We start from the raw sequence: 57,241 nt of genomic DNA, 5'->3' as shown, positions 1-57,241 counted from the left end.
GGACCGCGAGGGCCAGTACCGCGGCGGCCATCGTGGTCGGCACGCCGGAGAAGAACCTGCCGTCCTTCGGTGAGACGTTGAAGCGGGCCAGCCGGATCGCGGCGCACCCGGCGACCATCACGCAGGCCAGCGCGGCGGCGGGGGTGGGCACGCTGTGCGACAGCGAGGCGTAGACCACGACGGGCGCGGCCAGGCCGAACGAGCACATGTCGGCCAGCGAGTCCATCTGGGCGCCGAACGGGCTGGAGACGCCCAGCTTGCGGGCCAGCGCGCCGTCCAGGCCGTCGAAGGCCACGCAGGCGACCAGGCAGGCGGCGGCCAGCCGCACGTCGCCCTGCATGGAGAGAATGATCGCCATCATGCCCAGCGCGAGGCTGGCGAGGGTGCAGCCGTTGACGATCGCGAAGGACGCCTTGCGTCGCGCGGTGTGTGCGCCGGGCAGCAGCGAGACAACCTCGGCCTCGGCGGGTGCCGGCGCCGGGGAGGCGGGTGGCAGCGCGAGGCGGGCGGGCGCGACGATCGGCTCCAGGCCGGTGTAGATCACCTCGGCCTGGGTGGCGGTGGCGGCGCGGCCCGCGTCCTGCGAGCGGCGCCCGACCCGAACCAGCAGTGCCTGACGCGCGGCGGTGCCGCCGCGTCGCAGCCGGCCTGCCCAGCGACGCCCGGCGGGACGTGGACTGTCAGTCGTACGTCGCCGGCGCCAGGGGGTTCGCGCCACGTGTGTCCTCCAAGTGGGGTTCGGGGTGCTGAATGGGGGGTGCTCTGAATTTGGCGGATTACACCATTGCACAGCCGATTGATCTCGGCGAGACCGTCCAGCTCTCGTGCGGTACGACGCCCTCTCCCTGTGACGAGTTTAACTGATCACGCCAATGCCGGGTCTCCCACCGCTTCGCGGGCGACCTCGGTGAGCGGAAGGTCGGACAGTTCCGAGGGCCGGAACCAGGCCGCCGCCTCGGTGGATCCGCCCTGTTCGGTGACCACCGGAACGGTCGGCCGGTCCACCGTGACGCTGAACAGCACCCGGATGACGTGCCAGTCCATCGGCACTCCCTCCGGGCCCAGTTCGGCCGGTGTGTAGCGGTGCGCGGTGCGGAGCAGGCCGGTGATGCGGCCGTGCTGCGAGGTCTCCTCGGCGAACTCCCGGGTCAGTCCCTGCTCGGGCGTCTCGCCGTGGTCGGTGCCGCCGCCGGGCAGGTGCCAGAGCCCGGCGCCGGGATAGCCGGCCGCGATCTTGGTGAGCAGCACCCGGCCGTCCGGGTCACGCGCCACGGCGTACGCACCGAAGCGTTGTACCCGCCGTTCGACGGCCTCAACCGGTCTTTCGTCCGGATAAAGCGGAATGCCGGAAGCCGTCCCGGTGAAGGAGCCGGCCAGCGAGTAGAGGATGCGGTCGGTGTGCACGTGATCGACGACTGCGGAAGAGACTTCGAGCAGACCCGTGATGCGTACGCCCGAACCGGTCTGCTCGCCGACCAGCCGGACCACCGCCTCGTCGGGGTGCTCGCCCTGCGGCACCAGCCCACCGGGCAGCGTGCCGGCCGCCGAGGTCAGGTACCGGCCCTCGGCGTCGCGAGCCAGCCCATAGACGCCGACCTGTCGAATCTTCACCGGTCCTAGATTAGGCGTGCCGCGTGCAGAGCCTCGGCCGTCACCTCGGTGAGGGAGTCCGGCGAGAGGTCACCGACCTCCTTGAGGGCCATCCAGCAGGCCTCCGACGTGGAGCCGCCGACGTCGCCGACGCGGACCTCGGTGGGCCGCTCGACGACCACGCGGTAGAAGGCGCGCACCCCGTGCCAGTCGATCGGGTAGCCCTCCGGGCCCAGCGACGCTGCGTCACGGTGGCTGGCCACGCCCAGTAGTTCGATGATGCGGCCGCGCTGACCGGTCTCCTCGACGAGCTCGCGGATCAGCGCGGTGCCGGGCTGCTCGCCGTAGTCGGTGCCGCCGCCCGGCAGGTGCCAGCGGCCCTCGCCCGGATAGCCCGGCGCGATGCGGGTGAGCAGGATGTTCTCGTACGGGTCGGTGGCGATCGCGTAGGCCGCGAAGCGCTGGGCCCGGTGCAGGCCGTCCGGTCCCGGGTAGGCGTAGAAGGACGGGAAGTCGGGCGCCTCCTCCGGCCGCAGGTCGGCCGACTCGGCGGGAACGCCGAGCGCCGCCGCGGTGAACGGGCGCAGCTTCAGTTTCGCCGCCTCCGCCGGGTCCACCCAGCGGGCCAGGTCGGTGGGGTGGCCGACCCGGTCGACGAGGGTGCCGCCGCGCACCGAGACCCGGTAGAGGAGCCGGTCGGTGTGGATGGTGACGCCTCGGTGCGGCACCGAGCGCATGTCGGCCAGCACGTCGCTCAGCCCGGTGACGGCGACGGACAGCCCGGTTTCCGCCGCGGTCTCGCGGACGACGGTGTGGTTCGGGTCCTCACCGTGATCGACGGCGCCGCCGGGCAGCGACCAGACTCCGGGGGTGCCGGAGCGGCTCGAGGCCCGGACGAGCAGCACGCGACCGTCCGCGTCCGTGCAGACGGCGTACGCGGCGATCCGGCGTAAGGGTTCCAGTGCGGGGGTCACAGGGCTGAATTGTGCCCGGATTGTGTTACCTCCAGAGATCGTCTGTCGGATTCCTGACAGAGCGGTCGCGCTATGTAATCGCAGGTCAGAGCGCTGTGACCTGCGTTACGCACACAACCCGTCACCTGCTGTAAGGGCCAAGAATCAGGGTTCAGATCCGGGCCATCACCGAGGTTCTGGGGCCCTGCACAAGCGCACCGTAGACACATGACGACACCGACCGTGACTCCCTACAAGCAACTCCGCCGCCCCCTCGACGACCGAATCGTCGCAGGCGTCTGCAGCGGCGTAGGCCGCTACTTCACCGTAGACCCGGTCCTGATCCGCGTAGCTTTCGCCGTGGCAACAGTCCTGACCTGGGGTGTGGCCCTCCTGGCGTACCCCATCATGTGGTTCCTGATGCCCGAGGAGGACGGCCCGAGCGTGACGGACGAGCCGCCTACTCCCACTCGATCGTTCCCGGCGGCTTAGAAGTGACGTCCAGCACGACGCGGTTGACCTCGGGTACCTCGTTGGTGATACGGGTCGAGATCTTGGCGATCAGGTCGTAGGGCAGCCGGGACCAGTCGGCGGTCATCGCGTCCTCGCTGGAGACCGGCCGCAGCACCACCGGGTGCCCGTACGTCCGGCCGTCGCCCTGCACGCCCACGCTGCGCACATCGGCCAGCAGCACTACTGGGAACTGCCACACGTCCCGGTCGAGGCCGGCCGCGGTGAGCTCCTCCCGGGCGATCAGGTCGGCCGCCCGCAGGATGTCGAGGCGGTCCTTCGACACCGCGCCGATGATCCGGATCGCCAGGCCCGGACCGGGGAACGGGTGCCGCTGGACGATCTCCTCCGGCAGGCCGAGCTCCGCGCCGATCGTCCGCACCTCGTCCTTGAACAGCGTGCGCAGCGGCTCGACGAGCGCGAACTGCAGGTCGTCCGGGAGCCCGCCGACGTTGTGGTGGCTCTTGATGTTGGCCGTGCCGGTGCCGCCCCCGGATTCCACCACGTCCGGGTAGAGGGTGCCCTGCACCAGGAACTCGACGTTCCGTTCGGCGTCCAGTTCGCGGGCGGCCTGCTCGAAGACCCGGATGAACTCCCGGCCGATGATCTTGCGCTTCTGCTCCGGGTCCTCGACGTCTTTCAAGAAACTCAGGAACTGGTCGGCCGCGTCCACCACTTTGAGCCGGATGCCGGTGGCGGCGACGTAGTCCTTCTCCACCTGCTCGGCCTCGCCCGCGCGCAGCAGCCCGTGGTCGACGAAGACGCAGGTCAGCTGGTCGCCGACGGCCTTGTGGACGAGCGCCGCGGCGACCGCCGAGTCGACGCCGCCGGACAGCCCGCAGATCACCTGCTTGTCGCCGACCTTCGCGCGGATGGCAGCGACCTGGTCGTCGATGATGTTGGTGGGCGTCCAGTCCGGCGTCAGGCCGGCGATGTCGTAGAGGAACCGCTCCAGCATCCGCTGGCCCTGCTGGGTGTGCGCCACCTCGGGGTGGAACTGCACACCGGCCCGCCGGGCCGACAGGTTTTCGAAGGCGGCCACCGGGGCACCGCCGGACGACGCGGTGACCATGAAGCCCGCCGGGGCGACGGTCACGCTGTCGCCGTGGCTCATCCACACCGGCAGGCTGTCGGGCAGGTCGCGCAGCAGCGTGCCGGCCTGGGTGGTGAGGTGGGTCCGGCCGTACTCGCGGGCGCCGGTGTGCGCCACCGTGCCGCCGAGTGCCTGGGCCATCGCCTGGAATCCGTAGCAGATTCCGAAGACCGGCACCTCGCTGTCGAAGACACCGGCGTCCAGGTCGGGGGCGCCCGGTTCGTACACACTGGACGGTCCGCCGGACAGGATGATCGCGGCCGGGTTCTTGGCGAGCATCTCGGCGGCCGGCATCGAATGCGGCACGATCTCCGAGTAGACCCGCGCCTCGCGCACCCGGCGGGCGATGAGCTGGGCGTATTGCGCGCCGAAGTCGACAACGAGCACGGGCCTGGGGGTCGTCATGGCCAGCGAGTTTACCGACGTCAGCGGTACCAGGTCCGGGTCGGGGTGAGCCGGGCGTTGCCGAACCGGTCGTAGGCCCTCGCCTGCACCCGGACGACCTTGCCGAACTTCCAGACCGGCACGGCGAAGACGTACGCCCGACCGGCGTACCGCTGAGTGATCTTGCCGTTGATGATCAGCTCGAGCCGCGTCACCCCGGACGGGTCGGTGGCCGCCACCCCGAACGGCGTGGTCTTGGCAACGCGGGCGCCGCTCGCCGCCGCGCGGGTGACGCGTACGACCGGCCCGGCCTGGTCGATCGCCAGCCCGCGGACCGTGCCGACGGCCGCGGCCGCGTCGATCCTGCCGGACGAGGCGGCCAGCCAGTTCCCGGCCAGTTTCACCGAGGTCGCGGTGAGCACGTCGCGGATCTTCGCCGGGGTGACGCCGGGCCTGGCCGTGGCGAGCAGCGCCGCGACGCCGGACGCGAACGGGGTGGACGACGAGGTGCCGCAGAAGTCGCTCAGCACGCCGGCCAGGTTCACGGCCGGGTTGCAACCGGGCGCGGCCAGGTCGACCCAGGAGGCGCCGTAGTTGGACCAGGGGTAGCGGGCGTCGCCGGGGGTGGACGCGCCGACGGCGAGCACGCTGGGGATCGCCGCCGGGTAGTGCGGTGCGGCGCTGCCCTCGTTGCCGGCCGCGGCGATGACCACGGCGTTCTTGCTGGTCGCGTACGCCACCGCGTCGCGCATCAGCCGGCTGTCCGCGGCGCCGCCGAGCGACAGGTTGATGACGTCGGCGCCGCGGTCGGCGGCGTACCGGATGCCGGCGGCGATGTCCGAGTACGAACCGATGCCGCCGGCGCCCAGCACCTTGACCGGGAGGATCCGGCAGCTCCAGCAGATCCCGGTGACGCCGACGTGGTTGTTCGCGCTCGCGCCGATCACCTGGGCGGTCATCGTCCCGTGGCCGTCGTCGTCGGTCGGGTCGCTGTCCTTGTTGACGAAGTCGTAGCCAGGCAGCAGCCGGGCGCCGAAGTCCGTGATGCGCTTCACGCCGGTGTCCACCACCGCGACGGTGATCAGCGTCGAGCCACGGGTGGCCGTCCAGGCGGTGTTCACCCGGGTCTTGGCGATGCCCCACTGCTGCGGGTAGTAGGGGTCGTTGGGGGTGACGACGGCAGCGGCGTGGGCGATGTGGTCCGGTTCCACGTACGCGACGTCGGGGTCGGCGCGGAGTTCCTCGGCCACCTCGGTGACCTCGCCGCGGGGGACGTCAACCGTGAGCGCGCCGGGCAGCGTACCCGTCGCAGTGGCCTCGGCCGGGAGATCCACCTGCCCGCGCACGCCGATGACCAGGCCCACCGGCTCTTCGGCGGCGTATGCCGCCGGCGTCGAGACCGTCGTCGCCAGCACCAGACCTGCCAGAACACTCGTCACAACCCGCATGCCAGAAGGTTCGGCGGACTCGGCGGCCGAGACCGTGCGCATTCGGGAGCGATCAAGTTGCGCCGGGTGAACTACTCTCTCAGCCGTGACGAGGAAGCGAATCATCCTCGCGGCCGTCGCGGTCGTGCTGGTGCTGGTCGGCGCCGGGGTCGCGTTCGCGCTGGCCGGACGCGACAGCGACGACCCGCCCGCCGCCGCGCCGTCGACTCCGGTGACGCCCTCGTCCGCGCCGGCCTCGGCCAGTCCGGCCCCGTCGCCCGGCGCGGACATCGACGGCCCGCTCGATCTGCTGCTGATCGGCGTCGACACCCGGGTCAGCGTTCCGGACTGGGAGCCGCACGCCGACACGATCATGCTGCTGCACCTGGAGCCGGGCCTGGAGAGCGGTTACCTCTACTCGCTGCCGCGTGACCTGCGCGTGCAGATGCCGGCCTTCCCCGCCGCCGGGTTCGCCGGCGGTCGCTTCAAGATCACCGAGGCGATGAGTCGCGGTTCGCGGGTCTCCGGCTCCAAAAAACCCAACGCCAAGCAGGGGTACGACCTGCTGAGCCGCACGATCTCCCGGTACACCGGGATCAAGTCGTTCGACGCCGGCGCCGTGCTGACCTTCGACGGGCTCAGCAAGCTCACCGACGCCCTCGGCGGCGTCACCCTGCGCATCGACACCAAGGTCCAGTCCCAGCACCGGCGGCCGGACGGCTCGCTACGCACCCTCAAGCGCGGCGGTGGCGGGTACACCGGGCCGCAGGCCACCTACCTGCCCGGCGTGCGGACTCTCAAAGGCTGGCAGGCGATCGACTACGCCCGGCAGCGGTACGGGCTGAAGAACGGCGACTACGACCGGCAGCGCCACCAGCGGCAACTCGTGACCGCCCTGCTCACCAAGGCGATGAACGACGGGCTGGCCACCGACACCACCAAGCTGGAGGCGGTCATCCAGGCGCTCGGCGAGACGATGCAGTACACCGGCGCGCGGAGCCCGGCCGAGTTCGCGTACGCCCTGCGCAACCTCAAGCCCGGCGGGATCACCATGGTCACGCTGCCCGGCGACTCGGTCGGCAACGGCAGCGGGTACCTCGGGGAACAGCTGCTGCCGCTCGGCCGGGACTTCATCAAGGCGGTCGCGGCGGACCGCCCCGGGCCGTACCTGGCCGCGCATCCCCAGCTCAAGCACCGATAGCCGTCAGGGTCTGGGTGGCTGGGCGGTCCCGTAAAGCCAGTCCTGGAAGAACTTCGCCAGGTCCTTGCCGCCGGCCGCCTTCTCCGCCGCGGCGATGAAGTCGGCCGTGGTCGCGTTGCCGTCCTTGTGCTCGGCCGGCCACGACTTCAGCAGTCCGAAGAACGCCTCGTCGCCGATCGTCCGGCGGAGCGCGTGCACCGTCATCCCGCCGCGCTCGTAGACCGGCGTCCCGAAGATCCCCTCCGCGCCGGGCCGGCCGGGTGGCTCCGCCCAGTCGAAACCGTCGTACCGGCGGTCGAAGAGGGCCTGCGCGGTGGTCTGGCCCTGATGCTCGGCCCACAGCCACTCCGCGTACGTGGCGAAGCCCTCGTTGAGCCAGATGTCCTCCCAGCGTTCCAGCGCCACACTGTCGCCGAACCACTGGTGGGCGAGCTCGTGCGCGACCACGCCGGAGTTCTGGCCACCGGCGAAGAACGTCCCGCCGTACACCGGCCGGGACTGGGTCTCCAACGCGTAGCGCACCCGCTCGTCGTCGAGCACCACCCCGCCGTACGCGTCGAACGGGTACGGGCCGAACTGCGTCGCGAGGAAGTCGGCCACCTCGGCGGTCCGGCCCAGCGACTTCGCTGCGGGACCGTCGGCGGGCAGCGTCTCCGGGATCGCGATCACCATCGGCTTGCCGTTGTGCGTGCCCGACTCGACCCGGTACTGGCCGATCGCCACGAACGACAGGTAGGAGGCCAGCGGCGCCGCCTCGCTCCACGTCCAGGTGGTCCAGCCGCCGGCGCTCGGCCGCTCGCCGGGCACCCCGTTGCTGATCGCCTCGACGCCGTCCGGCACGGTCATCGCCAGCCGGAACGTGGCCTTGTCGGCGGGATGGTCGTTCACCGGGAACCACGCGCTCGCCGACTCCGGCTGACCCAGAACAAAACCCCCGTCCGGGGTACGCAGCCAGCCGCCGTCACCGAGCCTGCCCGGCGTGCCCGCGTACTCGACCACCGCGGTGAACCGTGCGGTCCGGGCGATCGCCGTGCCGGGCGTGACGACCAGCTCGGCGCCCTTCGCGGCATGCCGGGCGGGCGCGCCGTCGACCGTCACCGCGCTCGCGGTGAGCCCGGACAGGTCGAGGTTGAAGCTGGACAGGTCCTGCGTCGCCGTCGCGGTGATCGTGGCCGCCCCGCCGAGCTGCCCGGTCTTCGGGTCGTAGCGCAGCTTCAGGTCGTAGCCGCCGACGTCGTACCCGCCGTTGCCGGAAGTCGGGAAGTACGGGTCGCCGATCCCCGCGGCGCCGGGTTCCCCAGCGGCCGGCGTGGGCTTTCCCGGTGTGGGCTCTCCCGGTGTGGGCTTTACCGGCGCCTTATCGGAGGTGCAGCCGGCCACCAGCAGCACCATCGCGGCCGCGATCACCTGTCGTCGCATCGCCCGACAGTACGTGCGCCGACCGGAAGCCGGCCGAAAGACCCTCAGCGGTCCAGGACCAGGCCGACCTTCTGGAATTCCTTCACATCGTGGTAGCCGCACTTGGCCATCGCGCGTTTCAAGCCGCCGAAGAGGTTCAGCTGGCCGTCGGGGCGGTTAGCCGGGCCGTACAGCAGCTCCTCCAGCGTGCCGTCCGGCTCGCCGGCGATGCAGAACCCGCCACGCGGCAACAACGGGTGGCTGGCCGCCGAATGCCACCAGGCGCCACCGGCCGGCGCGCCCTCGGCCAGCGACAGCGGCTCGCCCAGCATCACGGCGTCCGCACCGCAGCCGATCGCCTTGGCGATGTCACCGCTGGTCTGGATGCCACCGTCGGCGATCAGGTGGACGTACCGGCCGCCGGTCTCGTCCAGGTAGTCACGCCGGGCCGCGGCGGCGTCGGCGATCGCGGACGCCATCGGCACCCGGATGCCCAGCACCGTGTCGGTGGTCGACCACTCGTCCGCGCCCACGCCGATGATCACGCCGGCCGCGCCGGTCCGCATCAGGTGCAAGGCCGTCTTGTAGTCGGTGCACCCGCCGACGATCACCGGCAGGTCCAGGTCGGCGATGAACTCCTTGAGGTTCAGCGGCTCGTCCGTGGTGCTCACATGCTCGGCGCTGACCAGGCTGCCCTGGATGACGAGCAGGTCCACGCCCGCGTCCAGCACCACCGGGGCCAAGGCCAGCGTGTGCTGCGGCGACACCCGGACCGCGACGGTCACGCCGCCCTCGCGGATCGCACGGACCCGCTCGGCGATCAGGTGCGGCTTGATCGGCTCGGTGTAGACCTCCTGCAGCCGCTGGGTGGCGTCCGCCTCCTCGTCGAGCTTCGCCAGCTCGGCGAGGACGCTGGTCGGGTCCTCGTAGCGGGTCCACAGGCCCTCGGCGTTGAGCACGCCGAGACCGCCGAGCCGGCCCAGGGCGATCACCGAGTCGGGGCTCATCGTCGCGTCGGACGGATGCGCCACACACGGGATCTTGAACGGGTAGGCGTCCAGCTTCCACTCCGTCGACACGTCCTCGACGTCGCGGGTGCGCCGGCTCGGCACGATCGCGATGTCGTCGAGGTGATAGCCGCGCTGCGCGGTCTTACCCTGTCCGATCTCGACGACATCACGCATGACTCGTACCTCTTCTTAGCGGGTGTGGTAGTTCGGCGCTTCGACGGTCATCTGGATGTCGTGCGGGTGGCTCTCCTTGAGACCGGCCGCGGTAATCCTGATGAGCTGCCCGCGCTCCTGCAAGTCGGGGATGGTCTCCGCGCCCGCGTAACCCATAGCGAGACGAAGACCGCCCACCAGCTGCTGGGCGACACGGGACAACGGACCACGATAGGGCACCTGACCCTCGACGCCCTCCGGAACCAGCTTCTCCTCCGGCACATCCTGCTGGAAGTAGCGGTCCTTCGAGTACGACTTGGCCTGACCGCGCGACTGCATCGCGCCCAGCGAACCCATCCCCCGGTACGCCTTGTACTGCTTGCCGTTGACGAAGATCAGGTCGCCGGGGCTCTCCTCACAGCCGGCCAGCAGACCGCCGAGCATCACCGAATCGGCGCCGGCCACGATCGCCTTCGCGATGTCGCCCGAGTATTGAACGCCGCCGTCCGCGATCACCGGCACACCGACCGGCTTGCAGGCCCGGGTCGCCTCCATCACCGCGGTGATCTGCGGGACGCCGACACCAGCCACGATCCGGGTGGTGCAGATGGCGCCCGGACCGACACCGACCTTCACCGCGTCGGCGCCCGCCTCCGCCATCGCCTTGGCGCCCGCGTAGGTCGCCACGTTGCCGCCGATGATGTTGGTGCTCGTGTCCTTCTTCAGCCGGGCGATCATGTCGAGCACCTGGCGCTGGTGGCCGTGCGAGGTGTCCACGATGATCACGTCGACGCCGGCGTCGATCAGCCCGCGAGCCCGCTTGTACGACTCGTCACCCACACCGATCGCGGCCGCGACCCGGAGCCGGCCCTGCGGATCCTTCGTCGCGAGCGGGTACTGCTCGCTCTTCGCGAAGTCCTTGACCGTGATCAGCCCGCGCAGCCGGCCGCCGTCGTCGACCAGCGGCAGCTTCTCCACCTTGTGCCGCTGCAGCAGGCTGAGCGCGTCCTCCTTGCTGACCCCCACCGGCGCGGTGATCAGCGGCGTGCGGGTCATCACCTCGCGCACCTTCACGCTGTGATCAGTGACGAAACGCATATCACGGTTGGTGACGATGCCCACGAGAGTGCCGTCGCCGTCCACCACCGGCACACCGGAGATGCGGTACCGGCCGCAAAGCTGGTCGACCTGCTGCAAGGTGTCGTCCGGGCTGCAGGTGACCGGGTTGGTGATCATGCCGGACTCGGAACGCTTCACGAGATCGACCTGGGTCGCCTGGTCCTCGGCGGAGAGGTTGCGGTGCAGCACCCCGATGCCACCCTCGCGGGCCATGGCGATCGCCATGCGCGCCTCGGTGACCGTGTCCATCGCGCTGGACAGCAGCGGGATGGCCAGCTCGATGTCGCGGGTGAGCCGGGTGATCGTGTTGACCCGGCTGGGCACGACATCCGACTCACCTGGCTGAAGCAGGACATCGTCGAAGGTGAGTCCGAGCGGCACGGTACGGGCGGAGTCGACGTCCACAGATCATCCTTGTCGGGAGGAGGAGGCGGAGATTGTTCATCCTACCCATCGCCCCGCGCTCGGCCGCCGGGCGGACAAGCGGTCCGGGGCCAGCACAGACGGAGAGGATGTGGGTACGGTTACGGGGTGCAGGACGAACCCATCGACCCGTTCAACGGGGATCCCGCCGACCCGGCCGCGGGACTCGACGATCCGAGTGAGGACGCCGAGAACGACCCGCTGACCGAGGCCGAGCGGCAGGACGTCCTCGAGGACCTCAGCGACCTCGAGGTCTACCAGGCACTCCTCAGCCCGACGGGCATTCGTGGCCTGGTCATCGAGTGTGAGGACTGCCACGAGCCGCACTACTTCGACTGGGATTTGCTGCGGGGCAATCTGCGCCATTTACTCACCAGCGGACGGCCTCGGGTGCACGAGCCTGCTTACGATCCGGATCCGGACCATTACGTCACGTGGGAATATGCCCGGGGGTATGCGGACGGGGTGCACGACACGCTTGCCGAGGGGACTGACGACTCCGGCAGTTGAGGTTGGGTTTGAGCATCGGGGGTGAGCTTCGACCCACCGGGTTTGAGCTCCGACCCACCGGGTTTGAGCTCCGACCCACCGGGTTTGAGCTGGTTGTGTGCCGGGCTGACTTGGTTTTGCTGGGTGCATGCGGCTGCTGAGCTGCTGGTCGTCGCTTCGCTCCTCCGGCATTTCGCCCTAAGGGCGGTCGATGACTTGGGCGCGAAAAAGCACCTCGGCTTCGCCTGGCACTTTTTCGCGCCCAAGTCATCGACGGGCGAAATGCGGGTGGTTGCGGTTAAGGCCCTTTGGGTTGCCGTTAAGGCCCTTTGGGTTGCCGTTAAGGCCCTTTGGGTTGCGCTAACTCTTGAAGTCGCGCCGACAACTGGACTCGCGCCAACGCTTGACGGTGGGCTAGGCGACTAAGCCTGCTCGGAAGCCTGCTGCTACTGCGTGGGCTCGGTCTCGGGCGCCCAGCTTGCGGAAGAGGCGGCGGGCGTGGGTTTTGACCGTGTCCTCGGAGACGAAGAGCTCTCGGCCGATCTCGGCGTTGGACTTGCCGTCGGCCATTCCCCGCAGGACCTGGAGCTCACGTTCGGTCAGGGTCAGGCGGCGGCCGGTGGGCTGGGCCTCGGCCACGCCTACGCCGGCTTCGTTGCCCGGCCACGCGACCATCGGGCGGCCCGTTGCCGGGTCGATCGGTGCGTCGCCGCGCTGCGCCGGGACCATCGGCGCGTTCGGGCCCAGCATGGCCGGGACCGAGGCGGCGTTGGCCGCGGTCATCTGCACACCGTCCCGGTAGCCGCTACGGCCCACGGTCGAATTGGTGTTGCGTGCCCCACCGGCGACCGTGGCCGGTTGGGCGTTCGCCCCGTTGATCGGCATGCCCGCCGGACGGACCGGGAGCAGGAGGAGCAGCAGGGCCTTGGCGACGACGCTGACCAGGTCATGCTCGACGCCGCGGATGACACCACGGGCGCCGGCGGCGACTGCCGCCGCCGCGACCCTGGGGTCTTCGGCGCCGAAGAGCACCAACTGTGCCTGCGGGGCTCGGGCCAGAACGCGACGGGTGAAACCGACGCTGTCGGGACGGGTCACGGCGGTGTCGGCCAGGACGACCTCGGCAGGCCTTTCAGCCAGTCGGATCATGGCCTCGGTCTCGCTGACCGCGGTCCGGACGACGCCGGTCATGCCGAGCCGGGCCGCGGTGGACGCGACGGTCTGGGCCGCCAGCGGGGTACGGACGCACACGAGGACGGTACGCACAGTGATCCTCCTTCTCTCTCAGAGGAGATCACGCGAGGGCCGCAGCATTACGCGCTTTAGATGGAAAAAACGGGAAAGATAGGTACGAGTTACGGCCGCAGTGGGATACGCCCGCAGATGACATCGACGAAGTCGGGTTGAGCCGGGGATCACCGGGGTAATCCCGCGTCAGGCCTGAGCAAGGCTCTCTCTGACAACACTCCGCGGTGCCACGCGGGAGGAGGGTGTTGATGTCGAACGTTCGCAGACTGCCCGGGCCCATCGCCGACCTGTGGGACTGGCAGAGACTCGGTCTGTGCCGTGGCCGGGACAGTGCCCAGTTCTTCCACCCCGATGGCGAGCGCGGGTCGTCCCGCAACCGCCGCGAGGCGAAAGCCAAGAACCTGTGCGGCGCCTGCCCGGTCAGGGCCGAGTGCGCCGCGCACGCCCTGGCAATCCGTGAGCCGTACGGGGTCTGGGGAGGTTTCAGCGAAGCGGAGCGGCTGCGGCTGCTCGCCGTCGGCTGGGAGGACGCGGCCGACCGTCACGGGCGGGTCGACCTTCCCCGGCTCGAGGCGCGCCTCGGCCGTCCCCACAAGTCGGTGCCCGCACAGCGACAGGCCCCAGCCGCTTGACGCCGTCCGGCGCGCGGGCTCACCACACAGCTCACGACGCGGTCCCCTGCGGGGGTCCGCGTCGTTATGTTCAGCGGTTCTCCGACCGCATCGGTGGACATGCAAGCCACCGTATGAGCGAACTACCTCACTGAGTCGGACGAAAAGTGCGTCCTCGATTACTCAGCTCTACTCAATCGTGACATCGATGCCATGCCAACCCGTGGCACCGTCCGGAGCGGGTGGAGCCGGCGTGCTCGTCTGCGTGTAGCCGGTCGTGTCGGTCGCGCGTACCCGGATGCGATGTTTGCCCGGGGTGGCGGTCCAGACGTGACTCCACTGCCGCCAGGTGTCGCTGCTGACCGTGGCCGCGAGCGTCGCGACCTGCCACGGCTCCTCGTCGATCTGCACCTCGACCTTGGCGATGCCCTTGTGCTGGGCCCACGCCACCCCCGCGATCGTGACCGCGCCGGCCGGCTTCTTGGCGCCGCCGCGCGGGCTGTCGATGCGTGACTGCGTCTTGATCGGCCCCTGCGCCGACCAGCCGCGCGGCACCCAGTAGGCGTCGAAGTCGGCGAACCGGGTCACCTCGATCTCGGTGATCCACTTGCAGGCGCTGACGTAGCCGTACAGCCCCGGCACGACCATCCGCACCGGGAAGCCGTGCTCGACCGGCAGGGCTTTCCCGTTCATGCCGACGGCGAGCAGCGCGTCCCGCCCGTCCCGCAGCACCGAGGTCGGGCTCCCGCAGGTCCAGCCGTCGACCGACCGCTGCACCACCTGATCCGCGTCCGGCAGCGGGTCCGCCTCGTCCAGCAGCGCCTTGATCGGCGTGCCCAGCCACAGCGCGTTGCCGATCAGCGAGTCACCGACCTCGTTGGACACGCAGGCCAGCGTCACGTACCGCTCGATCATCGGCCGCCGCAGCAGGTCGTCCCAGCTCAGCGTGATCGGGTTACGCACCATCCCGTGGATCCGCAGCTGCCAGGTGGCCGGGTCGATCTGCGGCGGGTAGAGCGATGTGTCGATCCGGTAGAAGTCGTCGTTGCTGGTCACGTAGGCCACCGCGCCCGGCGCCCGCACTCCCGCGGGCACGACCGGGGCCGCCTGCCGAGCCGCCGGCAACACCACGTTGCTGCGCGCCGCACTGACCGCCTTGCGCCCGGTCAGCAGCCGCCCGGCGATCCCGCCGACGGCCGAAACCCCCACCACGAGGCCGAGACCTTTGAGAAACCGGCGCCGGCCCTCTTCCGAGTACGCCTGACCCGCTCCCCCAACCGCACCACCGGCTCCCGACGGCCTGACGGGCACCGAGTCCCGTGCCACCACCCCCGGGTTCCCACCGGCCTCCGACGACCGTGACCCGGGCCAAACCCTCGACGCCCCCGCGGCCGGCGCCCCCACCGTCGCCGGCTCGTCCCGGTCCGGCGCGCCCACCCTCGGCTCGTCCCGGACCGGCGCACTCAGCGACAACGCCTCTCGGATCGGCGCGCCCACCGACAACGCCAGCAGCCCGCGCAGCACCACGACCGCGACCACGGCAGCGATCACCGAGGGCAATGCCGCCGCGATGCCCGCGTCGTGCCGGGTGAGAGCCGCGACCACCCCCACCAGACCGAACAGACCGATCATCCCGACCGTGACCCACCACCGCCGCACCGCGACGACGCCCGCGCCGAACGCGTAGGCCACCAGCAGGATCGCCGTCCCGGTGAGCAGGGCGGTCTTGTCATGCACCCCGAACACGGCGATGCCGAAGTCCTTGACCGGCGCCGGCACGTTGTCGACCACCACGCCACCGACCGCGAGCAACGGCGCCGATGTAGGCCCGGTAGCGACGGCGACGATCTCGGCCACACCGAGCGCGGCCGCGGCCGCACCCACTCCGGCCAGCCCGCCGCGCAAAAAGGTCTTCACCTACCCATCGTGCACCCGCCGTGGCCCCGGAGACCCTTACAGCTCCGTGACGTCACATCGAAGATCTCGACCCTGGTTTTGAGGACGCCTCAGCCGTTGACAGAGACCGGCCGGATGGGCGCCTCGATCTCTTCGCCGCCGTTGCGGCACGTCGGGCACCACGGCTGGTAGCGCTGGTGCGTCACGTAGACGAAGAGCAGGTAAGCCAGCGTCGCCTGGACCAGCGCCCAGCCGTACCGCCCGATCGGGTGGGTCGCCAGCAGCGCCGTGCCCAGCACCACGACCAGGTAGAACGCGGCGAAGACCTTGCTCTCGAAGAGGTGCGCCACCCGGAAGCGGAGCCCGTACCGGCCGGCCACCGAGGAGGCGTCCAGGGGCAGCGCGCGCACGCACCGCTCGCACAGCTGCCGGTTGTGGGCCAGCACCGCGTACGCCAGGAAGAGGGTGACCGCCAGGAGCGCGAACAGCGCGATCACCGGGACCGCCGCACCCACCACCGGAACGACCGTCATCACGATGAGTGCACCCACCACCGTTACCAACAGTCCTGGCGCATAGTGGCCGACAACCCTGCTCATGGTGTTGGTTCCCTTCCCTCGATCACCCAACGTAGTCAGCGTCGGCCGCCCAGCCCACCGTCCGTTCGGTGGAGCCGGGCTCGTAAGGTGTCCGGGTGATCGTGGTGGTGGAGGGGCCTTCGGCGGCGGGCAAGACGACCTGGTGCCGGTTCCAGGTGGGCCGTTTCGTCCCGGAGTACTCGGGGCCCGCCCCCGCCGAGCCGGGTGACGGCCAGGCGCTGGCCCGGCACTGGGCGCGGGTGAGCATGCGGCGCTGGGCCGACGCGGAGGAGCTCGAGCGCGCCGACGGCATCGCGTTCTGTGACACCGATCCGGTGAAGTTGCACTACTCCTGGGGCATGGCCGCGCTGGGGCTGGCGCCGCGCGCCACCTTCGACCGCGAGCTCGCGGTGCTGCGGGCGGCGTTCCGGGCCGGGCGGCTCGGGCTGGCCGACGCGGTGCTGGTGGGTCTGCCCGAGACGGAGACGCTGCAGACCCGGCGGGACGGCGACGAGACTCGCCGGCGGCGCAACTTCGCCACCCACGTGCAGCTGCGAGAACCCCTGAGGCAGTGGTACGAGACGGTGGACGCGCTCGACCCCGGACGGGTGATCTGGCGGCTGCCTGACGAAGGCGTACCCAAACTCCCGGAGCCGCGCACCGACCGCAACTCGGTCGCGTTGCTGGACGCCCTGGTCGGGGCCCTGCCGCCGTTACGTTGAGAGCGGGTCCTCGAGGATCCGTTCGAACGCCAGCTCGGCGGCCCCGATCAGCGCGGCGTCGGTCCCGAGTTCGGGGGTACGCAGCCGGATGTGCTCGCGGGTCGCGGACAGCGCCACCGAGTTGAGCCGGCTGCGGATGTGCGCCGCCGCGACCAGGTAGACGTCACGCAGCGTGCCGCCGAAGACGACCGCCTCGGGGTTGAAGATGTTGGCCAGGTTGCCGACGCCGAACCCGATCCAGTCGCCGACCTGGCGTACCGCCCGCTGGGCCACCCGGTCGCCGCGCATCGCCGCCTCGACCACGTCGAGCACCGCGTCCCGGCCGGACGTCCCGCCCCGGCCCGCCGCCGTCAGCAGCGCGGACTCGCCGATCTCGGTCTCCCAGCAGCCGCGCGACCCGCAGCTGCACGGCCGGCCCTGCGGGTTGACCACCATGTGGCCGACCTCGCCGCCGTAGCCGCCGTGCCCGATCACCCGGCGCCCGCCGGCGATGATGCCGCCGCCGACGCCCACGTCGCCGTACAGGTAGATGACGTTGTCGCAGCCCATCGCGGCGCCGCGGCTGTGCTCGACGAGCGCGGAGACGTCCGCGACGTTGCCGACGGTGAACAGGCCGTAGTCGCCGACCGCCGAGGTCAGCGCCGCGCCGACCGGTTCGTCCACCCAGCCGACCGTGGGCGCCAGCCGGACGACGCCGTCGGCGCGGCGGACCATGCCGGCCACGGCGCAGCCGCCGCCCACGTAGCGGGAGCCGTCGGGGACGTCGGCGCGCATCTCCTCGATGAAGTGGACCAGTGGCTCCACCGCGTCCATCGCCTGCATGCCGCGCGGACGTTCGGCCTCACGCCGGTCCAGGATGCGGCCGCCCAGACCCACCCGGGCGGCGCGCAGGCGATCGACCTCGATGCTCACCGCGTACGCGAAGACCTTGGCGCTCTCGGGCTGGACCACCAGGGAAGGGCGACCGGCCCGCCCGGTCTCGCCCGGAGTCCGCTCGTTGACGAGTCCCGCGGTGGTGAGTTCCGCGGTGAGCGCCCCGATCGTGCTGCGGTTGAGACCGAGCCGGGTGGTCAGTTCGGCACGCGTGGTCGCGCCGTGCACGTGGACATAGCGCAGCAGCGTTCCCAAGTTGTGCCGGCGCACCTCCTCCTGGGTGGGGCCGGCCCGCATCAGCGGGCCGTCCCCGTAACCAGGAGCTGGTTCATCGGTTGCCGGTCGCGGCCGCTCTACGCCTCGACAGGGCGTCGACACCGGCCGCCAGCAGCAGCACCACACCGGTGAACATGAACTTCTGACCGGAGCTGAAGCCCATCAGGCCCATGCCGTTGTCGATGACCGCGATCACCGTGCCGCCGATGACGGCGTCGATGATCCGGCCCTTGCCACCGAAGAGGCTGGTGCCACCGATGACCGCCGCGGCGACCGCGTAGAGCAGCACGTTCGAGCCGCCGGAGCGGGGGTCGACCGAGGACTGCCGGCTGGCCGCGATGATGCCGCCGATCGCCGCCATGAAGGAGCCGATGACGAACACCGAGATGCGGATCCGGTCCACCGGGATACCGGCACGGCGGGCCGCCTCGGCGTTGCCGCCGACCGCGTACACGTGCCGGCCGTAGGTGGTGCGGGACAGCACGAAGGTCCAGATGATGGCCGCAACGGCCAGGATCGGCACGACCACCGGCACACCCTTGAGGGAGTTGATGGCCGGGTTGATCGCACGCTCCTGGGACAGGATCGCGGTGGCGATGAGGACCACGAGGGCGACGCCGACGATCCGGCCCAGCACGATGCCCAGCGGGTCGGTGACCAGACCCCGGGAGGCCCGGCTGCGGACCCGGATGAACTGCGTGGCGGCGAACCCGGCGATGCCGAGGATCGCGACGATCCAGCTCACCGACACCGACATGTTGCTGTTGGCCAGGTCCTTGACGAAATCGTCCTGGATGGAGATGTTCGTGCCGCCGCCGAGCAGCACCAGCAGCACACCTTGGAAGGCCAGGAAGGCGGCCAGGGTGACGACGAACGACGGGATGCCGATCTTGGCGACCAGGAAGCCCAGCACGAAACCGATCACCAGGCCGGTGACCAGCGCGGCCGGGATCGCGGTGTACCAGGACCACCCGTGGTTGGTGAGCAGCACGGCCATGACCGCGCCGGCCACGCCGCTGGCGTAACCCGCGGACAGGTCGATCTCGCCGAGGAGCAGCACGAAGACCAGGCCCATCGCGATGAAGACCACCGCGGCGCCCTGGGAGAACAGGTTGCTGAAGTTCAGCGCGCTGAAGAACGTGTCCGGCTGGGCGACACCGAAGAACAGGCAGAGTACGAGTAGGCCGAGCACGGCCGCCAGGCTGCCGAGGTCGCCACCGCGGACGCGGCCCCAGTAGTCGTTGATGTGACTGGCGACTGTGGGCTTGGCCACCTGAACCTTCCCGGCTGAGCCGGTCGTGGTTGTGCTCACTGGTCGTCTCCCGGGGTGATGTCGATGTACTCGCTCGGCTTCTCCGGCGGCAGGCCGAGGTTGCCGCTACGCCCGGCGGTGATCAGCTCGACCACCTGGGAGTGGGTGACGTCGGTGGCCTTCACCTGTGCTGCGGTGCGACCGAGGTAGAGCGCCGCGATCCGGTCGGAGACCGCGAACACGTCGTTCATGTTGTGCGAGATGAGCACGACGCCGAGGCCGTTGTCGGCCAGCCGGCGGACCAGCTCGAGCACCTGAGCGGTCTGTGCAACGCCCAGGGCAGCGGTCGGCTCGTCGAGGATGACCACCCTGCTGTTCCAGAGCACCGCCTTGGCGATGGCGACCGTCTGCCGCTGACCACCGGAGAGGCTGGCGACGAGCTGGCGCAGGGACTTCACGGTGCGGACCGAGAGGCTGGCCAGGGTGTCACCGGCCATCTGCTCCATGGTGGGTTCGTCCAGGGTGATGCCCCTGGTCTTCTCCCGGCCGAGGAACATGTTCTGAACGATGTCCAGGTTGTCGCAGAGCGCGAGGTCCTGGTAGACGACCTCGATGCCCAGTGCCGAGGCGTCCCGGGGGCTGTGGACGGCCACCTGGTTCCCCTCGAATGTGACCGTGCCCGCGTCGATCGAGTAGATGCCACTGACGCACTTCACGAGAGTGGACTTGCCGGCGCCGTTGTCACCGACGAGAGCGGTGACCTCACCGGGGTAGACGCTGAGTCCGACGTCGTGCAGGACCTGAACAGGACCGAAGCTCTTGTCGATCCCGCGCAGCTCCAGAATTGGATTCGCGGCCACGGATGGTTCTCCTTAGCTAGTGACCGGGTATGGGGGGTGCCACGCCCGGCGCCGCCCACGCCTGTTCAGCGTGAGCGGCGCCGTCGTCAGCCGTCGGGGGTGACCCCCATGTCAGGTCAGCTGATGCCGTTGTCCGTGCACAGCTTGGCGAAGTTGCCGGTGCAGAGGGCTTCCTTGGTGACGAAGCCGTCGGCCACGACGTCCTTGACCGTCTCCTTGGTGATGGACTTCGGGGTCAGCAGGACCGACTTGACGTCCTTGCCCGACTCGGTGTCCTTGATGGTGCCGGTGGCCGTGGTCGGGGTCTCGCCCTTGGCCAGCGCGATGGCCAGCGCGGCAGCCGCGTCGGCCTCCTGCTTGATCGCCTTGTAGACGGTCATGCACTGGTCGCCGGCGAGGATGTTCTGCAGGCCCTGAACGGTGGCGTCCTGGCCGGTGACCGGGACCTGGCCGTTCAGCTTGTTCTTCTTCAGCACCTGGATGACCGCGTTGCCGAGGCCGTCGTTGGCGGCAAGCACACCCTTGATGTTCTTGTTCTGGGTGAGCATCTGCTCGAAGATCGTGCCGGCCTGCGCGTTGTCCCAGTCCGGAACGGACTGGTCCGGGCCCTTGGTGAAGGTCTGGTCGTCGTACTTCGGCTTGAGCACCGAGTCGTAGCCCTGCTTGAACAGCGTGGCGTTGTTGTCGGTGGGCGAGCCGTTCAGCTCGGCCACGATGGGCTTGACGGCCTTGTTGGCCGTCAGGCAGTCCACCAGGCCCTGGCCCTGCAGCTCGCCGACCTTCACGTTGTCGAACGACACGTAGTAGTCCGCGCCGCCGTTCAGGGTCAGGCGGTCGTAGTCGATCGTGGAGATACCGGCGGCCTTGGCCTTGTCCAGCACGGCCTTACCGGTACCGGAGTCCAGGTTGACGATGACCAGAACCTTGACGCCGCTGGAGATCATGCCGTCCGCGATCGTCTGGAACTGGCTCTTGTCACCCTGGGCGTTCTGGATGTCGGCCTCGACACCGGCGGCCGCGAAGGCTGCCTTGAGGAACTTCGGGTCATCCGTGCCCCAGCGCTGCGAGCTGGAGGTATCCGGCAGGATGATGCCGACCTTGCCCGGCGCCGCCGAACCGCCACCGCTGCTGCCGGAGTCACCGCCGCTGTCAGAGCCGCATGCGGCCATGCTTCCGGTGGCCAGCAGGCCAGCGGCGGCAAGGGCGAACATTCCCTTACGCATTACTTATGTCCTTTCGGGTAAATCCGGGCCTTCGTCGGATTCTCCAGTTTGCGCTGACGGGAGGGGTTCGCTCGCCAAAACGCAGTGGATCAGGTGCATTTGTTGTGCCCGGCAACGTATTCCCGTTGCGGGCAGTAGCACAAGAAGTGTTGCCAGGCGTTCTGGTCACAGGGCATAACAATCCGGCAACATGCCCGAAGCGACCGCGGTCCGCGCTCGTCGCCGCTCCGGCACCGGTTCCGGGCCGCTGCCTGCCCTTCCCTCACAACGTGACGCTAAGTCACGCAGTCGTCTCAACTTGCCGGATCGCGGCAGAAAGATCTGCCCCGGTACATAACGGTGTCGTAACGGCCTTGCCGGATGGGTCTTATGTCCGAATGTGCGCCAGCGTCGCGGCGGTCAGACGGACCAGATCGTCCGGCACGAGTTCCACCTGAAGCCCACGCCGGCCGGCCGAAACGAACATCCGGTCCAGCCCCGCCGCCGAATCGTCGATCACCGTCGGCAGCCGGCGACGCTGACCCAGCGGACTGATCCCGCCCCGCACATAGCCACTGCTGCGCTCGGCGTCGGCCCGATCGGCGAGCACGGCCCGCTTACCGCCCGCCGCTTGCGCCAAGGCCTTCAGATCAAGATCCCCGGCCACGGGTACGACCGCGGTCGTCAACGCGCCGTCCACCTCGGCGATCAACGTCTTGAACACCAGCGCCGGCGACACCCCGATCGCCTCGGCCACCCGCGCGCCGTAGTCCGGGGTGTCCGCCGGGACGTCGTAGGTGTGGATGGTGTGCGCGACCTTCTGCGCCGTGAGCAGCACCGTCGCGGGGGTGCCTGCCGCCTTCTTCGCCACGGCGCGGAAGGTTAGCGCGCCCGCCTGTGACGCTGCGTCCAGGGCCTGTGGACAACGAGCCAAAATCGTCATCCCGCTCCGCTACGTTCAGGCCCACCCAGTGCAGGGGTGGGGGAGGTGGCGGCGGCTGGGACGAGTCCGAAATTTCGGACTCGCATTGGGCTGGCTCTTTCGTGCTGACCGTGGGCCGGCACGTCCGCTGAGCGAGAGGTCGAGTGCGCAGGCCCGCGGGGAGTCGGGTGCGCATGCCCGCGGAAGTTCGCCCGCAGGGGGTTCGCCCGCCTGGGGTTCGGTGCGCAGGCCCGCGGGGAGTCGGGTGCGCGTGCCCGCGGAAGTTCGCCCGCCGGGGTTCGCCCGCCGGGGTTCGCCCGCCGGGGTTCGGTGCGCATGCCCCGGGGGTTCGGTGCGCACGCCCGCGAGGGGTCGGGTGCGCATGGCCCGCCGAGGCCTCCGCACGCTTCTCGCGCCGGGTTGCCAGGCGCCCGGGTGCCCGCTCGCCGTTGCTGCCGCCGCTCACGGTGGCGGGCGGGCCCGCCGGCGGTAGCTCGGAGCGGCATCTCGGGCGTTGACGGCCCGCCACGACCGGCGCGGCCTGCCAATCACCGCTCGCCACGACCCCACGGCCAGCCAATCACCGCTCGCCACGACCCCACGGCCAGCCAATCGCCGCTCGCCACGACCCCACGACCGGCCCGGCCTGCCAATCACGGCTCCCACGACCCGGCGCGGCCTACCAATCACGCGGCGGACGCGGCCGGCGGTAGGACCAGGCGCTATCCACCGCTCTGGACTCCCACTCGCGCGGACCGTGGTGGCTCAGGGCGGCATATCGGCCCCGGATACCGCCCGGACCCACCACTCGCACCCCGGTCCTACCACTTGCGCCGGGTTCTACCACCGCGCGCCTGGCCAAAAGCCGCGAGCGGCGGCAGCCAGGGCGAGTGAGCACCCCGGCCGCCTGGCAACCCAGCCCGACCTCACGCCGCGCAATAGCGGCGGCACCAACAGCAAGCGGACACCCCCGCCGCCTGGCAACCCAGCCCGGCCTTACCCCTGCCCGGCTTTACGACGCGCGATGGCGGCGGCACCGACAGCGAGCGGACACCCCGGCCGCCCGGCAACCCAGCCCACGCCCCCGGAATTCGCGTCAGGAGTGGCTGGTGACCAGGGCGGTTGGGGCGCCGGCCACGCGGGTCAGGACCAGGCCGACGGCGGCGCTGCCGGACAGTTTGAGGTCGCGGCGGAGCTGCTCCGGCTCCAGGGCCGAACCACGCTTGCGGATCTCCAGGCGGCCGACGTTCCGCTCCCGGAGCAGCGCGCGGAGGCGCTTGAGCGAGAACGGGACCACGTCCGTCACCTCGAGCCTCCGGGCGAAAGGCGTGTCGACCGCCTCGTCGGCGTACACATAGGCGATCTCGGGGTCGGCGAGCCGGCCGCCCACCGTCTCCGCGAACTCGGCCACCAGGTGGGAACGGACCACGGCCGGGTCCGGGTCGTAGATCCAGCGGCCGACCGCCCCGACCGGTCCGTTCGTCTCTCCGGAACCGGTCAGCTCGTGAAGAGGAGGCCCGCCGGGGTCGCGTTCACCGGCCGGTCCGCCCGCGGGGCGCGGCGCGATCAGGGAGGCGCCTCGAGGGTCGACCAGAGATGCGCGGCGCGGGACCGAGGCGAGCGGGCCGCACCAGAAGGCCGCCTCGACCAGGTCGCCGCCGACGCTCACCCATTCGCCCTCGGCGCCGGGCGGGAGCAGGGCGTGGTCGATGCCGGGGGCCAGCTTGAGCACTGTCCGGGGCACCCGCTCGGCCAGCCCGGCCACGAAGTCCCACGGCGGGGAGAACGACGCCGGGTCGAACACCCTCCCCCGGCCGGCCTTGCGGCGTGCCGGGTCGGCGAAGACCGCGTCGTAGCGGGAGACCTCGACCGTGGTGGCGTCGGCGCAGGTCACCTCGATGCGGTCGGTCAGACCGAGGGCGGCCACGTTCGCCGCGGCGATGGCGGCGGTCAGCGGGTCGGCGTCCACCGCGTACACGTGAATCCCCGCACGGGCCGCGGCCAGCGCGTCCGAGCCCAGCCCGCAGCCCAGGTCGGCGAGGGTTCGCACGCCGGCGGCGGCCAGGCGGGCGGCGCGGCGCTCGGCCACCACCGACCGGGTCGCCTGCTCCAGGCCGGCCCGGGTGAAGAACATCAGGTCGGCCGCGGCCCCGAACTTGGCCCGCGCCGACCGGCGCAAGGTCGCCTGGGTGAGTGCCGCGGCGGCCAGGCCGGGATCCAGTCCGCGGACGCGCAGGGCGGTCGCGGCGGTCAGGGGGTCGCCGCCGGCCACCTCCGCGGCGGCCGACAGGACCTCGTCACGGTTTCGCAGCTCAGCAAGCAGGTCGAGGTCCACGACGGGACATTCTCGCAGCCGTTCTCCCCTGGGCGAACGAGTTGGCACTCTGGTTGACGGAGTGCTAGTTCCGGCATAACCTCCGACTTAGCACTCTCACCATGAGGGTGCCAGCGTTGGCCCGTTCCGGGCCGCGTTTGCGCCAGGCGGACCGGCACCCGCGACGACGGCCCCGCCCGGTGGCATGAGGCATGAGTCCGACCTCGCATCTGAGGCCGGCAGAACGTACCCAGGAGGGTATGCCCGTGACTACCGCGACCAAGGTTGCGATCAAGCCGCTCGAGGACCGCATCGTGGTCCAGGCGAATGAGGCTGAGACGACCACGGCGTCGGGCATCGTGATTCCCGACACCGCCAAGGAGAAGCCCCAGGAGGGCACCGTTCTCGCCGTCGGCCCCGGCCGCATCGACGACAACGGCAACCGTGTCCCGGTCGACGTGAAGGTCGGCGAGACGGTTCTCTACTCGAAGTACGGCGGCACCGAGGTCAAGTACGCCGGCGAGGAGTACCTGGTGCTCTCCGCCCGTGACGTCCTCGCGGTCATCGAGAAGTGACCTACTGATGTGCTGACCGCCTCGGTCCCCGAGCGATCGGGGACCGGGGCGGCTGTGCGTGAAGGGACCAATACATGGCGAAGATTCTCAGCTTCTCTGACGACGCCCGGCACCTGCTGGAGCACGGCGTCAACACGCTCGCCGACACGGTCAAGGTCACCCTCGGCCCGCGCGGCCGCAACGTCGTCCTCGACAAGAAGTTCGGCGCGCCCACGATCACCAACGACGGCGTCACCATCGCCAAGGAGATCGAGCTCTCCGACCCGTACCAGAACCTGGGCGCCCAGCTGGTCAAGGAGGTGGCGACGAAGACCAACGACGTCGCCGGCGACGGGACCACCACGGCCACCGTGCTCGCTCAGGCGCTCGTTCGCGAGGGCCTGCGCAACGTCACGGCGGGCGCCAACCCGATCGGCCTCAAGCGGGGCATGGACGCGGCCGCCGAGGCCGTCTCCAAGGCGCTGCTCGAGAAGGCCGTCGACGTGGACGACCACAAGGCGATCGCCAACGTGGCCACCATCTCGGCTCAGGACGCCACCATCGGCGAGCTGATCGCCGAGGCGATGGACCGGGTCGGCCGCGACGGCGTCATCACGGTGGAGGAGGGTTCGGCGCTCAGCACCGAGCTCGAGATCACCGAGGGTCTGCAGTTCGACAAGGGCTTCATCTCGCCGAACTTCGTGACCGACGCCGAGTCGCAGGAGAGCGTCCTCGAGGACGCGTACATCCTGATCACCACGCAGAAGATCTCCTCGGTCGAGGAGATGCTCCCGCTGCTGGAGAAGGTGCTGCAGTCGAGCAAGCCGCTGCTCATCATCGCCGAGGACGTCGAGGGCCAGGCGCTGTCCACCCTGGTGGTCAACGCGATCCGCAAGACCTTCAAGGTCGCCGCGGTGAAGGCTCCAGGCTTCGGTGACCGCCGCAAGGCGATGCTGCAGGACATGGCGATCGCCACCGGCGGCGAGCTGATCGCGCCGGAGCTCGGCTACAAGCTGGACCAGGTCACCCTGGAGATGCTCGGCACCGCCCGGCGGGTGGTGGTCGACAAGGAGAACACCACCGTCGTCGACGGTGGCGGTGTCGCCTCCGAGGTGCAGGACCGCGTTTCGCAGATCCGCAAGGAGATCGAGGCGTCGGACTCCGACTGGGACCGCGAGAAGCTCGGCGAGCGGCTGGCCAAGCTGTCCGGCGGCATCGCGGTGATCAAGGTCGGCGCGGCCACCGAGGTCGAGATGAAGGAGCGCAAGCACCGCATCGAGGACGCCATCGCGGCGACCAAGGCCGCGGTGGAGGAAGGTACCGTCCCTGGTGGCGGCGCCGCGCTCTCGCAGATCACCTCGGTGCTCGACGGCGACCTCGGCCTGACCGGCGAGGAGGCCATCGGCGTCCGGATCGTCCGCAAGTCGCTGGACGAGCCGCTGCGCTGGATCGCGCAGAACGCCGGCCACGACGGCTACGTCGTGGTGGGCAAGGTGCGCGAGCTCGGCTGGGGCCACGGCCTCAACGCGGCCACCGACGAGTACGTCGACCTGGCCGCGTCCGGCATCATCGACCCGGTCAAGGTGACCCGCAACGCGGTCTCCAACGCCGTCTCGATCGCCGGTCTGCTCCTCACCACGGAAAGCCTCGTGGTGGAGAAGCCGGCCGAGCCGGAGCCGGCCGCCGCGGGCGGCCACGGTCACAGCCACGGTGGCCACGGCCACCAGCACGGCCCTGGCTTCTGACCGGACCGGACGACCAGCACCACAGCACTGAACGAAAGGCGCGCCGCCTCCCCGCGGTGCGCCTTTCGCCTTCTCGAGGGAGCGGTCAGGTGGGGCGGCTGGCCATGACCAGGAACATGCCCGCCATCTCTACGTTCGCCAGTCGGGGTGCACGAACGGGTCGCACCAACCGAACTTACGTTCCGTCACTTCAGACATACGTCCAGAGAACGCCCATTCGGCTGAGGCCCGTAACCCGGTTTCGGGTTAGCATCCGGCCGTGGAGATCCGTGCGTCTGACGAGGACCGCCAGCGGGTGGTGGCCGCCCTGGAACGGCACACCGGCGCGGGCCGGCTGACGCTGGACGAGTTCGCTGCCCGGGTCGAGGTGGCGGTCGGCGCCCGCACGATGTCCGAGCTGGCCGCGGTCACGAGTGACCTGCCGGCCGCCGACGACCAGCCGCGCCGCGAGCTGTTCCTGGTCTTCCTGATCGCGATCGTCACCCTGATGCTGCTGGGCGCGTTCATCGCGCTGCGGTCCTAACGGTCCACCGGGCTGAAGTCCCAGACGTGTGGGGAACGCGCCACCAGCGACTCCGGCGGGGCCGGGAGCGCGACCGGCGAATGGCGCCATTTGGAAATGACCACGATGCGCTTGTCGGTGGACGAGAACACCTCGCTCGACACATGCTGCGGCAGCACCTCGAGCTGAGGCAGCGCCTTGTCGCACACCCAGGTCAGCAGCTCGTCGAAGCCGCTCCCGAGTGCACGCACCTCCCACATCCGCGCAATCATGAGCCACTACCTACCCTCACGCGGTGACAACAGTCAATGGCATGGCCGAGTCCACGGGCAGATCCAGCCGGCTCGGCGCCACCCCGGCGGCGACGAGATGCGAGCCCAGCGCCGCGACCATGGCTCCGTTGTCGGTGCACAACTGCGGCCGGGGTACGCGTACCCGAATGCCGTTTTTCTCCGCACGAAGCGAAGCCAGCGCCCGCAGCCGGGAGTTGGCCGCCACCCCGCCGCCGATGACCAGCGTGTCCACCCCGTGCGCCCGGCACGCCTCGATCGCCTTGGCGGTCAGCACGTCGCAGACCGCTTCCTGGAAGCTCGCCGCCACATCGGCGACCGGGATCGTCGTGCCCTCCCGCTGACGGGCCTCCACCCAGCGCGCCACCGCGGTCTTGAGCCCGGAGAACGAGAAGTCGTAGCGATGCGCGGCCAGGTCCTTGGCCGCGGTCAGACCCCGCGGGAACGGGATCGCGGCGCCGTCGCCCTCGCGGGCCAGCCGGTCGATCGCCGGCCCGCCCGGGAAGCCCAGGCCGAGCAGCCGCGCGACCTTGTCGAACGCCTCGCCGGCCGCGTCGTCGATGGTGGCGCCGAGCGGGGTCACCCCGGCGGTCACGTCGTCGACGAGGAGCAGCGACGAGTGCCCGCCGGACACCAGCATCGCGATCGCGGGCTCGGGCAGCGGGCCGTGCTCCAGGGTGTCCACCGCCACGTGCGCGGCGAGGTGATTGACGCCGTAGATCGGCTTGTCGGTGGCCAGGGCGTACCCCTTGGCGGCGGCGACCCCGACGAGGAGCGCGCCCGCGAGACCGGGCCCGGCTGTCACCGCGATCGCGTCGATGTCGGCGAGGGTGACCTTCGCCTCGTCGAGGGCCCGCCGCATGGTGGGCACGATGGCCTCGAGGTGCGCGCGGCTGGCCACCTCGGGCACCACACCGCCGAACCGGGCGTGCTGTTCGACGCTGGAGGCGAGCGCGTCGGCGAGCAGGGTGTGGCCGCGGACGATGCCGACGCCGGTCTCGTCGCAGGAGGTCTCGATGCCGAGGACCAGGGGTTCGTCAGGCACTGCGCATCATCACCAGGGCGTCCGTGTTGCTGGGTTGGTAGTAGCCGCGGCGGATGCCGACCGGCTCGAAGTCGTAGCGTGCGTAGAGGCGCTGGGCCGGCTCGTTGTCGACGGCCACCTCGAGCAGCGTGCGGCGGCTGCCCTGGGCGGCGGCCTCGGCGAGCAGCGCTTCCAGCAGCGTGCGGCCGACGCCACGCTTCTGGGCGTCGCGTCGTACCGCGATGTTCTGCACCCAGGATTCATCGGCGTCCACGACGGACAGTCCGGCGTACCCGAGGATCTGGTCCTGCTCTGAAAAGATCTGGTAGAAGCGGCGGGTGGCGAGCTCGTTCCAGAACATCGCGGCCGACCACTTCTCGGCGCCGAACAGGTCCTCCTCGATCGGCAGCACCTCGGCGATGTGCCACCAGCGGAAACGTTCCAGCGTCACGGCAGCACGGTCTTGCGGGCGGCGGGCTCGACGGCGTCCGGCCGGCGCAGGTAGAGCGGGGTCAGCACCTCGCCGTCGGCCTTGCCGAGGATGCGGTCGGCGGCCAGCGCGATGAGGGCGGCGCCGGGCGGGTAGAGCACGTGCTCGTCGATCGGCACGCCGAGGATGTCGCTGTACCTCACCGCGCCCTCCCCCACGGCTCGGTCTGCCTGACCTGCGAAGGAGAACGGTTTCGCCACCTCCGGGCCGGACATCCGACGACCGTCCACATAGGTCGCGTAGTAGATCTCCCGGCGGCGGGCGTCGGTCGCGACCAGCACCCGACCCGGCCCGGCGGCCCGGCCCAGGCCGTCCAGGCTGCACACCCCGTAGGTCGGGATGCCGAGCGCCTGACCCATGCTCGCCGCGGTGGCCAGACCCACCCGCAAGCCGGTGTACGGCCCCGGGCCCACCCCGGCGACGATCGCGGCGAGATCGCGGGGGCGCACCCCGGCCTCCTCCAGCGTCGCGTGGATCTGCGGAGCCAGCAGCTCGCCGTGCGCGCGGGCGTCGACGGTCCGCCGTTCGGCCAGCCCGTGCACATGCGGGTCGGTGCCGGTGACCTCGGCGACCCCCGCGGTCGAGGCGGGCGTCGCGGTGTCCAGAGCCAGGATGAGCACGGTCAGCCCCAGACGACGGTGGCGCGGCCGGCGTCGGCCAGCGCCTTGTTCGCCGCACTGAACGGACGCGAGCCCAGGAACCCGGCCCGGTTGAGCGGGCTGGGATGGCCGGCTTCCAGCACGGTGTGCGCCGGGTTGGTGATCAGCGCCGCCTTCTTGCGGGCGTAGCCGCCCCAGAGGAGGAAGACGACCCGTTCGTCGCGCGCGTTCAACGCCCGGATCGTCGCGTCGGTGAACGCCTCCCAGCCCTTGTTCGCATGCGAGCCGGCCTTGGCCGCCCGGACCGTGAGCACCGCGTTGAGCAGCAGCACGCCCTGCTCGGCCCAGCCGGTCAGGTCGCCGGCCGTGGGCTGCGTGACGCCGACGTCCGCGGCGAGCTCCTTGAAGACGTTGCGCAGCGACGGTGGGATCCGCACCCCGTCGCGCACGCTGAAACTGAGCCCGTGCGCCTGGCCCGGGCCGTGATAGGGGTCCTGGCCCAGGATGAGCACGGACGTCCGGGAGGGCGGGCACAGCCGGTACGCCGCGAACAGGTCCTCGATCGGCGGATAGACGGTGTGCTCGGCGTACTCGCTCGCCACGAAGGCGCCCAGGGCCGCGGTCTGCTCCGCGTCCAGATGTTCCGCCAATGCGGCCTGCCATGACTCCGGCAGCAGCTCCACGAGATTCATTCGTTGATGTCCTTGATCCTTGCTTCCCAGTCGCCACCGTGCGGAACCAGGTCCACAGCTCGGGTGTCGTCGTCCCGGCGGTCGATGCGGACCTGCAGATATTCGTCGTTGAGCTGCTCGGCCAGCCCCTCGCCCCACTCGACCACGGTCACCGCGTCCTCGGCGGACGCGTCCAGGTCGAGGTCGTCGATCTCGGCGCGCGGGTCGGGCCGGTCGCCGAGACGGTACGCGTCCGCGTGCACCATCGGCACCGGCCCCTGATGCACCCGCGCGATCACGAACGTGGGCGACGTGATCGGCCCCCGCACGCCCAGCCCGGCGCCGATCCCCTGGGCCGCCGCGGTCTTGCCTGCGCCCAGCGGCCCGGTCAGCAGCACGAGATCACCGGGCCGCAGCACGGCGGCGAGGCGGCGCCCGAAGTCGCGTGTGTCGTCCACGGTGGACAGCAGGATCACGAGATCTTCTCCAGGAACGGCAGGATCGCCGCGTTCACCTCGTCCGCCTTCTCCAGCATCACCACGTGCCCGCTGTTGTCGATCTTCACCAGCACCGCCTCGGGCAGGTGTTTGAGGATCTCCTCGGAGTGGGTGACCGGGGTCAGATAGTCCTTCGTGCCGACGATCACCAGCACCGGCACGCCGCGCAGCGCGGACAGCGCCGGGAAACGGTTGTGCGTGTACAGCGTGTGCAGGTACTTCGTCAGCGTCTCCACCGACGTCTTGGAGTTCATGTTCTCGACGAAGGTGACCAGCGTCGGGCTCGGCTTGCCCTCGCCGAACCCGTACCGCCGGGTGAGCAGCCAGGCCAGATCGGAGGAGGCGACCCGGGCCTTGTTGATGGCCGGGCCGCCGAGGCGCGCGGCGGCGTTCCAGACCGGGAACCAGGGCGCGCTGGCCCGGGCCACCAGGGTGGGCAGGCCGATCTTGGTCTTGTCGATCAGCCCGGCCGAGGTGGAGATCAGCACCACTCCGGTGACCCGCTCGCCGAACCACTCCGGGTACTGCTCGGCGAACGCCATGATCGTCATGCCGCCCATCGAGTGGCCGACCAGGATGATGTGGCCGTCCGGCACGGTCTGATCGAGGATCGCCGCCAGCGACTTGCCCAGCGCCGCGATGTCGTAGTCGCCGGACTTGAGCTTGCCGGACCGCCCGTGCCCCGGCTGGTCGTAGAAGACCAGGCGGTGGTCGCCGCGCTCGGTCAGCGCCTTGCGCTGGAAGTAGAACGTGCCCATGTCCAGCGCGAATCCGTGCACGAACACGATGGTCGGCTTGTCGCCGGGCTCACGCGGCTCGACGATCTCCACGTGCAGGTCGGTGCCGTCCGCGGCGGTGACCGTGAGCTGCTCGTCGAACGGCTGGTCGCCGAACTCCTCCTCACGGTGCGGGTCGCCGGGCGCGTTCACCGACCGGCGGACCAGCACCCGCTCGACCGCGAACGCGGTGGCCAGGCCGGCCGCCGCTACACCCACGACCGCACCGACGAGCCCGACGCGCTTGGCTCGGCTCATCTAAGCCTCCCCTTTGGCTTCCTCACGGCGTTCCACCGTCGTAAACCCGCGGCACTCGGCTGCCGCCGAACCGCGTCACGATCTCGTAGTTGATCGTCCCGCTCGCGTCGGCCCAGTCGTCGGCCGTGGGCCGCCCCGGACCGAACAGCGTGGCGACGTCGCCCGGCGCCACCGGGTCGTCGCCGCAGTCGATCACGATCTGGTCCATGCAGACCCGGCCCGCGATGGTGTGCACCCGGCCGTTGATCTCCACCGGGCCGGCGCTGGACGCGTGCCGGGGCACCCCGTCGCCGTACCCCAGCGGGATCAGCGCCAGCGTGGTCTCCCGTGGGGTGTGGTAGGTCAGGCCGTACGAGACGCCCTGCCCGGCCGGAACCCGCTTGGTCATGGTGACCCGCGCCCGGGCGGTCATCGCCGGCCGCAGGCCGAAGGTCTCCCCCGCGATCGGCGACAGCCCGTAGATCGCGATGCCCGGCCGGACCAGGTCGTAGTGGGCGTCGGGCCGGGTCAGCAGCGCCGCCGAGTTGGCGATGTGCCGGTACCGCGGGGACACACCGGTCTGCTCGGCGACCGCCAGCCCGTCGGCGAACGCGGCCAGCTGCCGGCCGACCGACTCGTGCCCGGGCGAGTCCGCGCAGGCGAAGTGGCTCCACACGCCGATCACGTCGATCTCGCCGGCGGCCTGCGCCTTGGCTGCCGCCTCGACCAGCGCGGGCCACTCGTCGGCGAGCGCGCCGCCGCGCCCGAGCCCGGTGTCCAGCTTGAGGTGCACCCGGGCGGTCCGCTCGGCCCGGCGGGCGGCCGCCACCAGCTCGGCCAGCTGGGCCAGGCCGCCCGCGCTCAGGTCGACGTCGGCCGCCACGCCGTCGTGCAACGGGAGGCCGGGGGCGTGCAGCCAGGCCAGTACGGGCGCGGTGATCCCGGCGCCGCGCAGGGTCAGCGCCTCGTCCAGGGTGGCCACGCCGAGCCAGGTCGCGCCGCCGGCCAGGGCCGCCCGGGCGGACGGGACCATGCCGTGGCCGTACCCGTCGGCCTTCACCGCCGCCATCACCTCGGCGGTGGTGCGGGCGCGCAACGTCGCCACGTTGTCCCGGATCGCGTCCAGATCGATCCGGACCTCGGCCTGCCACATGATTCCCAGCCTACTGAGAGGTTGCGGAACCGGCCGTGTCCCGGATCGTCGCACGCAACGCCGCCGCCACATCCGGTGCGGTGACCGGTCCGTCCAACGCCGCCCGGCGACCGGCCAGCCCGTGCAGGTAGGCCGCCGCGACCGCCGCGCGCTCCGGCGCCAGCCCGCTCGCCAGCAGCGAGCCGAGCAGGCCCGCGAGCACGTCGCCGCTGCCCGCGGTGGCCAGCACCGACGTACCGGTCGGGTTGGCCCAGACCTCGCCGGCCGGGGTGGCCACGATCGTGCGATCACCCTTGAGAAGGACGACCGCGTTGGTCCAGGCGGCCATCCGGCAGGCGGCGGACATCCGGTCGGCGCCGGGCGCCTCACCGGCCAGCCGCTTGAACTCGCCGTCGTGCGGCGTGAGCACCAGCGGGGCGTCGCGGCGCAGGTCCTCGGCGTGCTGGCCGTCCACCAGAAGGGTCAGTGCGTCAGCGTCGAGCAGCACCGGCAGTGAGGTGGCCAGCACGCTGCGCAGCTCGGTACGTGCTCCGTCGTCGGTCCCCAGCCCGGAACCGCAGACCCAGGCCTGCACCCGGCCCGCCTCGCCGACCCGGGGCGCCGCCACCACCGAGGGATGCGCCCGCACCACCTCGGCGTGCGCGCTGCCGGCGTAGCGGACCATGCCGGCCGGCCCGGCCAGGGCGCCCGCCACCGACAGCAGCGCCGCGCCCGGATAGGTCGCCGAACCGGTGGCCACGCCGACCACGCCTCGGCTGTACTTGTCCGACGCCGACCCGAGACTCGGCAACCACCCGGCGATGTCGTCCGCGTCCGGAACGCGTACCGCGGGATCGGATCTCAAGGTCGGGCGCAGCCCGATGTCCACCAGGTCGACCTGGCCCGCCAGGGGTGCCGCCGGACCCACCACGTGGGCGGGTTTGAGGCAGCCGAAGGTCACCGTCACGTCCGCGTGCACCGCGTCGCCGGGCACATCGCCGGTGTCGACCGTCACACCGCTCGGCACGTCCACCGCGACCACCGGCGGCCGGCCGCCGTCGCGCGACCGCAGCCCGCCCAGCGTGCGGACGATCGCCGCCGCCTCCGGCCGCAGCCCGCCGCTCGCGCCGATGCCGACGATGCCGTCCAGCACCAGATCGGACCGGGTCGGCAGGTCACGCACGGTGAAACCACCCGAGCGGCGCAGGGCCGCCAAGCCGGCGAGGTGGACCTTGTCCGGGTTCAGCAGCAGGGCGCGGACCTGGGCGCCCCGCTCCGCCAGCCGGGCGCCGGCGTAGAGCGCGTCACCGCCGTTGTCACCGCTGCCGATCAGCAGCAGCACCTGAGCGCCGTAGACGCCGCCGGACCCGGCCAGCAGCATCGTGCAGCGCCGTGCCAGCCCGGCCGCGGCCCGCTGCATCAGCGTGCCCTCCGGCAGCGTCGCCATCAGCGCTTTCTCGGCGGCGCGCACGTCCGCGACGCGCCAGGCCTGCCGCATTGGTCCTCCCCATCCTCAGCTTTCCGCGACCACCATGGCCGATGCGATCCCCCCGTCGTGCGAGAGGGAGAGGTGCCAGCGGTTCACTCCCCGCTCGGCGGCGGCCGCGGCGACCGTGCCCGCGACCGTGAGCCAGGGCCGCCCGTCGGGATCCGCCACGATCTCACAATCGTGCCAGCGCAGACCGGCCGGTGCACCGAGCGCCTTGGCCACCGCCTCCTTGGCCGCGAACCGGGCCGCCAGCGACTCCGGAGAGCGCGGATTGCCGGACGAGGTCCGGCGCTCACCCTCGGTGAACAGCCGATCCGCCAGCAGGGGTGTCCGCTCCAGCGCTCCGGCGAAGCGTTCCACCAGCACGACGTCGATGCCGACAGCCACGATCACGCCGATAACCCTAAGGCCTGTCGTGTTGATCCGTCGGGAGTGAGGCGCGCTCTGGACCCCTCCGTAGCCCCGGCGGATCAACACGACAGGCCTTGGTTGTCCACAGGCTCCGGCCGCCGCCGGGAGATCGATCTACTGTTCCGGTCACCCGTTCAACTGGAGGTGACCGATGCGGTCCGATCTCGAGGTCGACACCGAGGCCCTGAGAGCTTGCGTACGCCCCTTGCTCGAGCTCAGCGCGACAGTGCGAGCCGCACACGCGCCGCCGAGCCCATCCGTGCCGGGCTGGTCGACGGCCGAGGCCGCGGACGCGCTGGCCAACACCTCCCGGGTCCGCGCCGGCCTGCTGGCCACCGATCTGGACCAGGCCGCCGACCGGCTCACCGCGGTCGCGGACGACTACGACGCGGCCGACGATCAGATCGCCGGTCTGTTGCGGGCCGTGCGGTGACCGATCTGTCCATCACGTACGCGAGGCTGCGCGCGACCGACCCGGCCCGCTGGCGGGAGGTGGCCGCCGACTGGCGCCGGCACGCCGCCACGGCCGAGCGGTGGGCCGCCTCGATCGCCGCCCAGCTGGCCAGGGTCGCCGCCGCCTGGACGGGCGCGGCCGCCACCGCGGCGACCGCCCAGCTGGAGCGGATGCGCCGGATGGCCGTCCTGATCCGGTTGCACTGCTGGTCCGCCGATCAGGCGCTGAGCGAGTGGGCCGGCGCCCTCGAGCGGGCCCGGGCGGTGCTGAGCCGTGGGGTGGAGATGGCCGGCCGGGCCGGGCTGCGGCTGGACGACGACGGGCGGGTCACGCCACCGGTGGCACCCGCCTTCGGGCAGGTGACGGCCCAGATCCAGGCGGCGCTGCGGATCGCCGCCGAGGCCGACACCGCGACCACGGGACGCCTCGCCGAGCTGGCCGACTCGCTGATGAGCAACCTGGGCGCCCCGCCGCCGTCGGCCGGACCGGTCCCATCGGCGAATGCCACGCCGGCCCAGGTCGGCACGTGGTGGGCCGAGCTCACGGCGGAGCAGCGCTACTGGCTGGCCGCCACCCAGCCGGGATGGCTGGGCGCCCGGGACGGCATCCCGGCCGCCTTCCGCGACCTGGCCAACAGGCTGCTGCTGGACGGGCATCCCGACCTCGCCGCCCGCCTCGACGATCCGGCCGGACCGCGGGGCTACCTGCTGCACCTGGACCGCGATCGGCTGGTGCTCGCCTCCGGCGACCCCGACGCGGCGGCCAGCGTGCTCACCCACGTGCCCGGGATGACCGCCGACCTGGCCTCGTACGCCCGCGAGCTGGGCCGCGCCGAGACGGTGGCCGCCCGCGCGAGGGAGCTCGACCCGGCCACCGCGACCAGCGCCGTCCTGTGGCTGGACTACGACGCGCCCGGCTTCGTGCACGAGGCGGCCGGCAAGGACCGGGCGCTGGCCGGCGCACCCGCGCTGCGCCAGTTCCAGGAGGGCCTGCGCGCCACCCACGGCGACCAGGCCGCCCGGCTCACGGTGCTGGGCCACAGCTACGGGTCGCTGGTGGTGGGCTCAGCGGCGCACTCGCCGGGACTGGAGGCGGACGCGGTCGTGCTGGTCGGGTCGCCCGGCGCCGGCGTCGAGCACGCCACCGACCTGGCGGTGCCTTCGGTGTACGCGATGAGCTCGCTGACCGACGCCGTCCAGTACGCCACGCCCGCGCCCGTGGGCCTGCTCAAGGACCTCGCCCTGAACGAGGTGGCCGGACCGCTGCTCGCCTTCGGACTGCCGGAGGACGAGCTCTGGCACGGGCACAACCCGGCCGACCCGGACTTCGGGGCGCGGGTGGTGCCCAGTCAGCCGGACGCCGGACACTCCGGATATTGGGATCCGGGGCGCCCGGCGCTGGACGGACTGGCGTCGGTCACGCTGGGCCGACGATGACGATCGGGCTATTCGACCGTGACCGACTTGGCCAGGTTGCGCGGCTGGTCCACGTCGTGACCCCGGGCGGCGGCGATCTCGCAGGCCAGGATCTGCAGCGGGACCGTGGTCATCAGCGGGGCGAGCAGGGTCGGCGTGCGCGGCACCGTGATCAGGTGGTCGGCGTACGCCTTGACCGCGTCGTCGCCCTCCTCAGCGATCACGATGGTGCGGGCCCCGCGGGCGCGCACCTCCTGGATGTTCGAGACGACCTTGTCGCGGATCACGCCACGGCCGGCCGGCGACGGCACCACGCAGACCACCGGGGTGCCCTCGTCGATCAGCGCGATCGGACCGTGCTTGAGCTCACCGGCCGCGAAGCCCTCGGCGTGCATGTAGGCGAGCTCCTTCAGCTTCAGGGCGCCCTCCAGGGCCACCGGGAAGCCGACGTGCCGGCCGATGAAGAGGATCGTCGAGGCGGTCTTCAGCTCGCGGCCCAGGGCGCGCACGTCCTCCATGCCGGCGAGCAGGTCACGCAGCTGGTCCGGGACCTGCTGGAGACGGTCGACCACGGCGGTGACCTCGTCGGCGTACATCACGCCGCGGATCTGGGCCAGGTGCAGGCCGATCAGGTAACAGGCGGCCAGCTGGGTGACGAACGCCTTGGTCGACGCCACCGCGACCTCCGGGCCGCCGTGCGTGTAGAGCACGGCGTCCGACTCGCGCGGGATCGTCGATCCGTTGGTGTTGCAGATCGCCAGCACCCTGGCCTTCTGCTCCTTGGCGTGCCGCAGGGCCATCAGGGTGTCCATGGTCTCGCCGGACTGGCTGATCACGATCATCAGGGTCGAGCGGTCCAGGATCGGGTCGCGGTAACGGAACTCGCTGGCCAGCTCCACCTCGCACGGGATGCGCACCCAGTGCTCGATCGCGTACTTGGCGACCATGCCCGCGTGGTACGACGTGCCGCAGGCGACGATGAAGACCTTGTCGACGTCGCGCAGGTCCTGGTCGGTGAGGCGCACCTCGTCGAGGACGATGTCGCCGCGGTCGGAGAGCCGGCCCAGCAGCGTGTCGGCGATGGCCTGCGGCTGCTCGGCGATCTCCTTGAGCATGAAGTAGTCGTAGCCGCCCTTCTCCGCGGCGGCGGCGTCCCAGTCGACGTGGAACTCCTTGCCGGTGGCCGGCGTGCCCAGGAAGTCGGTGATCTCGATGCCGGCCGGGGTGATCAGGACGACCTGGTCCTGGCCGAGCTCGATCGCCTCGCGGGTGTGCTCGATGAACGCGGAGACGTCGCTGGCCAGGAAGTTCTCACCCTCGCCGCGGCCCACGACCAGCGGCGAGTTGCGCCGGGCGGCGACCACCGCGTCGGGCGCCTCGACGTCGACCGCGAGCAGCGTGAAGGCGCCCTCGAGCCGGCGAACCGTGCGGCGCATGCCCTCGGCGAGCAGCTCCGGGCCCTCCGCCGCGCCACTCTCGCGCAGGGTGCGCATCTCGGCGGCGAGCAGGTGGGCGGCGCACTCGGTGTCGGTGTCGCTGCTGAACTCGACGCCGGTGGCCTCGATCTCGGCGCGCAGCCGGGAGAAGTTCTCGATGATGCCGTTGTGGATCACCGCCACCCGGCCGTCGGCGGAGAGGTGCGGGTGCGCGTTGCGGTCGGTCGGGCCGCCGTGCGTGGCCCATCGGGTGTGCCCGATGGCTGTCGCGCCCGATGCGATACCGTCGCCGCTGCGTTCGGCCAGCGCCTTTTCGAGGTTGGCGAGCTTGCCGGCCTTCTTCTCGGTCCGCACGGCGCCACCGTCGATGACGGCCACCCCGGCGGAGTCATATCCGCGGTATTCGAGCCGCCGCAGCCCGTCGAGCACGATACTGAGCGCCGGGCGATTACCGACGTAACCCACGATCCCACACATGCGGAGCAGCGTATCCGACTTTCGCTCACGCGTCATGCGCAAGACGGCCACTTTCGCGCATCGTACGTGAGTGGAATGGCCGTTCGGTCATGTCGGGAGGTGGCTGTTCGGGGTGGTGGCTTCGAGGGCGTACCGTTCGGGTCACACGCCGTGACGTGTGAGCCCTCCAGGAGACGACGTGAGCTACCAACCACCCGACGGCACCCAGCCGCCGCCGTCGGTGCCGTACCCGACCACGCCGGCCTACCAGCCCGGCGCCGCGTCCATCCCGCCGCCGCAGCCGCCGCTCGCGCCGGAGGCTTACCCGCCGACCTCCCAGTTCTCGCCGCAGGGCCCGCCGCCGCCCGGATACGGATATCAGCCCGGCCAGCCCCCTCCCCCGCCGCGGAAGAGCAACCTGCCGCTGATCGCCGTGATCGTCGCGGTCACGCTGCTGCTCTGTGGTGGCGTCGCGACCGCCGGGGTGCTGATCGCCCGGCAGGCGACGGAGAAGGCGAAGGAAGCGGTCGAGCCGATCGTGAATCCGACCCTCCCGGCGCTGCCGACGCTTCCCTCCAACCCGGTGGACATCCCAGACCTGCCCACGGCCGTTCCCGGTCTGCCGGGCACGGGTGCGGAGATCAAGGTGACCTACGAGGTCCGTGGCGACGGACCGGTCGACATCATCTACATCGAGAAGCTCGGGGACGGTCCCAAGACGGTCAGCGAGCCGAAACTGCCGTGGAAGTTCAGCACCACGATGCAGGGGGCCGCGCTGGTCTCGGTGACCGCCGTCCGGGGCAGCAACGACCAGGGCGACGTCAGCTGCCGGGCCCTGGTCGACGGCAAGGAGGTCGCGCAGAGCTCCCGCACCGGCGCCTTCGCCTCGGTCTCCTGCATCAAGGCCGTCCTGGGCTGAGGCCTTCCGGCATCAGGGCCGCTCTCGGCCGAGGCCGTAGGCTCTTCTCTGTGACAGCTGATCAGCTGGTCGCGCGCATGCGGCCGTTCGGGACCACGATCTTCTCCGAGATGTCCGCGCTCGCGGTCAGCACCGGCTCGATCAACCTCGGGCAGGGCTTCCCGGACACCGACGGGCCGCCGGAGATGCTGGCCGCGGCCGCCGAGGCGCTGCGGTCCGGCGCCAACCAGTACCCGCCGCTGCCCGGCATCCCGGCGCTGCGGGCGGCGATCGTCGAGCACGACCGGCGCTTCTGGGGCCTGGAGACCGACCCGGACACCGAGGTGGTGGTCACCGCGGGCGCCACCGAGGCGGTCGCGGCGAGCATCCTCGGGCTGTGCGAGGCCGGCGACGAGGTGGTGTGCTTCGAGCCCTACTACGACTCGTACGCGGCGTCGATCACGCTCGCCGGGGCGGTGCGGCGGCCGGTCACGCTGCGGCCCGGGCCGGACGGGCGGTACGTGTTCGACGAGGGCGAACTGAGGGCGGCGTTCGGCCCGCGGACCCGTCTGGTGCTGTTGAACTCGCCGCACAACCCGACCGGCAAGGTCTTCACCCGCGACGAGCTCACCCTGATCGCGACCCTGTGCCAGGAGCACGACGTCTCCGTGGTCACCGACGAGGTGTACGAGCACCTGGCCTTCACCGACGCGGTCACCCCGCACGTGCCGATCGCGACGCTGCCCGGCATGCGCGAGCGCACGCTGCGCATCTCCTCGGCGGGCAAGACGTTCTCCTGCACCGGCTGGAAGATCGGCTGGGCCACCGGGCCGGCCGCGCTCGTCTCCGCCACGCAGCGGGTCAAGCAGTTCCTGACGTTCGTGAACGCCGCCCCGCTGCAGCCCGCCGTCGCCGTGGCGCTCGGGCTGCCGGACAGCTACTTCACCGGGTTCCGTGCCGGCCTGCAGTCCCGCCGCGACCGTCTGGTCGCCGGGCTCACCGACGCCGGGTTCCGGGTGCTCCCGTCCGAGGGCACCTACTTCGTCACCGCGGACATCACCCCGCTGGGCGGGACGGACGGCGCCGATTTCTGCCGGTCGCTGCCCGCCCGCTGCGGCGTCGTGGCGGTGCCGACGCAGGTCTTCTACGACCACAAGGAAGCCGGCCGGCACCTCATCCGCTTCGCCTTCTGCAAGAAGGAGAGCGTCATCGACGAGGCGGCCGACCGGTTCCGAAAGTTGACCTAGGCGGGGCTGGCCGTCCGCACCTCGTCGGCGATCCGCTCGGCGACGACCCGGGCCTGCTCCTCGGTGGCCGCCTCGACCATGACCCGGACCAGCGGCTCGGTGCCGGAGGGACGCAGCAGCACCCGCCCGGTCTCGCCCAGTTCCTCCTCGGCGAGCGCCACGGCGGCCTGCACGGTCGGTGCGGCGGCGCCGGCGGCCCGGTCGGCGACCTTCACGTTGATCAGGACCTGCGGCAGCTTGTGCAGGACGGAGGCCAGGTCGGCCAGCGACTTGCCGGACGCCGCCACGGTCGACATCAGGTGCAGACCGGTCAGGACGCCGTCGCCGGTGGTGGCGTAGGCCGGCATCACGATGTGACCGCTCTGCTCGCCGCCCAGGGCCAGCGAGCCGGCGGCCAGTTCCTCCAGCACGTACCGGTCGCCGACCTTGGCCTCGATCAGCTTGATGTTCGCCTGCTTCATGGCGATGCGCAGGCCCAGGTTGCTCATCACGGTCGCGACCAGCGTGTCGTCGGTCAGCGTGCCCGCGTCGTGCATGGCCAGCGCCAGGATCGCCATGATCTGGTCGCCGTCGACGACCTCACCGGCGGCGGTCACGGCCAGGCAGCGGTCGGCGTCGCCGTCGTGGGCGATGCCCAGGTCGGCGCCGTGCTCCAGCACCGCCTCGCGGACCGCGTCCAGGTGCGTCGCGCCGCAGTTGTCGTTGATGTTGAGCCCGTCCGGCTCGGCGTGGATCTCGATGACCTCGGCGCCCGCCTCGCGGTACGCGTCCGGGCCGACCTCGCTGGCCGCGCCGTTCGCGCAGTCCACCACGACCTTGATGCCCTCGAGCCGGTGCGGCGTCGACGACACCAGGTGCTTCACGTAGTGCTCGGCGCCGTCCAGCAGGTCGTGGACCCGGCCGACGCCGTCACCGGTCGGGCGGCCCTTGAGTCCGTGCCCGTCGGCGATGGCGGCCTCGATCCGCTGCTCCAGGTCGTCCGGCAGCTTCTGCCCGCCCGAGGCGAAGAGCTTGATGCCGTTGTCCGGCATCGGGTTGTGCGAGGCGGAGACCATCACGCCCAGGTCCGCGTTCGCCTGCCCGACCAGGTACGCCACCGCCGGCGTCGGCAGCACACCGACCCGGACCACGTTCGCCCCGACGCTGGTCAGGCCGGCCACGACCGCCGCCTCCAGCATCTCGCCGCTGGCCCGCGGGTCACGCCCGACGATCGCCAGCGGCTGGTGGCTGGCGTCGCTCTCGACCAGGACCGTCCCGGCCGCGATGGCGACCGAGAGGGCGAGTTCGGGGGTGAGGTCACCGTTCGCGAGCCCGCGCACGCCGTCGGTGCCGAAGAGTCGCCCCATTGGCGGCTTCCTTTCGAGAAGGGAGAACGCTGTCAAGAAGGTAGGAGAACGCGAAACGGCCGGGCGCGTACCCCACAACGAGGGTCGCACCCGGCCGTTCCGATCAGCCGAGGCGCAAGGTCAGCGCTTCGAGTACTGCGGAGCCTTGCGGGCCTTCTTGAGGCCGTACTTCTTGCTCTCCTTGACCCGCGCGTCACGGGTGAGGAAGCCGGCCTTCTTCAGCGCGGGCCGGTCGTCGGGCTCGCTGGTGATCAGCGCCCGGGCGATGCCGAGACGCAGCGCACCGGCCTGGCCGGTGATGCCGCCGCCGTGCAGGTTGGCGATGACGTCGAAGACCTCGGTGCGCTCGGTGGTCACGAACGGCTCGCGGATGAGCTGCTGGTGCACCTTGCTCGGGAAGTAGGCCTCGATGTCACGGCCGTTACAGGTGATCTTGCCGGTGCCCGGGATCAGGCGCACCCGGACGATGGCCTGCTTGCGCCGTCCGACGGTCTGGATGGGACGGTCACCGGGACGGGGTGCGCGCACCGGAGCCGGCGCGGGCTCCTCGACGACGACGATGGTCTCGGCGGGCTCCTCGACGGTCTCGACCGTCTCGACGCCCTCGACGACCTCGGGCTCGGTGATGTCCGTCATGCTGCTGCCTTCTCCCGCGCTCACTGCGCGACCTGGATGATTTCGAACGGCTGGGGCTGCTGGGCGGCGTGCGGGTGCTCAGCGCCGGGGTAGACCTTCAGCTTCTTGATGATCTGCCGGGCCAGCTTGTTGTGCGGGAGCATGCCCTTCACAGCCAGCTCGACGGCCTTCTCGGGGCGCTTCGACAGCAGCTCCTCGTAGCCGATCTGCTTCAGGCCACCCGGGTAACCGGAGTGCCGGTAGGCGACCTTCGTCTGCCGCTTGTTGCCGGTCAGAGCGACCTTGCCCGCATTGATGATCACCACGTAGTCGCCGGTGTCCATGTGGGGCGCGAACGTCGGCTTGTGCTTACCGCGCAAAAGAGTCGCGGTGTGGGTGGCCAGGCGACCCAGGACGACGTCCGAGGCGTCGATGATGTGCCACTGACGCTCGATCTCACCCGGCTTCGGGCTGTACGTACGCACAGAAATACCTTGTCTCGTCGTCGGTTCTGGGAAGCGCGCGCTGGTCGCAGCAAGCTCGACCATCAAGCGTACCCGAACGGGTTCGCCCGCAGCTGTCGCACAACAGCAGGCAACAATACCCGTGAGGGCTCGGCGCGGTCAAAACGGGCGGGCAAAACGGGCGGCGAAGAGGGCTGATGTGACGATGCCCTCGACGGCGGCCGCTAGGACCGGGAAATCAGACTTCTATAGCATAGCTGCAGACCCATTGCCGGTAGGCACGGGGTCGCCAGCACTGCCCGGAAGCGTGTCCGAGTGTGATCGATGCCTCTTAGCAGGCTCGAAACAAACGGGACGCAAGGCGGTAATTCACCGACGGCACTCTTCCGGCATGGCAAGTGATGCGGCTTCTTCGACGATGCGGTGCGGGCCCCGGCCCGGCAGCCTCGCCGGCGGCGGCATCACCCGTAAGCCACCGTCAGGGTTGAGGACGGACCTGACGGTGCCGGCCGGGCTTCGGCCCGGTCTAGAGGAGCCGCGGTGTGCGCCGGTCGGAGGTACGGCGGAGAACGCAGGCGTGACATGGGAGCGGGTCGACGCTGAGGACGGCGATCTCCGAGCGTGCCCTTCGGTGGACCGTTCGGCCACGCCGCGGCTTTTCGAAATGCAGACGGGATGACGGAGCGCACGGGGGGCTCTCGACGCACGGTCATCACCGCATCGGCGCTGGCGGAACCGGCAGCGTCCCTGTCCGGGTACACCGTCGGGGTGACCGCCGACCGCCGGCGTGACGAGCTGGCCGGACTTCTGGAAAATCGCGGCGCCCGGGTCGTGCTGGCCCCGGCCCTGCGGATCGTCCCCATCGCCGACGACGCCGAGCTGCGCGCCGCCACCCGCGCCTGCCTGTCCACCCCACCCGACGTGGTCCTGGTGAACACCGGCATCGGCATGCGCGGCTGGCTGGAGGCCGCCGAGAGCTGGGGCCTGGCCGAGCCGCTGCGCACCGTGCTCGCCCGGGCCTACCTGGTGGCCCGCGGCCCCAAGGCACGAGCGGCCGTCCGCACCGCCGGCCTGCAGGACCAGTGGGCGCCGGAGGGTGAAAGCTTCGACGAGGTCGTCGACCACCTGAGCGAACGCGGCATCGCCGGCCTGACCATCGCCATCCAGCTGCACGGCGAGTCCCAGCCCGAGTACACCGAGACCCTCCAGGCGGCGGGCGCCCAGGTGATCGAGGTCCCGGTCTACCGCTGGGCGCCGCCCACCGACCCCGCGCCACTGCACCGACTGGTCGACCTGGTCGCGGCCCGGCTGGTCGACGCCGTCACGTTCACCTCGGCCCCCGCGGTCGGCGCGCTGCTCCGCGCGGCGGGCCCCGAGTGCGACAACGTCCTGGAGGCGTTCCGCACGGACGTGCTGGCGGCCTGCGTCGGCCCGGTCACCGCGGCGCCGCTGCGCGGTCACGACGTGCCGGTGGTCGCCCCGCCCCGGGCCCGGCTCAGTTCACTGGTCCGCACCATCGTGGACGAGCTGCCCCGCCGCGCCCTGACGATCGAGGTGTCCGGCCACTCTCTGACGTTGCGCGGTCACGCGGCGATCGTCGACGGCGAACTCCGCCCCCTGGCCCCCGCCCCGATGGCCGTCCTCCGTGCGCTGGCCGCCACGCCCGGCCGAGTCCTCTCCCGAGCCGCCCTCCTGCACATGCTCCCCCGCGGCGCCGACGAACACGCGGTCGAAATGGCCGTCGCCCGCCTCCGCGCCGGCCTCGGCACCCCAGGCATCGTCCAGACGGTCGTCAAGCGCGGCTACCGCCTACCCAACTAACCGCCACCCCCCTTCTGCCGCCACCCCTTCTGCCCCACCCCTTCTGCGGCCACTCCTTCTGCCCCCACCCCTTCTGCGGCCACTCCTTCTGCCGCCTCTCCCTTTGCCCGCCACCAAGACGAGCCGCGCGGTGGGCCACCCAGGATCAAACCCGCAGAGCGAAGATCAAACCCGTTCTCGATTACGCACGGCTGAGTCCCCAACCGCAACGGCGCAGAAGCGTGACACTCCGCAAGCAGAGCGAAACTCCAGGCCGTGAACGCGTCTTTCGCGAGAGGCGCTGCGTCAAGCCCGGCCACCCGCCCCGCTCACGCTCACGCTCACAGTGGCAGCGCGACCCGACAGCAGCAGCCCGACCCGACAGCGGTAGCTCGACCCCGACAGTGGTAGCCCGACCCGACAGCGGTAGCTCGACCCCGACAGTGGTAGCCCGACCCGACAGCGGTAGCTCTTGGCGGTATTCGGGCGGATTCGGCGCGCTCAGCTACCACTGCTCGCAGCAGTGGTAGCTCAGGGCGGCATCGCGGCTCCAGATGCCGCGCCCAGCTACCACCACGCCAACAGCGTGCGAGCGCAGCGCGCAGAGCCTCGTCCGCGCAGCAAGGATTTGTCTGCGCAGCAGGGTATTTGTCCGCGCAGCCGAGCGCGTCCGCGCAGCGCGGTTGTCCGCGCAGCGCGGGTTGATCGCGAGTTTGTCCGCGCAGCCGAGCGCGTCCGCGCAGCGCGGGTTTGTCCGCGCAGCGGACACAGCTCAACCACTCACGCACCTGGCAGGGAGCGCAGCGACCGGTCTCCGGCGGGAGCGACGGTCCGGGCCACGACGAACCCGGGACATCAAGATCTTGACCTTGATCTTGACCTTGATCTTGATCCTGACCTTGACCTTGATCTTGACCTTGATCTTGACCTTGATCTAGATCTTGATGTCGACCAGAATCGCGACCCGACCTCGATCCGGCTCACTCCCGGCCGTCAACCCACGGTGGCGGGGAAGCCTCGGCCCTGCTCCTCGACCAGCGTCGCCATGGCGTGCTCCACCACGCCGACCAGCACTGCCTTGACCGAGTCGCGGTGGCGCGCGTCGCACATGATCAACGGCACGTGCGGCGCGATCGCCAACGCCTCCCGGACCTCCTCCGGCTCGTAGCGCGGGGCGCCGTCGAAGCAGTTCAGGGCGACCAGGTACGGCAGGTGCCGGTTCTCGAAGTAGTCGAGCGGGGCGAACGCGTCCGAGATGCGGCGCGTGTCGACCAGCACCGCGGCACCGACGGCGCCTCGGATGAGCTCGTCCCACATGAACCAGAACCGGGTCTGGCCGGGCGTGCCGAACAGGTAGAGGATCAGGTCGTCGGCCATCGTGATGCGGCCGAAGTCCATGGCGACCGTGGTCGTCTCCTTGCCGGGCACCTTGGACGCGTCGTCGACGCCCGAGCTCGCGGACGTCATCACCGCCTCGGTGGTGAGCGGTTCGATCTCGGAGACCGCACCGACCAGAGTCGTCTTGCCGACGCCGAAGCCGCCGGCGACCACTATCTTCGCGGAGGTGATCTCCTTGGGTTGCGCCCCCGCCCGCTCAGAGCTTGCGAAGTCCACTCAACACCCTCTCCAGCAGATCCATCCGCTCCGCGAATCCTTGTCTGGGAGCGGCACTGTGCAACGCCAGCAGTCCGTCGGCGACCATGTCGGCGACGAGCACGCGGGCGACCCCCAGCGGTAGCCGGTGGTACGCCGCGATCTCGGCCAGGGATTGGGCCCTCGGCTCGCACAGCAGCGCGATGCGATATTTGTCGTGCCCGGCGAACCGGGCCTCTTGGACGTTGGCCTGGCTGGCGACCAGGACGGCCTCGATGGGAATGTCACGTTGCGGCTCGGTTCGTCCGCGGGTGACCGCGTAGGGCCGGACCAGCGCGCCACGCGGATCGTGCGGTTGCCGGGGCTGCCCCATCGGTCACCTCCCTCCCTTGATGTCGGTGCGGCCGGGTCAGACGTGGCCGACGGTCTCGCGGGGGGCGGGCACGAGGGCCGCTCCGACCCGCTCGACGAGGAGGGCCATCTCGTAGCCGACCTGGCCGACGTCGCAGCTGCGCGCCGCCAGCACGGCCATCGAGGACCCGTCGCTGATCGACATCAGGAACAGGTATCCGCTGTCCATCTCGATGATGGTCTGCTGAACCTCACCGGCGCTGAACATGCGGGATGCGCCCTCGGTCAGGCTGACCACGCCGGAGGTGATCGCGGCCAGCTGGTCGGCGCGGTCCGCCGGTAGGTCACGGGAGGAGGCGAGCAACAGACCGTCCGCGGAGACAGCGACGACGTGCGCGATACCGGCGACGCTGTCCGCGAAGTTGCTGAGCAGCCAGCCCATGTCCTGCATGGTGGGGGGCCTGGTCACTTGTCAGTTCTCCTTAGGAGCAGGGGCGCCCGTGCCGGCCTCGGCACCGCCGGCCGTTCGCCCTCTTTGCACGCCACGGTGATAGGCGGACAGGAGACCGCGTACCTCGTCCGGACTGCGCCGGCTCTGAGCACGTGTGTCGCTCTGTACGCCACCGGGCACGAGTTGTGCCTGGGGCACCCGCTTCGGAAGTCCGGAACGGGTGTTGCCACCGTCGGAGGGTGCCGCCGCTGCCATCGCCCGCTGCCAACCTTCGTCAGCAGCGGTGCGCCAGCGCTCTTCGGCCGGGGGAGCCGGTCGAGAGTTGGTGGCGGACCCACCACGATCGGTACCGGTTGGCGCCGACCGCAGACCATTCTGCCCGGAACCGCTTCCGGACACATCCCTCCGTGGAAGATCAGGCCGTCTGGGCTGATCCGAAGTGGAGGGAGGCGTGTATGCCGGCGCCGGAGCGGGCGGCGCGGAGGTCTGCGCTGCCGGAGCGGGCTGCGCGGAAGCTGGGGCGGACGGCGCGGAGGCGGGGGCGGCAGCGGCGGGCGGCGCGGAGACCGCTCCGGCCATCGCCGGCGTCGGTGACGTGGCGCTGGGCGGCGGGGCGTAACCGGCGGTGGGCATGCCCCACTCGTTCGGGTCGCCGCTGTTCTCGTGCGCGCGGAACCAGCTGGCCTGCATCTGCAGGAAGATCGGCGCCTCGGCCCGGTCGTCGGCCTCCGGCGGCGTGGGCGGCGGCGGTGCGGCCGGCATCGCGGCCAGCGCGGCGCCCCACCCGGAGCCGGGGCTCTGCGGCGGCGCCGGCGGCGGCACCTTGCGGCCGTCCGGGGTGACGAATCCGACCGCCACCTGGATGTCCGGCGAGGCGGGCTGGACCGCGGGGTAGGCCCGGGTCGGCTCGCTCCAGCCACCCGGCGGTGAGGCCGGGGACGCGGGGGGCGCGGACGGCGAGGCTGGGGCCGCGGGCGGTGACGCCGGGGTCGAGGCGATCGGCTGGGCCACCCTGGTCGGCAGCGGCGGCCGGTCGGTGGTGGGCGGCGCCATCGGCTCGGACGGCGGCCGCTGCGACGGCATCTGCGGCAGCAGCGGGTGCGAGGACTGGGACGGCAGTTCCGCCCGCCACGACGGCTCCGGGGCCGGCGGAAGGGTCGCGGTCGTCGTGCGGCCGGACGGCAACGCGTCGACGCCGTACGAGTACCCGCGGTCCACCTGTGGCGTCCGCGGCGGCGGTCCGTCGATCGGCCGGTGCGGCAGGAGCACGATGTTGCTGGGCAGCGTGACCTGGACGATCGTGCCGCCCTCGACGTTGGTGCGCAGCTCGACCCGGATGCCGTACCGGCTGGACAGCCGGCCGACCACGGCGAGGCCCATCAGCCGGAACGCGGCCACGTCCACGCTCGGCGGCTCGGCCAGGCGGGCGTTGAGCTGGTTCATCTGCTCCTCGGACATGCCGAGGCCGTGGTCCTCCACCTGGATCACCACGTAGTCGCGGATGCGCCGGCCGTCGGCGACCACGATGCTGTTCGGCGGGGAGAACCGGGTGGCGTTGTCGAGCAGCTCGGCGATCAGCCGGACCACGTCGTTGACGGCGATCGCGGCGATCGAGATGTCGGTGTCGACGGTGCCGAACTCGATGCGGTTGTAGAGCTCGACCTCGGACTGGGCGGCCCGCAACGCGTCGACCAGCAGCGCGTCCTCGCGACGCGGAGCGCTGGAGTCGGCGCCGGCCAGGACCAGCAGGTTCTCGTCGTTGCGGCGCATCCGGGTGGCCAGGTGGTCCAGCTCGAACAGCTGGGCGAGACGCTTGGGGTCCTCCTCGCCGCGCTCGATCTGGTCCAGTTCGCCGATCATCCGGTCGACCAGGCTCTGCGAGCGGCGGGCCAGGTTGAGGAACATCGCCGACACGCTGGTCCGCAGGGCGGCCTGTTCGGCCGCGATCCGGACCGCCTCGCGGTGGACCGTGTTGAAGGCGGTCGCGACCTCGCCGACCTCGTCGCGGTTGCGCAGCTGGATCGGGTCGCGCATCTGGCGGACGATGTCGTCGGCGCCGCCGTCGCCCAGGTTGCGGACGTCACGCAGCCGGGCCACCGCCTCCGGCAGGTCGCGGTGGGCCACGCCGAGCGCGCCTTCCCGCAGCCGGCGCAGGGAGAGGATCAGGGAGCGGGCGAGCACGATCGCCAGCGCGATCGCGATCAGCAGCACGATCAGGACCAGCCCGCCCTCGACGGCGGCCCGCTGGGAGATCGATCCGCTCTCGTCGGCGGCCGAGGCGATGCTGCGGTCCTCGAGCCGCTGCTCGGCCCAGCGCATCAGGTCGACGACCGCGCCGAAGGTCTGCAGGATCTCGGTCGGATCCACCTGCTCACCGCGGCCCAGCCGGATCGCGGTGCGGTCGGCGAGGTTGACGGCGTCACCGGTGACCGTGGAGTCGACCAGGGCGCGGGCGGCCGGCGAGGCGACCACCGCGAACGCGAGCAGGGCCTCCTGCTGGCTGGTCTGGGTGGCGATGAACGCGGCCTGCTGCTCGGCGCTGATGTCGCCGGAGACGCGGGCGGCGTACGAGATCGCCTCCTGCTCGGCGGTGCCGGCCTTGGCCTTGGCGAACGCGTTGGACGCGCGCAGGCCGTCGCCGACCGTGCCGTCACCGGCGAACTGGCCGAGGGCCTCGCCGTAGCCGACCAGGTCGGTGACCACGACGCCGTAGCGCAGGACCGCCTCGGTGACCGAGATCTTGTCCCGGTCCGACACCCGCGTGCGCGTGATGTCCATGGTGTCAAGGTCGTCGTCGATCCGGGCGAGCCGCTGCGCGATCGAGGCGGGCACCTCGTCGAGCTCGCGGCGGTCCGCCTCGTACTGCCGGATCCGGATGTCGCTCTGCGCGATCGCGGCGGTGTACGCGTCCTTCTTGGCGTCCGGGTTCGCGAGGTAGGTCGCGCCGGCCATCCGTTCCGTGTGCAGCACCTGCGTCAGCTCGGAGACGTCCGCCGAGAGCCGGGTGAGGTCCTCGACCTCGCGGGCGTCGACCGCCTGGGTGCCGATGTCGTAGATGCGGATGATGCCGAGGGCCAGCACGGCGGAGAGAGGTACGAAAAGGATCAGCGCCAGCTTGGTTCGGATCCGCGCGTCCCGGAGCCGCGGCAGGCCGCGCCGCGGCCGGTCAGCCGCCGCGGGGTAGGTCGCAGGCTGGGTCGTAGAACCGGTGCTCACGACATCTCCTCGCTGATCATCCCCGCAGCACTTCGCCCACCCGGCGCCTGCGGCCCGGGCCTTTCCGGCGGCTGCGGACAGGTACGTGCAACACGCGGCACGGCCGCGATTTCATCAGACTCGCAATACGTTTGGGAAGTCTGGTCATGACCGGAAACGTCCTACGTTGTGGAATGGCAAACATGCGTTCTGTGAGTACGCTGGTGAAACCCGCGCTTTGACGTGCACGAATATGACCTTGACAACGGTAAGTGCGCAAGCGGTAACGCATGTGCCTCAAGATTCCAACCACTATGTGAGATCTTTGTCTCGCTCCCCGTGACGGGGCGGCTTGACCTAGGAACCTTCACGTTGGCAAGGTTTCTCGCGATCGGACGGACGTGGTGTCCGTGTGCGTGCGGTCCATTGCGGACAACGTCGCGATGTGGACATCCCCCTTAGGAGGCACCCGCAGTGAGGTTCCCCCGTCGCGCCTCGACCGCCCTGGCGGTCGCGGCCCTGCTCACCACCGGGCTGGCCGGGTGCTCGTCGGACGACGACGCGGCGGCCCTGACCGACGTGGTGATCGGCGCCGACCTGGCCGCCAGCTCGCCGACCGACGCCGCGTACGGCCGCGCCCTCCAGTTGCGCGTCGACCAGGTCAACGCCTCCGGTCTGCTGGGCAACCGGCGGCTGCGGCTGAACATCCTGGACAACCGCAGCGACGCGACCGTCTCGCTGCGCAACCTCAGCTCGTTCGCGGACAACCCGTCGGTCGCCGCGGTGATCACCGGTTACTGCAGCCAGTGCGTGACCGGCGCCGCCAAGACGATCAACGACAAGCAGCTGCCCACCATCGCGCTGGCGCCGGCGAACGAGGTCGCGGCCCCGCTGAACGAGCGCCGGTTCATCTTCAAGATCGGTCCGAACTCGCCGGACAGCGCCGCCGCGCTGGCCACCGCGATGAAGGCCGCCGAGATCAAGCGGGTCGGCGTGCTGCACACCGACGACCTGTACGGCAAGGGCGCCAAGCTCGCCTTCGAGGCGGAGGCCGTCAAGGCCGGCCTGCAGATCCCCAGCATCACGGAGGTCAAGGCCACCGCCACCGACATCACCCAGGCGGTGGGCACGCTCGCCGACAGCAAGCCGGACGCGCTGCTCTACCTGGTCGGCCCCGACCTGGCCGGGCTCGCCGCGACCAGCGCCGCGGCGGCCGGGTTCAAGGGCAAGACGTACTACGACGCCGCCGCGGCGGGCGACCTGTTCATCCCGCGCGAGGCGGCCGTCGCCTCGGAGGACGCCACCATGGTGTTCACCCAGACGCTGGCGATCGACGACGTCATCGCGACCACCCCGGCCAAGGCGGCCCGCAAGCAGTGGTTCCGGGACTACACCTCGCGCTACGGCACGTACTCCGGGGTGGCCTCGCTGGCCGCCGACGCGATCAGCGTGCTGGCCGACGCGATCGCCCGGAACGGCACCGCACGGCCGGCTCTGCGCGACGCGATCGAGACCACCCAGCTGGACGGCATGTCCGGGGCGATCCGGATCACGCCGGACAACCACTCCGGACTGATGCCCCAGGCGCTTACCCTGCTGAAGGCGCGCAGCGGTCGCTGGCGCCTGGCCAGCTGATCCCCCGCGGAACACGACGATGATCCGTCTGTCCGGTGTGTCCCGTTCGTTCGCCACGAAGTCCGGCGCCGTCGAGGCGCTCCGGGACATCAACCTCGAGGTCGGCGACGGCGAGTTCGTCGCCGTCCTCGGCCGGTCCGGCTGCGGCAAGTCCACGATGCTGCGGATCATCGCCGGGCTGCTGCCCTCCGGCGGCGGCGAGGTGCGGATCGACGGCGAGCCGGTTAACCGGCCCCGCCGCGACGTCTCGATGATGTTCCAGCGGCCGGCCCTGCTGCCGTGGAGCACGGTGCTGGACAACGTGCTGCTGCCGGTCAAGATCTACGGCTGGCGGCCCGCCGAGCACCGCGCCCGGGCGAACGAGCTGCTGGAGCTGACCGGGCTGACCGGCTTCGAACGGAAAATGCCGCACGAGCTCTCCGGCGGCATGCAGCAGCGGGTCGCGCTCTGCCGGTCGCTGATCACCAATCCGCGCGTGATGCTGATGGACGAGCCGTTTTCCGCGCTCGACGCCCTCACCCGTGAGGAACTCGCCGGCGAGCTGCAGAAACTTCATATGGAGAACAACGCGACCACGGTCTTCGTCACCCATTCGATCGACGAGGCGGTACTCCTGGCCGATCGCGTGGTCGTGCTCAGCCCGCGACCCGGCCGGATCCGCGAGATCCTGGAGATCAAGATCCCCAGGCCACGCACGCTGGGCCGGACGGCGCACCTGGAAGAGGTCGCCCGGGCCAGCGCGGACCTGCACGAACTGCTGATGACGTGAAGGCTTTCCGGCTCCTTAAGTAGCCACCCTCGACTGGCGATCGACGGGGCCCATTCCGTACCGTGCGCGCATGGCATTTCGGACCTGGGCCAAGCTGCTCGGCACGACGCTGGGCGTCGCCGCTCTCGCCGGTGCCAGTCAGCTCGGTCTGGCGTACGGCCTGGGCATCCTGCGCCTGACCAGGGTCGTCGACGTGGCCGGGCGCGACCAGTGGACCGCACAGCTCGCCTGGGTGGCCTGGTTCGCGATGACCGCGGCGGTGATCGGCGGCCTGGCCGGACGCTGGCTGCGCGACCGGTGGAAGGCACCCGCGACCGCGGGCACGTTCGTGGCGTTGTCCCTGGCCGCGGGCCTGGGCGCGGCGCTGGTCGTGCCACTCACCATGCAGCCGGCGCGCACCGCCCGGGTCGACGGCGTGCACCCGGTCTTCGTGATCGGCATCTGCGCGACGCTGGGCGCGGCGGCGGGCATCTTCGCCGCGTACGCCGTGCTCACCCAGCTGATCGCCCGCCGCAGCCTGACGGTGACCGGCATCGCGGTCTGGGCGCTGGCCCTGCTCTCGGTGGCGCCGTCCCTCGGCCCGGACGACCCGCTCCCCGCGGTCCGCCTCGGCGTCTTCGACGCCGGCTATCTCTCCCCCGCGCTGACGCAGCGGACCGCGCTCTTCACGATGCCGGCTCTGGCGTTGATCACCGGGGCCATTCTCGGGTACGCCGCCCGCCGCCGCGAACTGCCCATCCTGACGATCGCCTTGGCCGGCCTGCCCGGTCCCGCGCTGCTCACGCTGTCCTACCTGATCGCCGGCCCCGGCGCGGGCGCCGACCGCTACCAGGTCGTGCCCTACTGGGCGGCGATGACGGCCACCGGCGCGGGTGTGCTCGGCTCGGTGCTGGCCGCGGTCATCCGCCGCGGCCCCGACGACCTGGCCGACGAGGACGACCCGGCCACCGCCGCCGCCCGCCACGCCGACGACACCGAGACCTCCGCGCCCCGCCCGCGCCACGCGGGCGACGACGAGCCCACCGCCGGCATTCCCGTCCAGCATTCGCCGCCGCCGAGCGCGCTTTCCGCACCGGCCCACGCCTCGGCCGACGGACCCGCCGACCAGCCGGAGCGCCCGGCCCGTCGCGGACCCTTCTCGCGCAAGCCGAAATCCAGCGACAAATCAGGAATGTCCGGTGTGGACGAGCACGGCGGCGCTTCTGCCGGAGCGACCGATCCGCGACGCCCCGGCAACGCCCCGACCGGCGAGTTGCCGGCCCACGAACCGCCGACGTTCGACGCCTTCGTCCCCGCGGGCGCCCCCGCGCCCCGCGGCGGAGCAGGTGCGGAGGCGCCGCCCCGAGCCGGGTTGGGTGCGGAAGCACCCCGGCCACAGGGCGGCGCGGCGCGAAGCGCGGCCCCGCCGAGGGGCCGGCGAGGCCGCGCGCCACAGACTGAAAACGCACCTGGACGCCGAGGCGCCCCGGGCGACGATCAGACCGAAGCCGCACCCGGGCGAGGCGCCAGCGAACGCCCACGCCGAGGCCGCCGAGCCGCCGCAAGCGAGCCGAGCACCCCGCCCTACGTCCCCGCTCCCGCGCTGCCGGAGATCCCGCCCGAGGCCCTGCGCCCCCAGCTTCGCCCGGTCAACAGGGACGCCACCCCGGACACGCTCCGAGGCACTCCGCTCGTACCCGAGCCGGAGGCCATCTCCGCACCGATCGCCCAGCCGGAGCCTTCCTCCCCGCCCCTGTCGGTGAATCCGGCCCCGGAGAAGAAGTCCAAGAAGCAGGCCAAGGACGACGAGTACGTGGACTGGGTCAGCAAACTGGGCGACGAGTAAGCCCACAGCGTGACGTTCTACGTGCTCTGACCACCCGTCGACGAGATCTGGTAGACCGAGGCCCCGGCGGCACGGAACTCCTCGCTCTTGGCACGCATGCCCTGCTCCGCGTACGCCTGCAGATCTTGACTGATCCGCATCGAGCAGAACTTGGGCCCGCACATGGAGCAGAAGTGCGCGGTCTTGGCGGGTTCGGCGGGCAGCGTGGCGTCGTGGTAGCTCCGTGCCGTCTCGGGGTCGAGCGACAGGTTGAACTGGTCCTCCCAGCGGAACTCGAAGCGGGCCTTGGACAGGGCGTCGTCCCAGGCCTGCGCGCCGGGGTGTCCTTTGGCCAGGTCGGCCGCGTGCGCCGCGATCTTGTAGGCGATCACCCCGGCTTTCACGTCGTCCCGGTCGGGCAGCCCGAGGTGTTCCTTGGGGGTGACGTAGCAGAGCATCGCGGTGCCGAACATGCCGATCATCGCGGCGCCGATCGCCGAGGTGATGTGGTCGTAGGCGGGCGCCACGTCGGTGGTGAGCGGCCCGAGGGTGTAGAACGGCGCACCGTCGCACAGTTCCTGCTGCAGGTCCACGTTCTCCTTGATCTTGTGCATCGGCACGTGGCCCGGCCCTTCGACCATGACCTGCACGTCGTATTCCCAGGCCACGTGGGTCAGCTCGCCCAGGGTCCGCAGCTCGGCGAACTGGGCGGCGTCGTTGGCGTCGGCGATGGATCCGGGGCGCAGGCCGTCGCCGAGGGAGAACGTGATGTCGTACCGGGCGAAGATCTCGCACAGTTCGGCGTAGTTCTCGTACAGGAAGTTCTCCCGGTGGTGGGCGAGGCACCAGGCGGCCATGATCGATCCGCCGCGGGAGACGATCCCGGTGACCCGGCCGGCGGTCAGCGGCACGTGCGCCAGCCGTACGCCCGCGTGCACGGTCATGTAGTCGACGCCCTGTTCGGCCTGTTCGATCACGGTGTCCCGGAACATCTCCCAGGTCAGCTTGACCGGGTCGCCGCCGGCCTTCTCCAGGGCCTGGTAGATCGGCACGGTCCCGATCGGCACCGGCGAGTTGCGCAGGATCGCCTCGCGGGTCTCGTGGATGCGCTTGCCGGTGGACAGGTCCATCACGGTGTCGGCGCCCCACCGGGTGGCCCAGGTCAGCTTGTCGACCTCCTCGGCGACCGACGAGCTCACCGCCGAGGTGCCGATGTTGGCGTTGACCTTGACCAGGAACCGCGACCCGATGATCATCGGCTCGCTCTCCGGGTGGTTGACGTTGACCGGCAGCACGGCACGCCCGGCCGCGATCTCGTCGCGCACCACCGAGGCGTCCATGTTCTCGCGGATCGCCACGAACTCCATCTCCGGCGTCACGATGCCGGCCCGCGCACACGCCAGCTGCGTGATTTTGCCGCCGCCGCGCGTCCCGATCCAGTCCGCCCGCAGTCCGGGCAGGCCCTTCAACGGGTCACTGCCCGGCCCGGACGTGTCGTAGAGCCGCACCGGCGGGTTGTCCCCGCTCAGCTCGACCTCTGCGAACGGCACTCCTTGCTCGTACACCTTCCGTCGCACTTTCCTCCCCTTTCGTCATAAACCGGTCATCACTAGGACGCAAAGTCTCCAGAAAGGAGCGTTCCGACTACGCGAAGTGGTTCAGCGGCCCCGGCCCGGAGCCGAGCTTCCAATGCCGCCCACCACGCAGCGCATTCGCGACGTAGGCCTTGGCCGCACGTACCGCAACCGGCACCTCGTCACCCAGCGCAAGCCGCACCGCGATCGCGGACGAAAACGTGCACCCCGATCCGTGGTTGTTGGTGGTCTCCACGGGCACGCCGTCGAGAACCGTCGTCACCCCGTCGTGGTGCAGCACGTCCACGGCGCTCTCGCTGCCGGTCACCACGACGGAGCCGGCCCCGAGCCCGGCCAGGGCCTCGGCCATCTCCGCGACCCCGGTCGGTGGTGACGCTTCGAGCAGCGCTGCGGCTTCGCGCCGGTTGGGCGTCAAAATGCTCGGGTACGCCAGTAAAGGCCGGACAGAAGCAACGGCGGACAACCGGCTGCCGGAGGTGGCGACCAGCACCGGATCCACGACCAGGTTCGGCAACCGCGAGACCCGCCCGGCAACCGCGAGCGCCACCTCCCGATCCGGGATCATCCCGACCTTGACCGCCGCCACCTCGAAGTCGTCCAGCACCGCATCGAGCTGCGCCCCCACCATCTCGGCCGGCACCGCATGCACCCCGGTCACCCCGGTGGTGTTCTGCGCCGTGACGGCCGTGACGACCGAGACCCCGTAGACCCCCAGCGCCGCGAACGTCTTGAGGTCGGCCTGAATCCCGGCCCCGCCGCCCGAGTCCGACCCCGCGATCGTCAACACCACCCGCGG

The 57,241-nt window shown here is 71.0% G+C and carries 53 protein-coding genes (2 of these 53 only partly in view); 16 read left to right on the top strand and 37 right to left on the bottom strand.

All coding sequences use genetic code 11. The features are described 5' to 3' along the window. From QSK31_RS18100 to QSK31_RS18090, 3 genes are all read right to left on the bottom strand, one after another. On the bottom strand, positions 1-643 hold the 5' portion of the coding sequence (locus QSK31_RS18100) for a CDP-alcohol phosphatidyltransferase family protein (protein WP_285685405.1). The gene continues 242 nt to the left of window position 1, outside the view; the window shows 643 of its 885 coding nt (coding positions 1-643); its start codon is at positions 641-643; its stop codon lies beyond the left edge, outside the window. Positions 644-864: 221 nt separating this feature from the next. Then, on the bottom strand, positions 865-1,611 hold the full coding sequence (locus tag QSK31_RS18095; RefSeq protein WP_285685284.1) for an NUDIX hydrolase: 747 nt from the start codon (positions 1,609-1,611) through the stop codon (positions 865-867). 5 nt (positions 1,612-1,616) lie between these two features. Then, a complete protein-coding gene (locus QSK31_RS18090; protein WP_285685283.1) occupies positions 1,617-2,564 on the bottom strand; it encodes an NUDIX hydrolase in 948 nt (315 codons plus the stop codon). A 207-nt stretch (positions 2,565-2,771) separates the two neighbouring features. Between QSK31_RS18090 and QSK31_RS18085 the strand changes: the two genes are divergently transcribed. Beyond that, positions 2,772-3,035 carry a PspC domain-containing protein gene (locus tag QSK31_RS18085; RefSeq protein ID WP_285685282.1) on the top strand — a complete coding sequence of 88 codons (264 nt, stop codon included), beginning with the start codon at positions 2,772-2,774 and terminating at the stop codon, positions 3,033-3,035. Here the strand turns inward: QSK31_RS18085 and guaA are convergent. Both guaA and QSK31_RS18075 read right to left on the bottom strand, forming a co-directional pair. Beyond that, positions 3,004-4,551, bottom strand: coding sequence for a glutamine-hydrolyzing GMP synthase (gene guaA, locus QSK31_RS18080; protein ID WP_285685281.1), 1,548 nt, complete (start codon positions 4,549-4,551; stop codon positions 3,004-3,006). The genes QSK31_RS18085 and guaA overlap by 32 nt on opposite strands. 20 nt (positions 4,552-4,571) lie before the next feature. Beyond that, positions 4,572-5,978, bottom strand: coding sequence for a S8 family serine peptidase (locus QSK31_RS18075; protein WP_285685280.1), 1,407 nt, complete (start codon positions 5,976-5,978; stop codon positions 4,572-4,574). A gap of 85 nt (positions 5,979-6,063) precedes the next feature. Here QSK31_RS18075 and QSK31_RS18070 point away from each other — a divergent pair, with 85 nt between their 5' ends. Then, positions 6,064-7,158, top strand: coding sequence for an LCP family protein (locus QSK31_RS18070; protein ID WP_285685279.1), 1,095 nt, complete (start codon positions 6,064-6,066; stop codon positions 7,156-7,158). Between the two features lie 3 nt (positions 7,159-7,161). Here QSK31_RS18070 and QSK31_RS18065 read toward each other — a convergent pair whose 3' ends face one another. Genes QSK31_RS18065 through guaB form a run of 3 tightly spaced genes read right to left on the bottom strand, consistent with a single transcriptional unit; the run spans position 7,162 to position 11,243 of the window. Next, positions 7,162-8,577: a M1 family metallopeptidase gene (locus QSK31_RS18065; RefSeq protein WP_285685278.1), complete on the bottom strand. Its 1,416-nt coding sequence runs from the start codon at positions 8,575-8,577 to the stop codon at positions 7,162-7,164. A gap of 44 nt (positions 8,578-8,621) precedes the next feature. Beyond that, positions 8,622-9,740 (bottom strand): GuaB3 family IMP dehydrogenase-related protein, encoded by a 1,119-nt coding sequence (locus QSK31_RS18060; protein ID WP_285685277.1) that lies wholly within the window; start codon positions 9,738-9,740, stop codon positions 8,622-8,624. Positions 9,741-9,755: 15 nt separating this feature from the next. After that, positions 9,756-11,243 (bottom strand): IMP dehydrogenase, encoded by a 1,488-nt coding sequence (guaB, locus tag QSK31_RS18055; RefSeq protein WP_285685276.1) that lies wholly within the window; start codon positions 11,241-11,243, stop codon positions 9,756-9,758. A 126-nt stretch (positions 11,244-11,369) separates the two neighbouring features. Between guaB and QSK31_RS18050 the strand changes: the two genes are divergently transcribed. Then, the gene (locus QSK31_RS18050; RefSeq protein ID WP_285685275.1) at positions 11,370-11,771 is read left to right on the top strand and encodes a DUF5319 domain-containing protein; all 402 of its coding nucleotides are present in this window, start codon (positions 11,370-11,372) and stop codon (positions 11,769-11,771) included. A gap of 393 nt (positions 11,772-12,164) precedes the next feature. On the opposite strand, the gene QSK31_RS18045 is transcribed toward QSK31_RS18050, so the two are convergent. Further along, positions 12,165-13,016: a helix-turn-helix transcriptional regulator gene (locus tag QSK31_RS18045; protein ID WP_285685273.1), complete on the bottom strand. Its 852-nt coding sequence runs from the start codon at positions 13,014-13,016 to the stop codon at positions 12,165-12,167. Positions 13,017-13,246: 230 nt separating this feature from the next. Between QSK31_RS18045 and QSK31_RS18040 the strand changes: the two genes are divergently transcribed. Next, the gene (locus tag QSK31_RS18040; protein WP_285685272.1) at positions 13,247-13,630 is read left to right on the top strand and encodes a WhiB family transcriptional regulator; all 384 of its coding nucleotides are present in this window, start codon (positions 13,247-13,249) and stop codon (positions 13,628-13,630) included. Positions 13,631-13,798: 168 nt separating this feature from the next. On the opposite strand, the gene QSK31_RS18035 is transcribed toward QSK31_RS18040, so the two are convergent. Next, a complete protein-coding gene (locus tag QSK31_RS18035; RefSeq protein ID WP_285685271.1) occupies positions 13,799-15,526 on the bottom strand; it encodes a molybdopterin-dependent oxidoreductase in 1,728 nt (575 codons plus the stop codon). 89 nt (positions 15,527-15,615) lie between these two features. Continuing rightward, a complete protein-coding gene (locus QSK31_RS18030) occupies positions 15,616-16,038 on the bottom strand; it encodes a hypothetical protein (RefSeq protein ID WP_285685269.1) in 423 nt (140 codons plus the stop codon). 161 nt (positions 16,039-16,199) lie between these two features. Here QSK31_RS18030 and QSK31_RS18025 point away from each other — a divergent pair, with 161 nt between their 5' ends. Beyond that, the gene (locus QSK31_RS18025; protein ID WP_285685268.1) at positions 16,200-16,805 is read left to right on the top strand and encodes a nucleoside/nucleotide kinase family protein; all 606 of its coding nucleotides are present in this window, start codon (positions 16,200-16,202) and stop codon (positions 16,803-16,805) included. Here the strand turns inward: QSK31_RS18025 and QSK31_RS18020 are convergent. From QSK31_RS18020 to QSK31_RS17995, 6 genes are all read right to left on the bottom strand, one after another. After that, positions 16,797-17,975, bottom strand: coding sequence for an ROK family protein (locus tag QSK31_RS18020; RefSeq protein WP_285685267.1), 1,179 nt, complete (start codon positions 17,973-17,975; stop codon positions 16,797-16,799). The two genes, QSK31_RS18025 and QSK31_RS18020, sit on opposite strands and share 9 nt — an antisense overlap. 31 nt (positions 17,976-18,006) lie before the next feature. Beyond that, positions 18,007-19,266, bottom strand: a complete 1,260-nt coding sequence (locus QSK31_RS18015; RefSeq protein ID WP_285685265.1) for a sugar ABC transporter permease — start codon at positions 19,264-19,266, stop codon at positions 18,007-18,009. After that, complete coding sequence (locus QSK31_RS18010) at positions 19,263-20,066, bottom strand: ATP-binding cassette domain-containing protein (RefSeq protein WP_285685264.1); 804 nt, start codon at positions 20,064-20,066, stop codon at positions 19,263-19,265. The genes QSK31_RS18015 and QSK31_RS18010 overlap by 4 nt, the downstream gene beginning before the upstream one ends. 116 nt (positions 20,067-20,182) lie before the next feature. After that, positions 20,183-21,289: a sugar ABC transporter substrate-binding protein gene (locus QSK31_RS18005; protein ID WP_285685263.1), complete on the bottom strand. Its 1,107-nt coding sequence runs from the start codon at positions 21,287-21,289 to the stop codon at positions 20,183-20,185. A gap of 367 nt (positions 21,290-21,656) precedes the next feature. Then, a complete protein-coding gene (gene ybaK, locus QSK31_RS18000) occupies positions 21,657-22,139 on the bottom strand; it encodes a Cys-tRNA(Pro) deacylase (protein ID WP_285685262.1) in 483 nt (160 codons plus the stop codon). Positions 22,140-23,286: 1,147 nt separating this feature from the next. Continuing rightward, positions 23,287-24,525 (bottom strand): THUMP-like domain-containing protein, encoded by a 1,239-nt coding sequence (locus QSK31_RS17995; protein ID WP_285685261.1) that lies wholly within the window; start codon positions 24,523-24,525, stop codon positions 23,287-23,289. 245 nt (positions 24,526-24,770) lie between these two features. Here QSK31_RS17995 and groES point away from each other — a divergent pair, with 245 nt between their 5' ends. The 3 genes from groES (at position 24,771) to QSK31_RS17980 (ending at position 27,326) form a co-directional block, all read left to right on the top strand. After that, a complete protein-coding gene (groES, locus tag QSK31_RS17990; protein ID WP_502872974.1) occupies positions 24,771-25,079 on the top strand; it encodes a co-chaperone GroES in 309 nt (102 codons plus the stop codon). Between the two features lie 74 nt (positions 25,080-25,153). Further along, entirely contained in the window at positions 25,154-26,803 is a 1,650-nt protein-coding gene (gene groL, locus QSK31_RS17985) for a chaperonin GroEL (RefSeq protein ID WP_285685259.1), read from the top strand. Positions 26,804-27,062: 259 nt separating this feature from the next. Beyond that, a complete protein-coding gene (locus QSK31_RS17980; RefSeq protein ID WP_285685258.1) occupies positions 27,063-27,326 on the top strand; it encodes a DUF1707 SHOCT-like domain-containing protein in 264 nt (87 codons plus the stop codon). Here QSK31_RS17980 and QSK31_RS17975 read toward each other — a convergent pair. From QSK31_RS17975 to QSK31_RS17930, 10 genes are read right to left on the bottom strand one after another with little or no spacing between them, the layout of a single operon-like run. Further along, positions 27,323-27,577, bottom strand: coding sequence for a hypothetical protein (locus QSK31_RS17975; protein ID WP_285685257.1), 255 nt, complete (start codon positions 27,575-27,577; stop codon positions 27,323-27,325). The two genes, QSK31_RS17980 and QSK31_RS17975, sit on opposite strands and share 4 nt — an antisense overlap. A 16-nt stretch (positions 27,578-27,593) precedes the next feature. Next, positions 27,594-28,640, bottom strand: a complete 1,047-nt coding sequence (gene tsaD / locus QSK31_RS17970) for a tRNA (adenosine(37)-N6)-threonylcarbamoyltransferase complex transferase subunit TsaD (RefSeq protein WP_285685256.1) — start codon at positions 28,638-28,640, stop codon at positions 27,594-27,596. Continuing rightward, entirely contained in the window at positions 28,633-29,070 is a 438-nt protein-coding gene (gene rimI, locus QSK31_RS17965; RefSeq protein ID WP_285685255.1) for a ribosomal protein S18-alanine N-acetyltransferase, read from the bottom strand. Before rimI ends, tsaD begins: the two co-directional genes overlap by 8 nt. Beyond that, positions 29,067-29,729, bottom strand: a complete 663-nt coding sequence (tsaB, locus tag QSK31_RS17960; protein WP_285685253.1) for a tRNA (adenosine(37)-N6)-threonylcarbamoyltransferase complex dimerization subunit type 1 TsaB — start codon at positions 29,727-29,729, stop codon at positions 29,067-29,069. Before tsaB ends, rimI begins: the two co-directional genes overlap by 4 nt. 2 nt (positions 29,730-29,731) lie before the next feature. Continuing rightward, complete coding sequence (gene ung / locus QSK31_RS17955; protein WP_285685251.1) at positions 29,732-30,400, bottom strand: uracil-DNA glycosylase; 669 nt, start codon at positions 30,398-30,400, stop codon at positions 29,732-29,734. Then, a complete protein-coding gene (gene tsaE / locus QSK31_RS17950) occupies positions 30,397-30,852 on the bottom strand; it encodes a tRNA (adenosine(37)-N6)-threonylcarbamoyltransferase complex ATPase subunit type 1 TsaE (RefSeq protein ID WP_285685404.1) in 456 nt (151 codons plus the stop codon). The genes ung and tsaE overlap by 4 nt, the downstream gene beginning before the upstream one ends. Next, positions 30,852-31,910 (bottom strand): alpha/beta fold hydrolase, encoded by a 1,059-nt coding sequence (locus tag QSK31_RS17945; protein WP_285685250.1) that lies wholly within the window; start codon positions 31,908-31,910, stop codon positions 30,852-30,854. Before QSK31_RS17945 ends, tsaE begins: the two co-directional genes overlap by 1 nt. 22 nt (positions 31,911-31,932) lie before the next feature. Beyond that, positions 31,933-33,042 (bottom strand): alanine racemase, encoded by a 1,110-nt coding sequence (gene alr, locus QSK31_RS17940; protein ID WP_285685249.1) that lies wholly within the window; start codon positions 33,040-33,042, stop codon positions 31,933-31,935. A 10-nt stretch (positions 33,043-33,052) separates the two neighbouring features. Next, positions 33,053-34,519 carry an NAD(P)H-hydrate dehydratase gene (locus QSK31_RS17935; RefSeq protein WP_285685248.1) on the bottom strand — a complete coding sequence of 489 codons (1,467 nt, stop codon included), beginning with the start codon at positions 34,517-34,519 and terminating at the stop codon, positions 33,053-33,055. A 15-nt stretch (positions 34,520-34,534) separates the two neighbouring features. Continuing rightward, positions 34,535-34,903 carry a holo-ACP synthase gene (locus QSK31_RS17930; RefSeq protein WP_285685247.1) on the bottom strand — a complete coding sequence of 123 codons (369 nt, stop codon included), beginning with the start codon at positions 34,901-34,903 and terminating at the stop codon, positions 34,535-34,537. Between the two features lie 169 nt (positions 34,904-35,072). Here QSK31_RS17930 and QSK31_RS17925 point away from each other — a divergent pair, with 169 nt between their 5' ends. Both QSK31_RS17925 and QSK31_RS17920 read left to right on the top strand, forming a co-directional pair. Beyond that, the gene (locus QSK31_RS17925) at positions 35,073-35,354 is read left to right on the top strand and encodes a hypothetical protein (RefSeq protein WP_285685246.1); all 282 of its coding nucleotides are present in this window, start codon (positions 35,073-35,075) and stop codon (positions 35,352-35,354) included. Continuing rightward, positions 35,351-36,811, top strand: coding sequence for an alpha/beta hydrolase (locus QSK31_RS17920; RefSeq protein ID WP_285685245.1), 1,461 nt, complete (start codon positions 35,351-35,353; stop codon positions 36,809-36,811). Before QSK31_RS17925 ends, QSK31_RS17920 begins: the two co-directional genes overlap by 4 nt. Before the next feature lie 8 nt (positions 36,812-36,819). Here the strand turns inward: QSK31_RS17920 and glmS are convergent, their stop codons facing one another. Next, complete coding sequence (glmS, locus tag QSK31_RS17915) at positions 36,820-38,703, bottom strand: glutamine--fructose-6-phosphate transaminase (isomerizing) (protein WP_285685243.1); 1,884 nt, start codon at positions 38,701-38,703, stop codon at positions 36,820-36,822. 178 nt (positions 38,704-38,881) lie between these two features. Here glmS and QSK31_RS17910 point away from each other — a divergent pair, with 178 nt between their 5' ends. After that, positions 38,882-39,601 carry an MmpS family transport accessory protein gene (locus tag QSK31_RS17910; protein ID WP_285685241.1) on the top strand — a complete coding sequence of 240 codons (720 nt, stop codon included), beginning with the start codon at positions 38,882-38,884 and terminating at the stop codon, positions 39,599-39,601. Positions 39,602-39,651: 50 nt separating this feature from the next. Continuing rightward, positions 39,652-40,827, top strand: coding sequence for a pyridoxal phosphate-dependent aminotransferase (locus tag QSK31_RS17905; RefSeq protein ID WP_285685240.1), 1,176 nt, complete (start codon positions 39,652-39,654; stop codon positions 40,825-40,827). Here the strand turns inward: QSK31_RS17905 and glmM are convergent. The 3 genes from glmM to rplM form a co-directional block, all read right to left on the bottom strand. Continuing rightward, entirely contained in the window at positions 40,824-42,173 is a 1,350-nt protein-coding gene (gene glmM, locus QSK31_RS17900; RefSeq protein ID WP_285685237.1) for a phosphoglucosamine mutase, read from the bottom strand. The genes QSK31_RS17905 and glmM overlap by 4 nt on opposite strands. A gap of 120 nt (positions 42,174-42,293) precedes the next feature. Continuing rightward, positions 42,294-42,809 (bottom strand): 30S ribosomal protein S9, encoded by a 516-nt coding sequence (gene rpsI, locus QSK31_RS17895; RefSeq protein ID WP_285685234.1) that lies wholly within the window; start codon positions 42,807-42,809, stop codon positions 42,294-42,296. A 20-nt stretch (positions 42,810-42,829) separates the two neighbouring features. Next, positions 42,830-43,273, bottom strand: coding sequence for a 50S ribosomal protein L13 (rplM, locus tag QSK31_RS17890; protein WP_285685232.1), 444 nt, complete (start codon positions 43,271-43,273; stop codon positions 42,830-42,832). A gap of 654 nt (positions 43,274-43,927) precedes the next feature. Here rplM and QSK31_RS17885 point away from each other — a divergent pair. Further along, entirely contained in the window at positions 43,928-45,073 is a 1,146-nt protein-coding gene (locus QSK31_RS17885; protein WP_285685230.1) for a uroporphyrinogen-III synthase, read from the top strand. A gap of 972 nt (positions 45,074-46,045) precedes the next feature. Here QSK31_RS17885 and QSK31_RS17880 read toward each other — a convergent pair. Genes QSK31_RS17880 through QSK31_RS17865 form a run of 4 tightly spaced genes read right to left on the bottom strand, consistent with a single transcriptional unit; the run spans position 46,046 to position 50,663 of the window. Next, a complete protein-coding gene (locus tag QSK31_RS17880) occupies positions 46,046-46,666 on the bottom strand; it encodes a GTP-binding protein (RefSeq protein ID WP_285685229.1) in 621 nt (206 codons plus the stop codon). Next, the gene (locus QSK31_RS17875) at positions 46,647-47,018 is read right to left on the bottom strand and encodes a DUF742 domain-containing protein (RefSeq protein ID WP_285685227.1); all 372 of its coding nucleotides are present in this window, start codon (positions 47,016-47,018) and stop codon (positions 46,647-46,649) included. Before QSK31_RS17875 ends, QSK31_RS17880 begins: the two co-directional genes overlap by 20 nt. A gap of 36 nt (positions 47,019-47,054) precedes the next feature. Continuing rightward, positions 47,055-47,465: a roadblock/LC7 domain-containing protein gene (locus QSK31_RS17870; protein ID WP_285685225.1), complete on the bottom strand. Its 411-nt coding sequence runs from the start codon at positions 47,463-47,465 to the stop codon at positions 47,055-47,057. 3 nt (positions 47,466-47,468) lie between these two features. Beyond that, on the bottom strand, positions 47,469-50,663 hold the full coding sequence (locus tag QSK31_RS17865) for a sensor histidine kinase (RefSeq protein ID WP_285685223.1): 3,195 nt from the start codon (positions 50,661-50,663) through the stop codon (positions 47,469-47,471). Positions 50,664-51,116: 453 nt separating this feature from the next. Here QSK31_RS17865 and QSK31_RS17860 point away from each other — a divergent pair, with 453 nt between their 5' ends. The 3 genes from QSK31_RS17860 (at position 51,117) to QSK31_RS17850 (ending at position 54,871) form a co-directional block, all read left to right on the top strand. After that, a complete protein-coding gene (locus QSK31_RS17860; RefSeq protein ID WP_285685221.1) occupies positions 51,117-52,277 on the top strand; it encodes an ABC transporter substrate-binding protein in 1,161 nt (386 codons plus the stop codon). A 19-nt stretch (positions 52,278-52,296) separates the two neighbouring features. Next, the gene (locus QSK31_RS17855; RefSeq protein WP_285685219.1) at positions 52,297-53,046 is read left to right on the top strand and encodes an ABC transporter ATP-binding protein; all 750 of its coding nucleotides are present in this window, start codon (positions 52,297-52,299) and stop codon (positions 53,044-53,046) included. Positions 53,047-53,116: 70 nt separating this feature from the next. Further along, the gene (locus QSK31_RS17850; RefSeq protein ID WP_285685217.1) at positions 53,117-54,871 is read left to right on the top strand and encodes a hypothetical protein; all 1,755 of its coding nucleotides are present in this window, start codon (positions 53,117-53,119) and stop codon (positions 54,869-54,871) included. Between the two features lie 17 nt (positions 54,872-54,888). Here the strand turns inward: QSK31_RS17850 and thiC are convergent, their stop codons facing one another. Further along, positions 54,889-56,427, bottom strand: coding sequence for a phosphomethylpyrimidine synthase ThiC (thiC, locus tag QSK31_RS17845; protein ID WP_285685215.1), 1,539 nt, complete (start codon positions 56,425-56,427; stop codon positions 54,889-54,891). A 67-nt stretch (positions 56,428-56,494) separates the two neighbouring features. Then, positions 56,495-57,241, bottom strand: the 3' portion of a protein-coding gene (thiD, locus tag QSK31_RS17840; RefSeq protein ID WP_285685213.1) for a bifunctional hydroxymethylpyrimidine kinase/phosphomethylpyrimidine kinase. 6 nt of this gene lie beyond the right edge of the window; only the last 747 of its 753 coding nucleotides appear in the window; the start codon falls outside the window, past its right edge; its stop codon occupies positions 56,495-56,497.

The organism is Actinoplanes sp. NBRC 103695, from assembly GCF_030269485.1.
Classification (GTDB): domain Bacteria; phylum Actinomycetota; class Actinomycetes; order Mycobacteriales; family Micromonosporaceae; genus Actinoplanes.
The sequence above is the reverse complement of the archived record's forward strand: the minus strand, read 5'-3'. Positions and strand labels throughout refer to the sequence as shown.

Bases quoted from the DNA above. Each gene is read 5' to 3' on its own strand.
- QSK31_RS18085 (WP_285685282.1), top strand. From the start codon at position 2,772: ATGACGACACCGACCGTGACTCCCTACAAGCAACTCCGCCGCCCCCTC.
- QSK31_RS17875 (WP_285685227.1), bottom strand. From the start codon at position 47,018: ATGGGGCAGCCCCGGCAACCGCACGATCCGCGTGGCGCGCTGGTCCGG.
- QSK31_RS17935 (WP_285685248.1), bottom strand. From the start codon at position 34,519: ATGCGGCAGGCCTGGCGCGTCGCGGACGTGCGCGCCGCCGAGAAAGCG.
- QSK31_RS18030 (WP_285685269.1), bottom strand. From the start codon at position 16,038: ATGACGGTCGTTCCGGTGGTGGGTGCGGCGGTCCCGGTGATCGCGCTG.
- QSK31_RS17855 (WP_285685219.1), top strand. From the start codon at position 52,297: ATGATCCGTCTGTCCGGTGTGTCCCGTTCGTTCGCCACGAAGTCCGGC.
- QSK31_RS18020 (WP_285685267.1), bottom strand. From the start codon at position 17,975: ATGCGGGCCGGCCCCACCCAGGAGGAGGTGCGCCGGCACAACTTGGGA.
- QSK31_RS18060 (WP_285685277.1), bottom strand. From the start codon at position 9,740: ATGCGTGATGTCGTCGAGATCGGACAGGGTAAGACCGCGCAGCGCGGC.
- rpsI (WP_285685234.1), bottom strand. From the start codon at position 42,809: ATGACGGACATCACCGAGCCCGAGGTCGTCGAGGGCGTCGAGACGGTC.
- QSK31_RS17925 (WP_285685246.1), top strand. From the start codon at position 35,073: ATGCGGTCCGATCTCGAGGTCGACACCGAGGCCCTGAGAGCTTGCGTA.
- groL (WP_285685259.1), top strand. From the start codon at position 25,154: ATGGCGAAGATTCTCAGCTTCTCTGACGACGCCCGGCACCTGCTGGAG.
- guaA (WP_285685281.1), bottom strand. From the start codon at position 4,551: ATGACGACCCCCAGGCCCGTGCTCGTTGTCGACTTCGGCGCGCAATAC.
- QSK31_RS18065 (WP_285685278.1), bottom strand. From the start codon at position 8,577: ATGCGACGACAGGTGATCGCGGCCGCGATGGTGCTGCTGGTGGCCGGC.
- ung (WP_285685251.1), bottom strand. From the start codon at position 30,400: ATGAATCTCGTGGAGCTGCTGCCGGAGTCATGGCAGGCCGCATTGGCG.
- glmM (WP_285685237.1), bottom strand. From the start codon at position 42,173: ATGGGGCGACTCTTCGGCACCGACGGCGTGCGCGGGCTCGCGAACGGT.
- QSK31_RS17885 (WP_285685230.1), top strand. From the start codon at position 43,928: ATGACGGAGCGCACGGGGGGCTCTCGACGCACGGTCATCACCGCATCG.
- QSK31_RS18040 (WP_285685272.1), top strand. From the start codon at position 13,247: ATGTCGAACGTTCGCAGACTGCCCGGGCCCATCGCCGACCTGTGGGAC.
- QSK31_RS17945 (WP_285685250.1), bottom strand. From the start codon at position 31,910: ATGAGCCGAGCCAAGCGCGTCGGGCTCGTCGGTGCGGTCGTGGGTGTA.
- alr (WP_285685249.1), bottom strand. From the start codon at position 33,042: ATGTGGCAGGCCGAGGTCCGGATCGATCTGGACGCGATCCGGGACAAC.
- QSK31_RS18075 (WP_285685280.1), bottom strand. From the start codon at position 5,978: ATGCGGGTTGTGACGAGTGTTCTGGCAGGTCTGGTGCTGGCGACGACG.
- QSK31_RS17975 (WP_285685257.1), bottom strand. From the start codon at position 27,577: ATGATTGCGCGGATGTGGGAGGTGCGTGCACTCGGGAGCGGCTTCGAC.
- QSK31_RS17850 (WP_285685217.1), top strand. From the start codon at position 53,117: ATGGCATTTCGGACCTGGGCCAAGCTGCTCGGCACGACGCTGGGCGTC.
- glmS (WP_285685243.1), bottom strand. From the start codon at position 38,703: ATGTGTGGGATCGTGGGTTACGTCGGTAATCGCCCGGCGCTCAGTATC.
- QSK31_RS18005 (WP_285685263.1), bottom strand. From the start codon at position 21,289: ATGCGTAAGGGAATGTTCGCCCTTGCCGCCGCTGGCCTGCTGGCCACC.